We start from the raw sequence: 47,965 nt of genomic DNA on the forward strand, positions 1-47,965 counted from the left end.
GGGGGCAGTCGTGGCGTTCCACACCACCGACGAACGGGAGTGGCCGGGGACGAGAGCGAGGAGGAGTGAGGGGGACGCGGCGCGGGACGTTCAGAAGAAGTCGTGCGCTTCGTCGCCGTACACCTCGGGTGCGACGTCGACGACGCCCTCGTCGTGGAGCGACGTGAAGAACGTCGCGTCGCTCCAGTAGTACTCGTCGAACACCGACCGGGCGGTGACGTTCAGCACGGGTGGGAGGGCGGGGTCGTCGCGTTCGAGGAACAGTGCGACGTTGAAGCTGTTCAGGCCGAGGGAGGCGTAGTACGAGAGGACGTTCACGAGTCCCTCCGCGAAGTCGTGAGTCACGTCGCCGCGCGGCTCCGGGACGCCCGAGTGAATCTGGGCGGCGACGCCGACGAGGTGGCGGTGGTGTTTCGGCGCGAAGGGGGCCAGCCAGTGGACGTTGCCCACTTCGGCGAGGTAGCGGTCGCCGCCACGCTCCTGAATCGCGAGTTCGGACCAGTACACCTCGTCGTTCTCCTGGTAGTAGTCGCTGGCGGCCTCGCTCACCCGCCGCTGTTCGTTCGTCCCCCGGTCGTCGACGAGCGTCTGCATGTGCGGGTGGATGAGACTCGACCCCGCCGGGCGGAGGTAGTTCATGTTCACCGAGGCGAAGCGCGCGTCGTCGTCGTGGTCGAAGACGTCGCGGACGTATTGGAAGGCGGCACAGAGGCCGTCGGCGAACTGCTCCGTGGTGAACTCGTCGATGGGGACGAAGTGTTCCTCGGTGAGCGCGACGACGTTCGAGTACGCGCCGTACGGGTTGAGGTTGGGGAACGACGTCGCCTCGCCGCTCTTTCCCCGGTCGGGGCCGATCCAGTCGGGGTACGTCGGGGTCGCCTCCTCGACGGTGCCGGGGCAGAAGAAACAGCCCTCGCTGTCGACCACGGAGTCGTCGATATGGGGCGACTCGGGCATGAGGAAGTTGTCCGTGACGACCCGGGCCGTCCGTCCCGTCAGTGGGTCGACCCGCACCTCGGTCTCGACGGTCGTCTGCTCGAAGTCCTCGAGCGGGTTGTAGAACGTCGCCTCCTGCACCGAGCGTTCGAAGTCGATTGACATGTACGGGGCTTCGACGGGTCGGGTCAAAAACGTACCCCGTCACGGCGACCGGTCCGGGACGACCCGTCGACGAGACGCCGCCGCGTCAGTTGCTGGCTGCCGCGCGCTCGCCGACGGACGGTTGGGAGTCGGCGACTCCCTGCGTGAGGACGGCCTCGACGCCCGGCGTGAGTCGGTTGACGACCGCCTGACCGTCGCGCTCGCGCTCGACGAGCCCGTCGTCTTCCAGTCGGGAGAGGTGGTAGGTGACGGTGCTCGGGTCGCGGTCGAGCCGTTCGGCGAGGCCGGAGACGGTGTCGGCGGACTCCGCGAGCGCCTCGAGGACGGCACGAGTCGACGCCGAGTTCAGAGCACACTCCAGCACGTCGGGAGGGGTCCCGACGGGGAAGAACCGGCGTCTCCCCCGGCGTTTCTCGGACGTGACCAACCCCTCACGCTCGAGTACCTTGAGGTGATACCGGACCGCCCCGAGGGACGCGTCGACTCCACCGACGTCGGCCAGTGCCGAGAGGTGCGTGCCCGGCTCCGTCCGGAGGTGTTCGTAGAGGGATGCGCGCGTCTCGTGCGTGACGTCGGCCGGTCGTCTGGTATCTCCGGTCATGGCTCGAATCTCGAGTGGTAGCGTTGGCACTGCTCGGCTCGGCTGTCGCTCCGCTCCCCGGACGGTCGCCACCGACGGCGGGGAGCGTCGAGAGAGCGCCGCTTCGTGCCGCTCGCTGTCAGTTCGGAGGGACGTGAGTCACAAAAACCGGGGCGTTCGTCTCAATCGTCCCGACCGTTTCGAACGGGAAACGGCACTGTTTCGAAGCGATTCGCGCGCCGTCCCGGGGTCTTAATGCGACACTAACGTCTCGAAGGACCGGAAACGGCGCCGAAATGCGGCGTGCACCGACTGCTCGCGACTGGGGTAGATGTCGTCCGAAGGCCGCAGTCGGAACGACTGGAACGGGTCCGACGGAAGGGGTCGGCTCGTCCTCGATACCGTCCGCCGTTCGTCGCAGTCGTCAGTCGTCCGCCGTCGCCTGGTCGCTTCCTCGGTCCGTCTCCGCGAAGGGCCCCTGTGTGAGAACCGTCTCGACGCCCGGCGTGAGCCGGTTCGTCACCGCCTGGCCGTCGCGCTCGCGCTCGACGAGCCCCTCCGATTCGAGTCGAGAGAGGTGGTGCGAGACGGTGCTCGGGTCGCGCTCGATGCGCTCGGCGAGTCCCGACACCGAGTCGGGAGACGCGGTGAGCGCCTCGAGGAGAGCACGAGTCGAGTCGCTCTCGAGCGCGACGTCCAGCGCGTTCGGGGAACTCCCGATGGGGTAGTACCGTCGTTTCCCCTGGACCTTCTCGGAGCTGACGAGTCCCTCCCGTTCGAGGATCTTCAGGTGGTACCGGACCGTCCCGAGGGTGGCGTCGACGGCCGGCGCCTCCTCGAACGCCGAGAGGTAGGTGCCGGGCTCAGCCTGGACGTGGTCGTACAGTTCCGGGCGGGTGTCGTGTCCGAGCGGGTCGTCACCCGCCCACTTCGTGTAGCCCGCCGCGGCGAGAATCCGACCCGCCCAGTCCGAGACGACGGTCCGGACCCGGTCTGCGAGGTTCGAGAGCGTCGAACCGGTGAGGCGCGCGAGGCCACGCGGGTCGCTCGTCGCCGTCGTCGACGCGACGCTGGCCGCACTCGCGCCCGTCGACCCCGAGAAAGCGACGCGGCGGGCGATGGCACCTGCCGCCAGCGTCCCGGCACCGATAGCCACGCCCGCACCCGCCGACTCGGGACCGAAGCCGGTCGAGTCGTGGTCCCCAGACTCACCCGCGTCGCCGTCGTCGGTCCCACCGGCAGCGGCAGCGGCGTCAGTCTGCTCTTCGGGTTCGGGAGTGGCTGCCGTCTCTGGTGTCTCGTTCTCCGTCCGCTCGGGGGCTGGCGTCTCGGTCTGCTCCGCGTCGGCAGCCGTCCCCGCCTCCGGCGCCTCGGTCTCGTTGGTCTCGGCCTCCGGAGTCTCCTCCTCGGTCGTCTCCGTCGCTTCGGCTTCGGTCGTCTCCGTCGCTTCCGAATCACCGCTGTCGGCCGAATCAGAGTCCGTCGAATCGGAGTCGGTCGAATCGGTCGAATCAGAGTCCGTCGAACCCGAATCACTGTCACTGTCGCCGTCACCGTCACTCTCTGCCGAGAAGCCGCGCGGCCGACGCCCCCGAACCGACCGTCGTCGAACGCGGCGAACCTGCTGGGGAGGGCGTCGTCGGCCCCGGCTACGCCTACCTCGGCCCGTACGAGACCGAGACGCGGACGGTCGACGGGGAGACCATCCGACTCGTGGTCCCCGAGGCGGCCGAGATGGCCGAGTTGCCCGACACCGTCGCCGACGCCCTCGCAGAGGCGTCTGACGACCTGCGCGTCGGCGCGCGCAACGAACGGCTGACCGTCTTCGTCGCGCCGGCGCCCATCGATGCGCCCGGGAAGCTGTCGCGGGCGCAGGTCGAGGGACGACAGGACATGTACGTCGGCGCTGGCCGGCCGCTCGACACCGCCGACAACGCGTGGTTCCACGAGCACGTCCACAGCCGGCAGTCGTACGAGACCGGGTCGGGGATGGCGTGGTTCGACGACGCCAGCGCGGAGTACTACGCCGCGTGGCTCGCACACGAGGGCGACCACGTCTCCAGGGAGGCGTTCTACGACTACGTCCGAACCGACGAGGCGAGCGACGCCGTGCTCCGCGATACGGAGAGCGTCACCGACAGCGCGAGCTACTTCAAGGGGATACGCGTGCTCGCAGCGCTCGACGGCGAGATCAGAGACGCCTCGGACGGGGAACGCACCCTCCAAGACGTCTTCGTCGCGATGAACGCCCACGAGGGGCCGGTCGACGACGAGGCGTTCGCGACGCTCGTCGAGGAGGCGGCCGGCGAACCCCGCGACGAGTGGCTCGCCACCTACATCGGGACGGACGCCGTCCCGGCGGTCCCGGACACCCTCGGCGACCGGACGACCGACCGACTCGCGGCGGCGCAGCTTCGCGACGAGGTCGGAGACGCCTCCCTCGTCGGCGCGGTGCTCTTCGTGAGCGCGCTCGTCGTCGGCGTCGGGACCCTGCTGACGAGACGGGACTGACCGTCACACGCGTCGGCCCTTCTCCACACCCCCCGCCAGTCTTCCGGTCACGTTCGGACGCCCGCGACCCCCACTCAGAGCGCCGACCCTCGCTCGGCGTCACCCGCCGAGACCGACCGCCGGCGTTTCGTCGGTCGGCGTCGTAGTCGGAGCATGGACGCGTCGAGAGGGACTCGCTCGCGGGCGTGGCTCCGCCGACACCGCCTGGCGGGGTTCTTCCTGCTGACGTTCGCGCTCTCGTGGGGGGTGCCACTGCTCGTGCTCGCTGCAGCCCCGCTCGTCGGTCTGACCGCGAGCGTCTCGGGGTACTCCCCGCTGGCGTTCCTCGCGGTGTGGGCGCCCGCCCTCTCGGCGGTCACTGTCGTCGGCCTCGTCGACGGCTGGCCGGGGGTCCGCGCGTACGGCCGGCGGGTCACGGCCGTCCGGGGGCAGTGGCCGTGGTACGCGGCCGTACTCCTCGGCGTGCCGCTCGTCTACCTCGTCGCAGCACTAGTCGCGAGCGCGACCGGTGGCCCGCCGGTGCGCCTCGGCGCCGACTGGCTCGGCCCGTTCGTCGTCGTCTCGCTGCTCAGGCTGACGCAGGGGCCCGTCGAGGAGTTCGGCTGGCGTGGATTCGCGCTGCCGCTCCTGCAGCGACGCTACAGCGGTCTCGTCGCCGGGGTCCTCCTAGGGCTGGTCTGGGCGCTGTGGCACGCGCCGGCGCTCGTCGTCTCGACGGCTGAGTTCGCGCGCGAGGGGGCGCTCCTCCCGGGCCTGGTCCGCCTGTTCGTCACGCTCGTCGCGACGTCGATCGTCCTCACGGTCGTCTACAACGGCTCTGAGGGGAGCGTCCCGCTGGCCGTCGGCTTCCACTGGCTGACGAACCTCGCGTACCCCTGGGAGTCGACGACGACCGTGCCGCTCGCGCAGGACGTCGTGTTCGTCCTCGTGGCGCTCATCGTCGCCGTCACGGTCGGGCGCCGATATCTCGGGCGGGAGCACCTCGCGACGACGGTGTACGAACCGGAGGGCGAGCGGGGGGATTTTTCCGCGACGCACCACGGGTTCGAACCATGAGCTGTATCTTCTGCCGTATCGTCGACGGCGACCTGCCGAGTCGGACCGTCTACGAGAACAGCGAGGCGCTCGCGTTCCTCGACGCGAACCCGCTCGCGGCGGGACACACGCTGGTCGTCCCGAGAGCGCACCACGAGACGGTGGGCGACCTCCCGCCGGAGACGGCGGGTGCAGTGTTCGAGGCGGTCAGCGCCGTCACGCCCCGCGTCGAGCGAGCGGTCGACGCCGACGCCACGACCGTCGCCGTGAACAACGGCGAGGCCGCCGGACAGGAGGTGCCGCACACGCACGTCCACGTCGTCCCGCGGTTCGAGGGGGACGGCAACGGCCCCATCCACCGACTGTTCTCGAGTCGGCCGTCACTGTCGGACGCGGAGCTGGACGACATCGCGGCCGCGATTCGAGACGGCAACGAGTGAGGCGGCAGTGAGTGAGACAGTCGCCGGACCGACCGTTCAGGCGCGACTCGCCCACATTCTCGCTCCGCAGTAACTGTCGACTGGTTTATCTGACGAGTCGTCGTCCGCTCACATATGACAACTGAAGAACTGGAAGGGTACGGGATGGTCGAGATGACCGAGGAGGAGATAGACGGCTACCTCGCGAGTCAGAGCGTCGGCGTGCTCGGACTCCCGACCGAGGGTGCGCCGAGTCTGCGCCCGATGTCGTTCGGCTTCGACGGCGAGTCGCGACTGTACTTCCTGTACGTACTGGGCACAGAGAGCCGTAAGGCCGAACTGAGCACGGGGGACAGGCCTGCACGGTTCCTCGTCTACAGCGCAGAGACACCGTTCAACTGGCGGAGCGTCCTCCTGACCGGACAGACGAGCGAGGTGCCCGAAGACGAGACGGCGGCCGCAGAGGAGGTCTTGACCGGCGCGTGGCGACCCGACGTGTTCGCCCGCGCCGTCGAAACCGAGGCGACGCGACTCTACCGCTTCGACGTCACAGAGCGCGCGGGGCTGAAGCATCTCGGCCTCCCCCCGGGGTTCGAGGCGACGGACGCGCGGGAGTGACGGTCACCGTCGATTCGCCGCCCGTCGGGTCTGCGACACCCGTGAGCCCCGCCCGAACAGGTATCCGACTCACACACCTGGAGAGGGTATGAAGGAACGCCGGAAACACAAACTCGCGGACACCGCCCAGCAAATCGTCGGCGGGTTCCTCCTCGCCGGGCCGTTCGTCGTCACCGAGGAGGTGTGGATGCTGGCGCGGAACATGACCCTCTACCACAGCCTGTTCCTCGTCGGGACCGTCATGGCCATCGGATACGGCGGACTGTACGGCGCAGACGACGGCCGCGACCCGGCGCGCGAGGCTGCGGTCCTCGGGATTCCCGTTCGGTTCGTCTCCGTGATGCTCGTCGCGTTCGGGTCCGTGACTCTGCTCGCGTTCGCGGTCACCGCGCCCGACCTCTTCGCCGGTGACCTCCAGCGCCGTCGGCAACTGTACGTCACGTTCCAAGCAATCAGCGTCGCCGCGGTGTTCAGCGTCGTCGGCGCGGTGACGACGGACAGCCTGTTCTAAGTCGGGACTGCGACGCACCGAGGCTGGTCTGGTGTCTCGCGGACGGGGCGACGGAGCGACGGAGCGCCGGGACGACGGTGACGTCGTCCGCGTCCGGCCGGCGCTCGGACGCGACGGCGGGGACTCGCGCGAGTCAGAACGGGCGGCTGAGCGGGGTTACTTGATCTCGAACTCGCCGTCGTCCTCGGTCGCCTCGGGCTTCCACCGCAGGCCGAACGAGACGTGCTCCGCGACGTCTCCGCCGACCAGCGAGGAGTCCGAGGCGACTTCGACGTCGAACTCGAGCGTCTCGGGCGGGTTGATCGTCGCACTCCGGTTCCCGACGACGAGCGTCCCCTTCACGTCGGACGCCGCCTCGCGCTCGTCGTCGCCGACGGGGAGGTCGCCCGCGTACGCGGGGTCAAGCTGCGTCGCGAACTCGCGCAGTACCTCTGCAATCTCCGTTCGCGTCATCTGCCGCTGGGTCTCTATCTCTGCCATCTGTCGTTCCACCTCACAGGTGGGTCGGACGCCCAAGAGCCGTTCTGCTTGCGAGAGACGTTTGCTCTCGTCGCCGCTCGCCCCCGCAGACGCGACCGAATCCACTGGTCGAGGAGTGCGACGGTCTACCGTGGAACACGGGAACGTGAGCGTGTGGGGGTGTGAGGCCGACGTCAGGCGACTACCACGAGTCGAACGCGCCGTGGTCGAACGTCGCGCGCTGCAGGCGCAGGTACTCGTGCTGTGTGACGGAGACGGCGCGCTCGAACGAGGTGTCGGCGTCGAGGTGGTCTCGGACCCGGTCGAGCGTCCACCGCGCGGGCGTTCGGTCACGGTCGACCCGTGCGCGGAGCGGCGCGAGGACCTCGGCCGCCTGGGAGGCGTCGAACCCGGTCGCTTCGAGGCCGGCGCGCGCACACGTGAACAGGTCGTCGTACAGTGCTGTGGTCGTGCTCGTCCGCTCGCCCGTGCGGTCGATCCAGTCGAGGTCGGTCGCCAGTCCGTCGGCCGCGGCGGCGTAGAAGTTGTCTCGCGCGTCGGCCCAGTCGAGCGCCGCGACCGGGTGGTCCCGGCGGGGCAGGTCGGTCATGAGCCCGGCGAACAGTGCGAGGAACGCGACGCCGTCTCGAATCGTCGGCTGTCCCGGCAGCGGCCGGAACTCGATGCGGACGTTCGCGGGTCCCTCGGCACCCTCGTCGAAGACGGGGCGGATCCAGCGCCAGTAACAGCCGTGTTTGTGAGTGAAGTGCGTGAGTCGGTCGGGGTCGTCGTACTGGACCGGGAGGAGGGTCGGGTCGTCGACGATGTCCTCGACGGCCTCCGCGACCGAGTCGACGTCTTCGGGGAAGGCGACCTTCGGTGTCGTGTCCGCGGCGTTCATGACGCTCTCGAAGATACCGATACGGTTCTCCATCCGGCAGTCGGCGAGAATCGTCTCCGCGCTGGCGTCGTCGTAGAGGTCCGGCGGGAACAGCGGGGAGTTGACGCCGAGCGCGAGGACGGGCCCTGCGATGCGGAGCGCGTAGCGGAAGTACTCGGGGAGGTCGGTCGCCGTCGGGACCACGCAGTGTGGCTGAATCGACGTGGTGAGACTGTTCAACAGCGCCGTCTCACCGTCGTAGGTGACGTGTGGCGCGTCCAGTCTCGTGTCGGCCGTCTGTCCCTGTGCGTGGTACCGGACGGCGTCGACCATGTTCGTCGCGAGCGGCGGGCCTCCGGCCTGCTCGTGGTCGGTGAGGTACGCGACCGACCCCTGGTCGGCCGGAATCGTCCACACCCCGTCGCTCACTAGCTGTTCGTCCGACCCGACGAGGTTGTCACTCGCCGCCTCGAACAGCGCTCGCAGTTCCGCCCGAACCGCGTCGAGACCGCCGCTGGAGAGCGGTTGGGGGCTGACCTGGAACTCCAGCTGGTGGCGACCGATTTCCTCCTCACAGCCTGGCAGGTCGTCGGGGGGTGCAGAGACCGTCGTGAGCGCCCCGGAGTCGTCGACGGCGTAACACTCGTGCTCGAGACCGACGGTCCGAATGTCGGTGTCGAACCCCCCCTCCGTAACCGCGTCGAGCAACCACTCGCTCTCCTCGCGCACCCGTGCGTCGAACGAGGCCGTGTCCCGCGCGCACATCGCTTCGACCCGCGACGCCAGTTGTCGGGTATCCATGGGGACGTATGGCCGACGAATCGGCATCAGCGAGAGGCCTGCGCCTGCCGGGTGGTCGCGTCCGGTCCCGCGTGCCGTGTGCGTCTCACCGGAGGACGAGCGCGCCGGAGTGTCAGTACTCCGGCGGGGCGTACACGTTGACCGTCTCCAGCGGGTCGTCCCCCGTGTTCGTTATCTCGTGCGTCTCGCCGGGTTCGACGAGGACCAGGACGCCGGGTTCGAGGTCGACCCGGTCGCCCGCTATCGTCGCGGTCCCCTCACCGGCGACGACGTAGAGCCACTGGTCGCTCGCGGCGTGGGCGTTCTCCGGGCCGCCGGTCGACTGACCGGGGGCGAGGACCATCGTCGCCGCCTGCGAGCGGTCGGTGCCGCCGACGACGTCGAAGAACCCGGGCGTGGACGTCGTGTCGATGCATCGCATGGATTTAATCACCCGACGCGGGACACGAAAGCCTGTCCCTCACTCTCGAGGCGCGCCCGCACGAGCCACCACGGCCCGGGCGTCACCGGGCGGGTGGACGGTGCGGCACAACCGTCGAGGGGAGGAGGTGGCGCAGTCCGTCGAGCGGGCAGTCCGGCGTCGACCGTCGGAGTCGAGCGACCGACGGCCGCTCAGTCGCCGTGGAGTGACCCCCACCGGCAGAGATACTCGAATGCGGGCCGCAGGTCGAGTGTCTTCTGCGTCGCGGTGTACTCGACACGCGGGGGAATCTCGTCGTAGGACTCTCTGGTGACGAACCCCGCCTCGGTCAGTTCCCGGAGGCGGTCCGTGAGCGTGGTCTCGGGGACGTCCAGCTTCGCCTGGAGCTCCGAGAACCGTCTCGGCCCAGGGTTCGACTCGAACTCGTGCAGGAGTGGGACCATGTACGCCTGCCTGAGCCGTCTGAACAACCGCTCCTTGTTCTCGGCGTCGAACGTCGGTGCTGGCGCGCTGAACGTGACTGCGAGGGGGTCGTCAGCCTCGTTACCGGTGTCGGCCATGACCACTGTACGACGGCCGCGTAGTTACCGCTACCTCCTCCGAGCGGCGTACGAGGCAACACCGAAGGTTCGGCGTTACGCTCCCACGTCGGCGTCGACACTACTTCTCGCCCGGCGCCGTACCGGCTGGTGATGGAGTACACACGACTCGGCGGAACCGGTCTCGAAGTGTCGCGACTGTGCCTCGGCTGTCTGAACTTCGGGTCTGGGGAGGAGTGGATGATGAACGACCGGGCGGCGAGCATCGGCCTGCTCGAACGCGCCATCGAACTGGGGGTGAACTTCTTCGACACCGCGAACGCATACTCGGCGGGCGAGAGCGAGTCAATACTCGGAGACGTCGTCCGGGAGCACGACCGGGAGGAACTGGTCGTCGCGACCAAGGTGTCCTTCGAGATGGGAGCGGGCCCGAACAAGCGCGGCCTCTCCCGCAAACACGTCCTCGACCAGGTCGAAGGGAGTCTCGACCGTCTGGGAACCGACTACATCGACCTCTTCGCTACCTCGGCGCGAGCACGATGGCGGGATGGCAGTTCTCGAAGGCGCTGTACACGGCCGACCGTGAGGGGTGGGAGCGGTTCCGCTGTCTGCAGCCGGAGTACAGCCTCGTCGACCGACACGAGGAGGCGAACCTCCTCCCCATCTGTGCGGAGGAGGACGTCGGCGTCGTCCCGTGGTCGCCGCTGGCCGGTGGCTTCCTCACGGGGAAGTACAGCCCCGACGAGACGGTACCCGCAGGTTCTCGGGCCGAGACCGACGACTACACCAGGAACCGGTTCACCGAGGAGAACTGGCAGGTCCTCGAAGCGGTTCGGGAGGTCGCGGCGGAGAAGGAGGTGAGTCCCGCGCAGGTCAGCCTCGCGTGGCTGCTCCGGAAGGACGTCGTCGACGCCCCCATCGTCGGCCCGCGGCGCGTCGACCACCTCGAGGAGGACGTCGACGCGCTCTCGGTCGAACTGACCGACGACGACGTCGCCCGACTGGAGGCGCCGCTCTTCCCACAGTGGCCGGTCCGCGGGAAGGACCGGTGAGCGCACCAGACGACGGATGCGTCCACGTTGGATACCGGAGGCCCGAATCGGGCGACTTCGGCAGCTTCAGGCGACCTCGAACGACCTCAGGCAACCTTCCGCGGTTCGGTGAACGTCACGGTCCGGTCGGCCGTCTCGACCGTCGTCTGTACCGTCACCCAGCCGCCGTGTTGCCGGATGGCGAACGCCTCGCCGTACGAGAGGGCGACGCGTCTGGTCGCGGTGTGCGACGCCCCGGCCTCGAGCGTGCCGACGGACGCGCGTCCCTCCCAGGCGACGTTGCCGTCGGTTCCCTGCCCCACGAAGATGCGCGTGTAGACGGTGACGTCCTCGGCCGTCGTCGCCTGCTGGTTCGTCAGCGTCAGGGTGACGTCACGGCAGGTTCGGCCGCACGGTTCGATGGCGTCGATACGGAACCCGAACGGGGGTGCCGTCGTCTCGCTGGCAGTCGCCGTCCCGCCCGACATCGACGACGACCCGTCCCCGGTGGACGAGTCGTCGACCGGTGTCGCCGGCGTCTCGGTCGGGAACGACTCGACGTCTGCGCCCGCCTCGCCGCCGGGTGCTGGACCGACCCCCGTCACGAGCGCGAGGACACCGACGGTGACGAGCGCCAGCAGGCCGCCGGCCACGAGTAGTTCTGTCCGCATCTAGCCGGCCCCGCCGATTCCGGCCGCAGCGCGGACTGTTTCGTCGGGGCGGCCATCGAGCGTGGCTCGCGGGCGCGTGAGCACTGCCACGCCCGTGGCGACCGTTCGGAGTCGTTCGCGCGTCATCGGTGTCGTCTCGTCAGAGCGCTGACTTGAAAAAGAAGTTGACTGCGAACTCAGTTCCGTCTCGGGCGCGGCCGGAGTCGCCCGACGTGACCGGGCGAGCCATCACAGGACGGAGTGCGTCCCCGCACTCGGTCGGTTCGAGGGAGACGCACCCGAACCGTGCCAGTCGACGACGAGACGTTCAGAACACGAGGCCTGCCGTACCGGGCGGGGTCGGAGACCCGAGCGGGCGCCCTGGCTTCCGCTCGCGCCTGTCGTGACTGTTCGAGACGGGTCGAGCGCGTCTCGACGACGTGAACAGTCCAGTGTCGTCAGCGACGTGAGCCGCGAGGCGCCTGTATTATCAATGTATATAATTGTACTCATTCGGCGAGATGCGACGGCGACTCCCTCCAGAGAGTCGCACGTCGGACGGCGTCGGTGAGCGAGCCCTCACACTGAGGGTCACTTCGGCCTCGTACCCACTTTCGTCCGAACACCGACGTACGGCCGACCGACGTACCGAAGCACAGTGAGGATCGAACGAATCACGAACGACGGGTGAACCGGGACCGCTCGACGTCGAGCTGTACAACTGACTTTGTTCTCGATGACGTGTCCGACTGCCGAACGAGTGCGAGCTGTCGGGAGTGCTGTCCGTCGAGAGACCGGGCCACACAGCTAGTGGATTACGTGGCTACGATTGTAACGAGAGGGGGGACCGAGGAGACGAACCGGTTCGGGAAGTCGTACCGCCTCGCTCTCCGGGTAGTCCTCGGCCGGCCACCGGCACGCGGTGACAGTCACCGTACTGACTGGCCGGAGACGATTACACGACTACGACCGTAATAGGGTGCCGAAGCAGCAGTGTCGTTCCCGCCGAAACCGGAGTCGCGTCCACGAGAAGAGTCCGTTCCGTCACAGAGAACACAGCACAGGAGTTCCGTGGTATGGAACGGGCTCGTGACCGGAAGCTCCCACAAGAGTAATCACTCCGTAGGAAAACGACTCTTCATGACACGCACCTTCGTTGCCCCTCCGCGGTACCTCCAGGGGGTCGGAACACTCGACGACGTGGGGACGCACGTGAGCCGACTGGGGGGACGTGCGCTCGTCGTCACGGACGAGGTCGTAGCGGACGTCGTCGGTGAGTCCGTGACCCGTTCGCTCTCGGATGCAGGGGTCGACTACCGGGTCGTCACGTTCGGTGGCGAGTGTACTCGCGACGAAATCAGTCGACTCACGGACGTCGCACAGAACGGGGCAGTCGACGTAGTCGTCGGGGTAGGTGGTGGCAAGGTCGTCGACGTGGCGAAGGGCGTTCGTAGTCGGATCGGGGGACGGCTCGTCACGCTGCCCACCATCGCTTCGACGGATGCACCGACGAGTGGACTCTCGGTGGTGTACACCGACGACGGGAGCCTCGCGGGAGGAATCGTTCACGACGAGCGCCCGGACCTCGTTCTCGTCGACACCGCCGTCGTCGCCGCCGCACCCGTACGGTGGTTCGTCTCGGGGATCGGTGACGCGCTCGCGACGCGCTTCGAGGCGAGAGCGACCAGGGAGAGCGGTGGGTGGACGTTCGCCGGTGGCTCTCCCTCGCAGGCAGGTGTCGCACTCGCGGAGCGGTGTTACGACGTCCTTCGAGCACATGGGCCCGCGGCCGTCGACGCGGTGCGCGACGGAACCGTCACCGACGACGTCGAGGAGACCGTCGAAGCGATCGTCCTCCTCTCCGGTCTGGGCTTCGAAAACGGCGGTCTCGCGGCCGCCCACGCCGTTCACGACGGAATCGTCTCGGTGGGTGTGACCGGGCCAACACACGGAGAGATGGTCTGCTTCGGTCTGCTCACGCAACTCGTCCTGGAGGGTCGCTCCGACGAGGAGATTCGGGACGTCGCCCGATTCGCCTCCGACATCGGTCTCCCGGTGACCCTCGCCGACATCGGTGTCTCTCCGGACCGTCTCGGAGCGGTGGCCGAGGCGACGTGTCGCGATGAGACGTCCATCGACAACCAGCCCGGGGACCCGACACCAGACGCGGTGACCGATGCACTGCGGACTGTCGACGAACTCGGTCGGTCCCTCGAGTGAGCGGGACGCCCCCCGGATCTCCCCGAACTGTCCCTATCTTTCGTGTAGTTCGTCTCGGTGGGCGGAATTCACTCGTGTTTCGTTCTGCTCAGCAAAACGAGTCCCACTGCCGTTCCCCGAACAGAAACGTTTTGTAGCTCTGTTCTGAACGAAGAATCATGAACGAATCGAACGTCGACAAATCGGGACGGACGGTGAAGACGGCACGAACCACGTTTCGAGTACTGGACGAGGTGACCGCTCGGGAACGGGTGGGAGTCACCGAACTCGCGTCCGCGCTGGAGATGTCGAAGAGCGCGGTCCACCGGCATCTCGCGACACTCGTCGCCGAGGGGCGAGTCGAGAAGCACGACAGCGAGTATCGCCGGTCGCTCCGCGAGACAGAGAGCGTCGACCTGGCGTTCGCCGTCGTCGAGGCACTGAAGGAACTCGGGAGCGCGACCCCCCGAGCGGTCGCAGCAGCCGTGGGGCGGTCGGAGACTACGGTCTCACACTACCTCTCGTGGCTCGAAGGGAAGGGGTACATCACACGGCAGGGTGACGAGTACCAGAACGGGTTGAAGTTCCTCGACATCGGCGAGCGAGTGAAATACGGGACCGGCATCTTCGACATCGCAGCCGAACAGGTCGACGAACTCGCCGAAGAGAGCGGCGAACTCGCGTTGATGAGCGTGCTCGAGCACGGGCAGAACGTCCTCCTGTACAAATCCCACGGCGCCGACGCGATTCAGACGTCACACGAGATCGGGCTCCGAGAGCCACTGCACTGCAGCGGCCTCGGCAAGGCGATTCTCTCGGAGCTTCCCCGTGAACGGGTCGAACGAATCGTCGACGAACACGGACTTCCGGCGTTCACCGAGCACACGATTACCGACCGTGAAGACCTGTTCGGGGAACTCGACCGAACCCGCGAGCGAGGATATGCTATCGACGACCAGGAGGCGAAACCAGGCATCCGGTGTATCGCGGCACCGGTCGTCATCGAGGAACGCGGCCTGTACGGTGCGGTCAGCGTCACGGCACCGCAGAGCCGGATGAAAGGCGACCGGTTCGAAGAGTCACTGCCCGAGTTGGTCACCGGTGCGGCGAACGTCATCGAGGTGAACGCCATCTACGTCTGACCGGCGTCGAGGGTAACGAACGCCTCAGACGGCCTGTTCGACGAGTCGCGTGTCCTCGCCGAGCACGTTCGTCTCCGTCTCGGCGTCGAACAGGTGTACGTCGGACTCGTCGAACGTCAGGAGCGTCGTGTCACCGGGGTCGGGTCGCACGTCGGCGGACGCCCGGACCGTACACTCCTGGCCAGCGAGGGTGACGTAGAGGTAGTTGTCAGAGCCGACCGGTTCGACGACGTCCACCCGCGTCTCGACGGTGTTCGGCCCGGGTTCGGTGGCGATTCTGATGTCCTCGGGCCGGATGCCGAGGACCAGTTCGCGGCCGGTCGTGTTCGCCCGAACGGTCTCGACCAGGTCGTCGGAGAGTTCGTACTCGAATCCCTCCCCGACGAGCGTCGTTCCGTCGAGGCGGACGTCGAACAGGTTCATCGCAGGACTGCCGATGAAGTCGGCGACGAACAGGTTCGCAGGGTGGTTGTAAATCTCGTCCGGGGTGCCGACCTGCTGAATCGTCCCGTTGGCGATGATGACGATGCGGTCGGACATCGTCATCGCTTCCTCCTGGTCGTGCGTGACGTAGAGCGTCGTCGTGTCGAGTTCCTCCTGGATGCGCTGGAGTTCGGTGCGCATGTGCATCTTCAGCTTCGCGTCCAGGTTCGACAGGGGCTCGTCCATCAGGAACACCTCGGGCTCACGGACGATGGCTCGGCCCGTCGCGACCCGCTGTTGCTGGCCACCCGAGAGGTTGGCCGGCTTCTTCTCGAGGTGGTCGCTGATTTCGAGCATCTCCGCGGCCTCCGTGACGCGGCGACTGATCTCGTCGCTGGAGAGGTCCGTCGTCAGGCGGAGCCCGTAGGACATGTTCTCGCGGACGGTCATGTGGGGGTACAGCGCGTAGTTCTGGAACACCATCGCGATACCCCGGTCGCGCGGATGCACGTCGTTGATCACGCGGTCTCCGATGAGAATCTCCCCCTCACTGATGCTCTCGAGCCCCGCTACCATCCGGAGGACGGTAGACTTGCCCGACCCGGAGGGACCGAGGACGGAGACGAACTCCCCGTCCTGGATCTCCAAGTCCACGTTTTCGACGGCGAGGACATCGCCGTACATCTTCTTGACGTCTCTGAACGTGACTCCGCTCATGGTCAACCGACTGCATGTGTCTTGAGGAAACGTATATAATTTTTCATCGTAAACGTTTCGGCCACGCCGATGCGTCGGCCGAGAGCGCGTCACGCGTGCGACCGAGGCGAACGAGCGACGCAGAGTCGACGCGACCCCCGTTCACCAACAACAACAATTATATATTATAGTCTGGAAACGAGTGTACGATGGCTCGCAAGCAGAGCGACTCTTCGGCGACTAGGCGCAGGTTCATCAAAGCGGCTGGTGCAGCGGGCATCGCTGGACTGGCAGGGTGTACCGGTGGTGGTGGTGGCGGCGGTGACTCCGGTTCCGGCGGCACCTCCGGTACCTCCGCGGGCAGTTCCGGTTCCGGGACGACGACCATCCAGTTCTGGACGCTGTTCGCCGGTGGGGACGGCGAGGCGATGAAGGCGATGGTCGACCAGTTCAACTCCGAACACGACTCGGTTCAGGTCAAGCGCCAGCGCCAGCCGTTCGCCGAGTACTACGACAAACTGTTCACCGCGATGACCGGCGGGAACGCGCCCGACCTCGCGGTGTTCCACACGACGGAACTCCAGCGGTTCGTCGAGGCGATGCAGCCGCTCGGTGACCTGCTCTCGGACGGCGCGAGCGACGAGTACGTTTCGTCCATCTGGGGGGAGACGGAGTTCGAGGGGTCGCGCGTCGCGCTCCCGCTCGACACCCACCCCAACGGCCTCTACTTCAACAAGGACATCTTCGAGGAGGCAGGCCTCGACCCCGAGAGCCCACCGACGTCGTTCTCGGAGCTGCAGGAGGCGGCGAACGCCATCGCATCGGAGACGGACAAGCTGGCGTTCAGCCCGGACCCGTACAACCGGTTCCAGGTCCGGCAGTTCATCGCGTGGCTCCGCGGACGAGGCGGGGCGTTCCTCAACGACGACAAGACCAGCGCGGAGTTCGGCGGCGAACACGGCCAGGCACTCGGCGAGTTCTACGGCAACATCACCGGAGAGTGGGGCTGGGACCAGGCGGACGCGACGGAGAACCGCGGGACGAAGGCCTTCCGGTCGGGCGACATGGCGATGACGATCAACGGGACCTGGTACTTCGGCGTCCTCCAGCAGCAGGACTTCGAGTGGGGCATGACCCAGCCGTTCGTCGGCCCCGAACAGGACACCGACCTCACGTGGGCCAACAGCCACACGCTCGGCGTCCCGGCCGGGTCGGACAAGGCCCAGGCGGCCGCCGAAGTGGCCGAGTGGCTCACCCAGAACAGCCTCACGTGGGGCACGGACGCCGGTCACCTCCCGGCGGCCGCGAGCGTCCTCGACTCCGACGAACTCCGGTCGGCGACGGTCTGGGAGAAGACCCTCTCGACGTTCAGCGAGATGGCACAGAACGGGTCCCTCGCCTACATGCCGAGCACGGAGAACAACCAAGACTACCAGCGACCGGTCAACAAGGCGCTCCAGCAGGTCTACTCCGGTCAGGCGGAGGCCGCAGACGCCATCCCGTCGGCCGCAGAGCAGGTCACGAGCAACCTCCAGGGATGACAGCCCATGGCAACTGAAGACCGAATCTCGTTCAGAGGGCGACTCCAGTCGGTCGACCTCAGCGACTCCGAGACGCGCGACGGCATCCTGTTCGCACTGCCGTATCTCGCGCTCTTCTCGGTGTTCCTGCTCTACCCGTTGGTGAAGGGCTTCTACATGAGTCTCTTCGACTGGAACGCGTTCGCGCCGTCACAGTCGGAGTTCATCCTCTTCGAGAACTACACGCGGATGCTGAGCGACCCGGTGTTCTGGACGTCGGTCCGGGCGACGGTCGTGTTCGTCGTCCTGACCGTGCCGACGCTCGTCGTCTTGGGGTTGGCGCTGGCACTCGGCGTCAACCGTGACGTCAAGGGCAAGCGAGTCCTGCGGACGGTGTTCTTCAGCCCGTACGTGCTGACCGTCTCGGTCGTCTCGCTCATCTGGGCGGAACTGTACGCCCCCCAGTACGGTGCGGTCAACTACTACGTCGGGTTCCTCGTGCAGAACCCGCCGTCGTGGTTGAACTCGTTCACCTGGGCGATGCCCGCTATCGCGCTCGCGACGATCTGGTGGACGGTCGGCTTCAACTTCGTCATCCTGCTCGCGGCCCGTCAGAGCGTTCCCGAACGACTGTACGAGGCCGCGAAGATCGACGGCGCGAGTTCCTGGCGCGCGTTCAAGGATATCACGCTCCCGCAGATGCGGTCGGCCATCGTCTTCGTCACCACCGTCCAGTTCATCTGGTCGTTCCAGGTGTTCGGGCAGGCGTACATCATGACTAACGGTGGTCCGGGCGAGTCGACCCAGACGCTCGTGATGTACCTCTTCCGGATGGCGTTCAACGAAGGACAGTTCGGCTACGCGGCCGCAGTCGGCTACTTCCTGTTCTTCGTCCTGGTGGCCGTGTCGCTCGGGAACTACTACTTCGTCAGCGGAGGTGACACCACATGAGCACCGTCAGTTCGAGGCACCTGTCCGAGCGGGTTCGGTCGATTGGCGTCTACGCCGCACTGTACGGGGCGGCGGCACTCTTCCTCGTGCCGTACGCCTACATGGTGTCGACGTCGGTGAAGCCGGAGCAGTACACCTTCACGAACACCCCGTACTGGATTCCACCGGAGATCACGTTCCGCTGGTACGAGGCCGTCCTCTCGGGAGCGCCGATGGTCCAGTGGGGTATCAACACGTTCATCATCGCGGCGACGACGACGGTCCTCGTGGTCGTCCTCGACTCGATGATCGCGTTCTCGCTGACGAAACTCGACTGGCCGGGCAAGCGCATCGTGTTCACCGTCATCGTCGCCTCGTTCATGGTGCCGGTGTTCGCGAACATGGTGCCGCTGTACACCATCATCACCGACTTCGGGCTCATCAACAACCCCCTGGCGGTCATCCTGCCGTTCAGTGCGATGCCCATCGGCGTGTTCCTGTTCACGCAGTTCTTCAACGACCTGCCGGACTCGGTCATCGAGGCTGCGAAACTCGACGGCTTCTCGACGTTCCAGATATACTACAAGATAGTGCTGCCGCTGATGAAGCCGGCCATCGCCGCGCTGTCGCTGTACACGTTCGTCTACACGTGGAACCAGTTCCTGTGGCCGCTCATCGTGCTGCAGGGCCAGGAGAAGTTCACCCTCCCGGTCGGCATCGTCACGATGCAACCGACGCAGGTGTTCCAGCCGGGCGCGGAGATGGCGGGGACCTTCCTCGCGGTCCTCCCGCTGTTCGTCGTCTTCCTCGTCCTGCAGGAACACCTCGTGAACGCCGTGCAGATGCAGGGGACGACCGGATAATGTCCGGTAGCACCCCCGCGTCGGACGCCGCCCGCGTCGTCGACGCGGACGACGACCGATTCGACCACGGTGGCTCCCGTCGTGGCGTCACCGACCCGGAAGCGTCGGTGTTCCGCCGCGGCAACGGGACCGGTCGGTTCGGTAACGGCCACGGCGAGGACGACGGGAAGGAGAACGCGAACGCGTTCGTCACCACGCTGAAGTTCGTCTATCGGCACAGTACGGCGCTCGTCCCGGTGAGCCTCGTCTGGGTGCTCTGTTCACTCCCGCTCGTGACCGTCGGCCCGGCCAGTCTGGGGGTGTACTCGGTGGTACTGTCGCTCCGCGAGACCGGACGCGTCGACCGGACACACGTCGTCGAGACGGTTCGTACGAACCTCGTGCCCGCGACCCTGCTCGGGTTCCTTCCGGTGACGTTCGTGGGCATCGCGTCGCTGTACGTCGTCAGCGGACTGGCGACTGGGTTCGTCGGGACGGCACTCACCGCCGTCGCGCTGTACGGCGGACTGTACGTCGGAGTACTGTTGGTTCCGACGTTCGTTTCGATAGCCAGCGGCGTCGAACCCCGGACGGCGCTCCGCGAGTCGTACGTGTGGCTCGCGGGGTCACCGGCGACCGGTCTGCAACTGCTGCTCGTGACGGCCGTCCTCTTCGTGGCGACGCTCGGTCTCAGCATCGGGTTCGTCCTGCTGTTCGCAGGTATCACGACTGCCTATCACGTCGAAGTCGTCGTCCGCACGACCGCCGAAGACGGGACGCTCCCGAGTCTCGCCGCAGAGCTTCGATGAGGTCGGCGCCGACACGAACCGTTCGACCGGGTCGCACCGGGGCGGACAGTCGGAGCCGTCGCGATTTGAACAGTCAAAAAGACGATTTGAACCCATGAAAAGATTCATACGACGAATGCGAGAACACATCCGATACGCAGTGATAAAATGAGCATCGAACAACACCAGTCCGCAGCGACGCAACGAGCGTCACGTTCGCTCTCCGGGACGTGGACGCTCCGTCTCGACCCCGACGACGTCGGTGTCGAGGAGGGGTGGACCGCGAGCGACGCTGACTGGGGCAGTGACGACTGTCTGTCGGTCGAAGTTCCACACGCCTGGCAGGAGCACCAGACCTGCCGGGACTACACCGGGGTCGCCTGGTACCGGCGACGGGTGACAGTCGACGACGTCTCGGACGACTCCGTGGCGCTCCTCCGGTTCGGGGCCGTCGACTACGAGACGACCGTGTGGGTCAACGGCGTCGAGTGCGGTTCGAACCGCGGTGGCTACCTCCCGTTCGAGGTGGAGGTCACCGAGGCGCTCGAGCCGGGAGAGAACGTCGTGACGCTCCGGGTCGACGACCCCGAGGACATCGACGAGATTCCACACGGCAAGCAGGGTGACCCCTGGTACACCCGGGTCAGCGGTGTCTGGCAGGACGTCTCCCTCGAGACGCGGCCGGAGACGCACGTCGACGACGTTCGCGTGACGCCGGACCTCGACGACGACACCGCGACGGTCGACGTCGACGTGGCCGGGTGGGACTCGTCGGCCGCCGAGGCGCTCGCCGTTCGCGTCCGGGTCGAGCGCGACGACGAAGCCGTCGTCACCTCCGACCCCGTCGCAGTCACGACCGACGAACACGACCCGACCGCGGGTCACACCACCACCACGGTCAGTCTCGACGACCCGGCGTACTGGCACCCCGACGACCCCGTCCTGTACGACGTCGTGGTCGACCTCGTCGACGAGAGCGGGAACGCGGTCGATACGTACCAGGACTACTTCGGGATGCGCTCGGTCTCCTTCGCGGGACGTCGACTCTACCTGAACGGCGAACCGCTGTTCATCCGTGGTGCGCTCGACCAGGGCTACTACCCGAAGACGCTGTACCGCCCCTTCGAGGACGACCTGTTCGAGCGTGAGATACAGACGGCGAAGGAACTCGGGTTCAACCTCCTCCGCAAACACATCAAACCCGCTCACCCGGCCTGGCTCGAGGCGGCAGACCGCCTCGGAATCCTCGTCTGGGAGGAGGTCGCGAACCCCGGCCGGTACACCGAACGGTCGAAGCGCGAGGTACGCGAACAGGCCCGCGGACTCGTCGAGCGCGACTACAACCGCCCGTCGGTCGTCGCCTGGAGTCTCTACAACGAGGAGTGGGGCATCGGCCATCACCACGAGGAGACGTACGTCTGGGACGACCCCGAGAAACAGGAGACGCTCGGTCACCTCTACGAGGAGGCGACCGAGTGGGACCCGACGCGCCTCGTCTGTGACAACTCCGGCTGGGCGCACGTCGCCACCGACATCAACGACTACCCCCGGTACTTCGCGAGTCCGGACCGCTCGGCCGAGTGGGCCGCCGACCTCGACCACATCCTCGCTCACCCCCACGAGAACTACGCGGCCGAGTGGACCGACCCCCACGAGACGCCCATCGTCGTCTCGGAGTTCGGGACGTGGGGGCTGTGTGACACCGACCGCCTCCGCGACCGGTACGACGGGAACCCGCCGTGGTTCTACCACCCGTTCCTCGTCCCCGAAGAGTTCCGCGGCGGCGACCTGGACAGCCACCACCTCCACCTCGAGTCGGGCGTCAGACGGTCACCCGCCGGCTTCGACGAACGATACGCGGACACCGCACTCCCCGAGATGTTCGGCGACTTCAGCGAGGCCGTCGAGACGTGGCAGTGGCGCGAGTTCGTCTCGCTGAAGGACCAGATCGAGGAACTCAGACGACGCGACGGACTCGCCGGCTACGTCGTCACGGAGTGGACCGACATCGAGTGGGAGTTCAACGGCATCCTCGACTACCTGCGCGAAGAGAAGGTCTTCCACGACCGCTTCGCGGAGATAAACGGGGCGCTCTGTGTCACGGCGGAACCGGACTCGCACGTCGGCTGGGCGGGCGAACCGTTCGCCGTCGACCTCAGCGTCGTGAACGACACCGGGACGGGTGGGCCGGCGACGGTGGAGTGGACCGTCCGCGACGGCGAACAGGTCGTCGACAGCGGCGTCGAAGAACACACGCTCGAGTCGTTCGGGCGGACGGACCTCGGGACCGTCTCGTTCGTTCCCGAGGCTCCGGACGGGCCGAGACGGCTCACCGTGGAGCTAGCCGTCGACAGCGAGGCCGGCACCACCACCAACCGCGAACACGTGGTGGTCGCACCGCGGGCGCTCCCCGAACAGCAGGCCGTCAGCCTGTTCGTCGGTGACGACGCGCTCGCCGAGCGACTCCGTGGGGCGCGGTACTCGCTCGTCGACGACATCGACGAGGCGGACGTCGCAGTGGTCACCCACGTCGGCGACCACGTGGGCGAGTTCGTCGAACACGGCGCGGCGGTACTGCTCCTCCCGTCCGGGGGAGAGTTCCACCCGCGAACGAACCTGTTCAGCTACCACGAACTCCCGCCGGGTGAGAACTGGAACCTCGCGTCGGCGATGTACGCCCACGACAGTCCGTTCCTGGCCGACCTCACCGGCGGGAAACGGCTCGGCTGGGCGTTCGAGGGAATCTTCCCAAACGCCGTGGCGACCGACCTCCACCGCGACTCCGACGAGATTCACGTCGGCTACATCGAAGGGTGGATGGCCAACTGGGGCTCGCCGCTCGCGTTCCGCCGAATCGGTGACGGAACGGCCTGCACCTGCACGTTCCCCATCGGACGGGAGTACGGCGAACACGCGGTTGCGACAGTGCTGTTCGACCGACTCGTCGCCGACCTCGCGACGCGGGGGCCCGAACGGGACTGACGACCCATGCCGCGAATCACCGACTACGAACTGTACGAGGTGCCGCCACGCTGGCTGTTCCTCCGCGTCGAGACGAGCGACGGCCGCGTCGGCTGGGGCGAACCCGTCGTCGAGGGGCGCGCCCACACCGTCCGGGCCGCCGTCGAGGAGTTGATGGAGACGACCCTCCTCGGCGAGGACCCACACCCCGTCGCGGCTCACTGGCAGACGATGTACCGCGGCGGCTTCTACCGCGGTGGTCCCGTCCTGATGAGCGCCATCGCCGGCATCGACCAGGCGCTCTGGGACCTGCGAGGGAAGGCGTTCGACGCGCCCGTCTACGAACTCCTCGGGGGTCCCGTTCGAGAGCGGATGCGGGTGTACCAGTGGGTCGGTGGTGACCGTCCGGCAGCCGTCGGTGACGCGGCACGCGAGAAGGTCGACCAGGGGTTCTCCGCGCTCAAGATGAACGCGACACCGGAGTTCCGGCGGGTCGAGAACCCCGCCGCCGTCGATGCGGCCGTCGACCGCATCCGTGAGGTTCGCGAGCGGGTCGGGCCCGAAGTCGACGTCGGCGTCGACTTCCACGGTCGGGTCGCGAAGTCGATGGCGAAGCGTCTCGCGACGAAGCTCGAACCGTTCGACCCGATGTTCGTCGAGGAACCGGTGCTGCCGGAACACAACGAGGCTCTCTCGGAGGTGGCCACGCACACCTCGACGCCCATCGCGACGGGCGAACGCATGTTCTCGCGGTGGGAGTTCAAGGAGGTGTTCGAGCAGGGCGTCGTCGACGTCGTCCAGCCCGACCTCTCACACGCGGGCGGGATCACCGAGGTGAAGAAGATCGCCGACATGGCCGAGGCGTACGACGTGGCGCTCGCGCCGCACTGCCCGCTCGGCCCCATCGCGCTGGCCGCCTGTCTGCAGGTCGACGCAGTCTGTCAGAACGCGCTCGTCCAGGAGCAGAGCCTCGGCATCCACTACAATCGGGGGAGCGACGTGCTGGACTACCTCGCCGACCCTGCAGTCTTCGACTACCACGACGGGTACGTCGACTTGCCGGACCGACCCGGTCTGGGCATCGAACTCGACGAGGACGTCGTCGAAGCGCGCGCGGGAGACGTCGACTGGCACAACCCCGTCTGGCGACACGACGACGGGAGCGTCGCCGAGTGGTAGTGGGGGGCGCGAGACGAACCGTCCCCCGAGAGGACAGGCGGACGACGCGCCGACCACCCCGAACCGCACGCCGAACACAGCCGTCACGAGAACACGAGAACGACCATGACCGAACGCGACAGATGGACCGAAGAACAGGCCTGGGACTGGTATCGAGAGAAAGAGTGGCCCGTCGGGTGTAACTACCTCCCCTCCACGGCGGTCAATCCGACCGAGATGTGGCGGGCGGAGACGTTCGACCCCGGGACCATCGACAGGGAACTCGGCTGGGCCGCCGACTGGGGGATGAACTCCGTCCGGGTCTTCCTGCAGTATCTCGTCTGGAAAGACGACCCCGAGGGTCTCGAACGGCGCATGGAGCGCTTCCTGGAGATCGCCGACAGCCACGGCATCTCGACGATGTTCGTCCTCTTCGACGACGTCGGCTTCTCGGGCGACGAGCCGTATCTCGGCCCGCAGAAAGAGCCCATCCCGGGGACGCACAACAGCCAGTGGACGCCGAGTCCGGGCCACGAGCGCGTCGTCGACCGCTCGACCTGGACGGACCTCGCGGCGTACGTCCGCGACGTCATCCGACGCTTCCGCGGCGACGAGCGCGTCTTCTGCTGGGACACCTACAACGAACCCGGCAACAGCAAGATGGACGAACAGTCGAACCCGCTCCTGCGTGAGTCGTTCACCTGGGCGCGCGAGGCCGACCCCATCCACCCCATCACGGCGGGGGTGAACTGGGACCCGAACCGAACCGAACAGAACCGCATCGGCAGCGAGGAGGCAGACGTCGTGTCGTTCCACGACTACAGCGACTTCGCGTTCACCAGACACCGTGTCGAGTCCCTCCAGGAGGAGTGGGGTCGTCCGCTCCTCTGTACGGAGTGGCTGGCCCGGACCCGCGACAACCTGGCCGAGACGCACCTCCCGTACTTCAAGCGGGAGGGAATCGGCTGTTACACCTGGGGCTTCGTCAACGGGAAGCTCCAGACGCACCTCCCGTGGAGTACGGCGCAGACGTCCATCGCCGAGGCGATCGAGGACGAGGACACCGACACGTGGTTCCACGACCTCGTCCACGACGACGGAACCCCGTATCGGCAGGGGGAGTACGAGACGTTCCAGCGGTACGTCGTCGGAGACGAGACACCACCCTCCCTCGAGGAGGTCGCCGAACGGGCACCGGGAGTCGACGCCGAATCGCTCGACGCCGATGTCGACCGTTCCGGCGACGACCGGCCGGAACCCTCTCACAGGTGAATCGGGATGAGCGAACCAGGGACGGACAGACGCTTCGCAGGGAGCACCGCACTCGTCACCGGTTCGACTCGCGGTATCGGTGCGGGAATCGCCCGCCGGTTCGTCGACGAGGGAGCGAACGTCGTCATCACGGGGCGGTCGGTCGACGAGGGGGAAGCCATCGCCAGCGAACTCTCGGCCCGGGCGACAGCCGCCGGAACAGACGGCGACGCACACTTCGTCCGGGCGGACGTGCGCGACCCCGACGACATCGAAGCGCTGGTCCGGGCGACTGCCGACACCTACGGTGGAATCGACGTCCTCGTCAACAACGCAGGGGTCCAGACGGAGACGACGGCGACGGACGCAGCCATGGACGACTGGGAGTTCGTCCTCGAGACGGACTTCCGCTCGTTCTGGCTGTGTGCCAAGCACGCGGTCGAACACATGTCCGAGGGTGGCTCGATCGTCAACATGTCCTCGAACCACGCGTTCTCGACGATGCCCGGACTGTTCCCGTACAACGCCGTGAAGGCCGGAATCAACGGGATGACTCGCGCGATGGCGCTCGAACTCGGCCCGCACGGCATCCGCGTCAACACTGTCAATCCCGGCTGGGTCGAGGTCGAACGGACCAGAGAGGAACTCTCCGACGACGAACGACAGCGCGTCGAAGAGCTCCACCCCCTCGGGAGACTCGGCACACGAGCGGACGTCGCCGGTACGGTCGCGTTCCTCGCGAGCGACGACGCCGCGTTCGTCACCGGGACCAGCGTCCTCGTCGACGGCGGACGGTCCGCAGTGATGCAGGACCACACGTTCGTGGAGTACGCCGAATCGGTTCGCACCGGCGACAGACGGGAGCCGCCGGCACCGAACACTGACTGACCGCGGGTCGGCGTTCGCTCACTCGGACCGGTGACGGGACTGGCGTGGCGCGCACCGTCCGGTCTCCGCGTGGCGACGCCTACCGAGAGCTGCCCCCCGTGGCGAGAACGCGCCGGCGAACGCGTCACCTACAGGATAGAGCGAGACAGGACCACTGGAGCGGGGTCGAAAGGGAGGATTAATCCGCTGGGTCGTCGAGGAACGGGTGATGACAGCAGCCGAGCAGAAAATCCGAGAGACGGGTATCGTCGCCATCCTGCGGGGGTTCGACGAGAGGCGTTCGTTCGCGACGACGGGAGCGTTGGTCCGGGGAGGGGTCAGAGCGGTCGAGATTACCGCGAACACCAGCGGGTTTCGAGAAACCCTGGAAACCGTCGCGGAATCGTACGCCAGCGCGGAGGTCACCATCGGAGCGGGGACCGTGCTGGACGCCGAGACAGCGCGCGTGGCCATCACGTCCGGTGCCGAGTTCCTGGTCACGCCGACGTTCGACAGCGGGGTCGTGGAAACCGGGAACCGCTACGGCGTCCCGGTGCTGACGGGCGTGGCGACGCCGACTGAGGCGCTGGCGGCGTACGAGGCTGGCGCGGCGATGTGCAAACTCTTCCCGGCGAGGTCACTGGGACCGGGGTTCGTCTCCGCAGTGAGGGGACCGCTCTCCCAGATTCCGCTCGTCCCCACGGGCGGCGTCTCCCGCGAGAACACTCCCGCGTTCTTCGAGGCGGGGGCAGTCGCACTCGGAATCGGGAGTTCCATCGCCCCCACCGACGCCGTCAAAGCGGGCGACGCCGAGGAGTTAGAACGGCGTGCAGCGGAGTTCCGGACGATCGCCGAGACGCACAGACACGCGTCGGAGTGAGTGACGCACCACGCTCGGAGACGCTGCTGGTCAACTGAGCGGACCGTATCGACGACTGGGCTCTCACGGTGACGGAGGGACACCCGTCTCCGAGAACGGGGATGGAGCGTTGGTCAGTCCGCGGTCCGTCAGCGCCACGCCGTCCACCCTCGCTGCAACCGTGTCGAAGGCGAGACACAGCAGGATTTTTCGATAAAAGTGATTGAATTTACCACTACGCCGTATCGAGTTTTCAGGTGTAGTTCCGAATTCTACGCTGATATTCGACTATTTTTCAGTGGAATATCCACTAATAGTGGCTTTCAGACCAGATAAGATAACTCGTCGTTCGTAGCCACATTCAATTTCCAAGGTCGAATACGAGTAGTTCTGTCCGAGTCTCCGTCTCGAACGGTGGCTGTCGAACAGTCAGTCACGGTGGCTGACGACCGTGGCGACCCGTTCAGGCGGTCACCACGCCCAGCAACCGAACCACGCCGAAGAGCGTCGCCACCGCCGCAACCGTCGTCGCGAGGATGGTCGCCGAAGCGAGGTCACCGTCGCCGCCGAGTTCGCTCGAGTAGATGTACGTCGAGACGGCCGTCGGCATCGCGAGCATGAGGACGCCAGCGCGGAGCGTCGTCGGCGAGGCGGCGAGGACAGTGAACACCGCCAGCGCGACGACCGGCATGACGAGGAGTTTCACCGCCGCGACGGCGCCGACCGTAGGTGGCTCGACGAGGCCGTTCTCGGACGTGAGCGACGCCCCGACGGCGAGGAGTGCGATGGGGAGCGCGAACGCGCCGACGGTCCCGAGGACGTCGCGGGCGAGTCCCGGGAGTCGGACGCCGACGGCGGCCCCGACCAGGCCGGCGAGGAGTGCGACGAGCACGGGGTTCCGGGCGACGCCGCGCAGTTCCTCGACGACGTCCGCCTCCGCCGTGGTGATGTGTGTCAGCAGGGCGACGGTGAGCGTCACCTGGAGGAGCGACCCGATGCCGAGGACGACGCTCGCCTTCGCGGTCGTGATCCCGCCGAACGTCGCCGCGACGAACGGCAGGCCGAGGAAGCCCATGTTGCAGTGGTACGACTGCACGACGGCGACGCCGCGCCGAGCAGGGTTGGCCCGCCCACGGTGGACGAGCCAGCCCACCCCGGCCACGGCGAGGAGGACCGCCGCGACGCCGACGACGAGTTGCCAGACGAGCACCTCCGAGAGGGACCGGCCGACCGTCGACACGAAGACGAGCGCCGGGAGCGCGACGTAGAACGCGGCCGAGGTGAGCGCGTCGCGACGACTCGGCGTGAGGAGTCCGACCGCCCGCGCACCAGCGCCGACGGCGAGAAGGACGAGCATGGAGCCGAGTTGTGTCGCGACGCTCACGTGCCGCCGCTTCCGCGAGCGGAGACATGGACGTTGCGGTCTCGGCTCAGTCGCTCTCCGCGAGGAGAGTGCGTGCGAGCCAGTCGAACAACCCCCGCCGGAACCGCGCCTCGGCGCGACGCGAGAAGCGGTGTCCCTCCCTCGCGAAGACCTGGAGCGACACGTCGACGTCGAACGACGCCGTCGCGTCCAGGCTGTCGCGCAGGGGAACCGAGTCGTCGGCGGCGCCGTGAAAGAGCGCCACCGGAACCGAGAGGTCGGCGGTCACGTCGTCGAACGCGTACCGCTCGAAGTCCGCGAAGAACCGTCCGTCGACCGTGTGGCCGGTGTCGTAGGTGAACTGCCCCTCGCGCTCGACGACGCCCCGCAGGTGGTCGAACGCGCGGTTGTAGGTCAGCGGCGCCCGGCCCGCGATGGCCCGTACCTGCCCACCGACGTCGTCGGCGTCGGCGTCGAATCCGACCGTCGCGTGGAACGCCGTCTTCGCCCCGAAACTCGACCCGACCAGCGCGTACGACGGCGCGTCGAAGTGGTCGAGCACGGCGCGGAGGTCCACGATTTTCGAGGAGAGCGTCTGGTCGACGAACGCCCCCTCCGAGTCGCCACAGCCACGGAAGTCGAAGCGAACCGCGTGGTACCCCTCGTCGACGGCGCGGCGGCACCGCTCCGCGTAGCTCCCGGACTTGTCGCTGACGAAGCCGTGGCAGAAGACGAGCCACGTGTCGCTCGTCGGAGCGTCGGGCGGGTGGTGGACGGCCACGAGCGTCTCGCCGTCGTCGGTCGTGATGGTGTGTGCGGTGGGCATCTCCCTGTCCGTCCGTGCGGGTCGTGTGGAGTCGGTATCAGGCCGTCGGTAGTCGGTCGGGACGGTCTGGTCGGTGCGGCGCTCCGAAGCGAGCCGACAGAGCGACGAGCCGGGGATCACCGGGCCATGCGGCGGTATCAACACCGAGAGTCGCGAGGGAGCGTTTTTCACGACGGCCGTGACAGCGCCAGTATGGCCTACACGACTGTCGCGTTCGTCGGTGCGACTGGCGGAGCGGGGACGACCCGGACGGCGCTCGAAGCCGCCGTCGCACTCGGGGCCGACGGCGCGGACGTGGCCGTTCTCGACGCGGCCTACGCCACGCAGGGACTCGGCGATTACCTCCCGGGACGACTCGACCCGGACCTCACGACGCTCGTGACCGACCGACCGGACGACCCGCTGGCGGTCGGGTTCGTCGAAGTCGACGTCGAGACGCCGGGAGCGGTCGTCTGCTGTCCCGCGGACGCACCGTTCGAACGGCTCGCCCGCGCGAAGACTGTCGACGCCGCCCGGGCGTTCGAGCGTCGAATCGAGGAAGCGGCGGCGACAGCCGACCACGTCCTCGTAGACGTCCCACCGGTCGCCGCGAACCAGGCGCTCGCCGCGACGACGGCCTGCGAACGGGTCTGTCTCGTCTCGCCCGGCAGTGACCGCGGTGCCGACGCGACGAACCGCCTCCGCGAGCGAATCGCGGACGTCGGGGCGGCAGTCGACGTCGTCGCAGTCGTCGGCGGGAGCGACGACCGAGAGACGGCGGACGTCGTCGTCCCGTCGACGGACGCAGCGTTCGCGGGCGTGCTCTCGGAGGAGCGGTACGGGCGAGCGGTCGCCGACCTCGCGTCGCGACTCGTCGACCGTGAGGTGGCGAGCGTCGGCGGGTCGGGAGGGCTCTTCGGCGGCGTCGCTGACCGCGTTCGGCGGTAGTCGTCGGACGCGTCTGTCCGGGGACCGGCCCGTTCAGACGAGGTCGGTGGCATCGGTCATCGTCTCCGCGAGGGCCTCGCGCTTCGTGACGCTCGCGTTGCCCGCCGGAGTCAGCGCCGCCTCGGCCGCTTCGACGAGTCCGACGACGGGGTCGTGTGCTTCGACGTAGGCGGCGAGGGCGAACTCCGTCGGCGTCGCGCCGGTGAGCGTGACCGCGTCCGCACGCGAGACGTCGCCCGCGAGCCAGTCGCGGACGACGTCGCGACCGACCGGGCCGAGCGGCGAGACGCCCGCCTCACCACAGAGGTGGAGCGTCTTCGCAGCCGTCATCGGTGCGACGCCGGCGGCCCGGGCGACGTCGCCGACGCTCGTTCCGCTCGCGTACCGGTCGAGAACGGTCGCCGCAGCCTCCGGCGGACACGGGAGGACGTCCGCGTGCGACGCGAGCCTGTCGGCGAGGTCCATCTCGGTCCCGTCGACGGTCGGGACACCCCGCTCGCGCTGCTTCGTCGTGACCTCGATGCCGGCGGCGATGTCCGACAGCGTCATGCGACTCACTCTCGTGCTATCGGTATTAAATTCACGGATTCGATACTACGACACAGGGGGGACGTACCGGTCACCGGTACGTCCGAGCGGCGCGCGAGGACGCTCGGCGGCCGTTCTCTCACCTGTTTAAATATCCCATCGCGACCGATATTCGAATATGAGCACGAGAAACCAGACGGGATGCCCCGAATGCGACGGCCGGCTCGACACGGACGCGACCGAGACGGTCTGCGCGGAGTGTGGACTGGTCGTGGCGGCAGACCACATCGACCACGGTCCGGAGTGGCGGTCCTTCGCGGACGGCCCCTCGCGCGAGCGGACCGGCGCTCCGCTGACGCGTTCGCGACACGACCGCGGCCTCTCGACCGAGATCGGCCGGTCGACGCGGGTCAAGGGGCGGAAGCGGCGGCAGCTGGCCCGGATGCGTGTCCAGCACAACCGCGCGCAGATATCGACGAAGCGCGAGCGAAACCAGGTGTACGTCTTCACCGAGATTCGTCGGGTGACGTCGCGGCTCTCGCTCCCGACGCACATCCGGGAGATGGCGTCGACGCTCTTCCGGTCGGCACAGCGCGAAGACATCGTTCGGGGGCGGTCGCTGGAGGGGTTCGCGGCCGCGTGCGTCTACGCCGCCTGCCGGACCCAGCACGTCTCGCGGACGGTCGAGGAAGTCGTCGCCGAGGCCCGGGCGGACCGCGACGAGTTACGCGCGGCCTACGACGCGCTGAACCGCGACCTCGGACTGCCCACCGGACCGATCGACCCGGTGGAGTACATCCCGCGGTACGCGACGGCGCTCGACGTCGACCCGGCGGTCGAACGGCAGGCCCGCGAGTACGCCGTGGCGTGTCGTGAGCGAGGGCTCGACTCGGGGCGGAACCCCAGCGGCGTCGCCGCGGCCTGTCTGTACACGGCTGCGCGCGACGGCGAGGGAGACGTAACCCAGGCTGAAGCCGCCGACGTCGCCGACGTGACGCCGGTGACCGTCCGGAACACGTACACCGACCTCCGCGACGAGTGAGTGCGGGAGCGAGAAACCGCGAACGCCGGAGGGACCCACGCGTCTCACGCTCCGGTCCCGTCGAACCGTGACGAGCGAGGAGTCGCGCGCGGCCAGGGTGATTGCCACGAGGTCACCGACAGGCCGGAACCAGGAACTCCCGCCCCTCGCCGTCTCCGTCGGGGTCCACGTGTGCGACCACGAGCTCGCTCGGGAGCGAGTCCGTCGCTTCGACCCGAACGGCCTAGTCGTACGCCACACCACCACAGTCGACGTCGCTGGGCGGTGAGGACACGTCCCACCTGGAGAAGATGGAGAGCCGGGCCCGGTCGGTCTCCGTGTCACGAGAGGTCGGGCCGAGCGCTACCGTCCGGCAGCTACTGGTTCTGAGGACGCCGTCGACCGTTGCCGTCGCGGCGTCACAGTCGAAGGTTCCGGTGACCGACTCGGCGGGAAGCCCGCCACTCGCAACGGAGATGGGTTCGACGTCGCTGACGACGACGGTCAGTCCGGACGCTTCTCGACGCGCCGCTGGCTCCGGTGTCCGGACTCCGGTCCCGGAGAGACAGCCGGTCGACGCGGAGGCGACCCAGCCGCCGAGACTCCCGAGGACCACTCGTCGCTTCACACGTCCTCAACTGGCTCGTCTCACAAGGGTCTTCTGCGGCCGCGTTCGATCCCTCACGCTCGAAGACTGAACGCGCGTTCCGGATCGTTCCTGCTCGACGGCCGCTGGTGAGACGCCGAACCGGCGCGGCTGAACGGCCCGCTGTCTCGAACAAACCGGGCGCCACCGACGACCGGTCCCCGTGGTCGGTACACGCCCCGGACTCGGCGGGGGCGACAGCCTCGCACACATCTTCGCCGGCCGGTCCGTGCCGGGTCAGCGACGTGCCGCGTCGACGGCGCCGGCGAGTCGTTCGAACCGGTCGGCGAGCGGGTGTGTCGCGTCGGCTCCAGGCGGGTGGACGGTCTCCAGTGACCGCGCGAGCGCCCCGTCCGTCGGGAGGCACGTGACCGGCGCGCCGAGGAGTCGCTCGAACGTCTCGGCCGTTCGAGAGGAGACGTCGTCGGCGCGGTTGAGGACCACGCTGACGAGACCACAGTCGAGTTCGCGGGCGAGTTCGCGCGTCCGAACCACGTCGGCCGCCGCGAACGGGTCGGGAGTGGTGACGAGGAGGCAGGCGTCGGCGACGGCCAGCGGAACGCCGGCGTCGGAGCGCATGCCCGCCGGGCAATCGACGACGACGTCGCCGTACTCCCGTTCGACGTTCCGGACCACGTCGTCGAAGTGTCGCAGGTCGGCCGCGCGCGCACCGGCGAGCGAGCGGCCACACGGGAGGACGGACACGGTGCCGTGACGGACAGCTTCGAGCGGGCACGCGCGGCCGGCGAGGACGTCGTGGAGGTCCGGGCCGCGTCCGAACGGGAGGTTCGCCATACCGAGATCGGCATCGACGACGACGGCCCGGGTCCCCTCTGCCGACCCGTCGGGGCCAGCGCCGGTGAGTGCGGCGCCGAGGTTGTACGCGACGGTCGACTTGCCGACGCCACCCTTGCCGCCCGCGACGGCGAGAATCACGGTGAATCCTCCAGGTCGGGGACGTCCGCCGCGTCGACACGGTCTGCGAGTTCGCTCGCGCGCGTCGCGATGCGCGAGAGCGCAGCCGCGTCGCCCTCGAGTGTCGACGCGAGCACCGCGACGCCGGGACGACCGCCGAGGGATGCGACGACCGGGGTCGCGTCCTCGACGTCGCCGGTGAGGCGGTCGGCCGTAGCAAGACGCGCCTCGACAGCACGGAACCACGCCGTGACCGTCTCCGGGACGGCCGGCGTCGACGGGTGCGGCGGACTGAGAGCGTGACCGGCATCCGCGCCTCTCTCACCCGGAGCACGCTCGTCGGCACTGCGTCCGTCGGCGTCGGCCGCGACCCGAGCAGGAGGCTCACGGGACTCCGAAACCGCGTCCGACGACGGCGCACAGTCGTGAGCGGAGTCGGAATCGTGGGCGCCGTCGAGTGCCGCGGGCGAGACGACGCTCCGCGGCGGGGCGTGGTCCCCGAGCGAGCGGAGCGCCCGGTCGAGTGGCGCGTCGGCCGCCGCTCCCTCGGCCGGGTCGTCGTCGACTGCGACCGGTGGCGTCTCGGACGGCGCACGACACGCGTATCCGACCGAGACGCGCCCGTCGCCGGGGACCCGACACGTGAGTCCCTCGTCGTCCCAGCCGACCGCCGGGACGCCGCGACGGCGTGGGGGTAGCACCGGGGCGTCGAGACGGTTCTCTATGCGGACCGTGCGCGGCACGGAGAGCGTGTTCGTCACCTGGACCCGCACGAGCGTCGCGTCCTCCGTACGGGAGACGTCCCACTCGACGACGAACGGTCCGGTGCGAATCGAACCGCGGCACTCCACGGTGTCCTCGTCGTCGATGTCGCGGACGGCGGCGTCACAGTCGTGGGGGGGCGGCGGGTCACGCTCCGGCGTTCCCGGGTCCGGCTGTGGCGTCATACGCCACCTGGCCGCCTCCCCGTATATGAATCAGCGGACGCTCACACCCGGATGACGGGCGCGTCGAGACGGGTAGCAGCCTCCGCCGGTGACCCGAAGCGGTCGGCCGACAGGACGAGCGGCGCGTCGACGCGGGCGAGGCGTGCCACGGCGAGGGCGGCGGTCGTCGGGTCGCCCTCGTACGACGCCGGGTCGTTCCCCACTGCGCCGTCGCCGGGGAGTGCCGCCAGCGCCGCGACGAACTCGTCGAACGCCGCGGTGACGAGTTCGTGACGGGCCCGACGGCGGAGGTTCTCGACCCGGTCTGCGAGACGGAGGCGCCGCTGTCTGTGGTCGCGTGCGGACCGGGCGGCCCGTTCGGCCTGCGCGAGGCGTTGCTCGGCGGCGATGCGCTCGGTCTCGACGTCCGTGAGCGCCCCGGCCGTCTCGGCGAGTTCGCGCTCGACGGCCGTCGTGTCGGTACCGACCTCTCTGAACGCCTCGAGCCGCCCCCGGAGCGTCGCGACTCGCTCGGCGAGTCGGCGTTCTCTTGACCCGGTCTCGGCGACGCGTCGCTTCGCCGACGAGAGGTCGACTGCGTCGGGGGCTGACGACGCTGCGACGAGGGCCGAGCGGGCGCGTTCCAGACGGCGGGCCGAGGGTGGCACGTGACCGGTCGAACGGGCGGCGGCGACGAGCGCGTCGTAGAGGGCGAACGAGGGGGCCGGCGGAATCCGGTTCACATGCGCGTGGACCGGTCCAGCGGGTTCACAGTCGACTCGAACGCGCGGCCGATGAGGGGGTGCCGCCCCGGGCGTCGCCGCCGCGGTGACCGCGGCGGTGAGCGCGTCGGTCGGCACTGTCGACCCACGGAGGTCGAGCGCCCGGCCCCGGACGGAGACGTCACCGAACGTCACGGCGACCGTCCCTGGCCGGCGCGGCGGCGCGGGGACGCGTGTCGGAACGAGGCTCACAACTGGCGCTCGCGGAGCGTCGACGGCGACGGATAGTCGGTGTCGCGGACGAACGCGTGGTACGGCGTGCTCGGCGAGTCGCGGCTCTCGTACGCCCGGGCGGCCGCGCGTATCTCGTCGGGGACGTCGGCGAACTCGTTCAGCGGACGGGTCAGTTCGACGTGGACGTCGGCGTCGTGTTTCTCGGCGAGGCGGAGCGCGAGAAACGCACCGTGGTGGGTGTCGTCGAGAAGTGCCGCACGACCGAACCGGCGGACGACAGTCTCCTCGTGGGTGCGACACACGTTGCGGAGTGACGTCCGAGCAGCGCGTGAGTAGGTTACCACGAGCAACACAGCACGCCGAATGCGGAGAGAGGGTCAAAACGTTCGCGGAGTGAGTATCACGACCGATAACGGGTCAGCCGAGCCGGTCGACGGTGACCGCGAGTTCGTCACCCGCGTCGAGGAGGTCCCGGACGCGTGCTTCGGCCTCTTCGGGAGAGGTGGCGACGACGACCAGCCCCTCCGCGCGCTCGTCGCCGCTGGCACGGTAGGCGGCCAGCGCCCCCTCACCGTCGAAGTCGGTCGCGTACGTCCGCAGGACGGTCACCACCTGTCGCTCCGTCGTGGCGAGGTCGGCTTCGCCTCGCTCGAAGGCCCGGAGGGCGTCCTCGATGTTCCGAAGCGCCGAGATGCGGTCCATACCACGAACGTAGCGGAGCGCGCACTAAAACGCTCAGCTTCGAGCGGGGGTCACAGGAGGTGGACCGACACCCGACGTGGGTCGTCACAGCGGGCGAGGCGGTGCGAGTTCGCCGATAGACACCGACCCTGCGGCGGTTCGTGCGCGCGGCCGCAGGACCGAAGGCCGGCCCGGCTACTCGACCTCTACCATCACTTCGGTCGCTTTCACCGCGGCGTCGACTTCGCTGCCGGGTTCGAGACCCAAACGGTCTACCGACCCGCTCGTAACGACGGCCGTGACGGTCTGCCCGCCGTCGAGTTCGACGACGACTTCGGCTACTAGCCTGTGGTTTCGACGCTCTGTACGATACCGGACAGTCGGGTGCGAGCACCGAGATCATGCGCGAGCGGAGGTCGTGAGACGTCGTGACGACGACGTGAGTCGGCCGAACACGTCGCAGTCGGAACGCGGTCGCCTCACGTCGTCCGCAGGTGGTTCTGCTGTGGCTCGTACACCTCGCCCTTGCGCCGGAGTTTCTCGAGTTCGTCCTCTGCTTTCGACCGGTCGAGGCCGAGGTCGGTCTCGGCGCGGTCGAGCACCTCGTCGAGCGGCGCCCCCTCCTCGTACTCGCTCTCGAGTTCCGAGATGAGCCCCTTGAGGTTCTTGATGCGGTCGCGCTGGGTCTTCGACCGCCCCGTCTCGATGACGTCGGCGTCGAACTCCCCGGTCTCGGGGTCGACCCCGATGGCCTCCAGACAGGACCGGACGATGCGGATGACGCGTTCTGCGTCCTCGGCCTCGACGGTGTCGGAGAGCCGAACCCGCGCGGAGGCCTCCGCGAGGCGGACAAGCGCCTCGAGCTTCCGGGCGGTGACGGGGACCGGCGCGTCCTCGTCGGCACCTCTCGCCCGGAGGTCGACGTAGAACTCGCGGATGGCCGCCCGCGCCTCGTCGGTCATCGTCGGGTAGCAGTTCCGCTTCGCGTGGGCGATGTACTTCCGGAGGAGGTCCGGGTCGATTGCCGGTTCGACCTTCTCGGTAGCGGCGTCGACTTCCTCCTGGGTGAAGTTCGAGTTCGTCATCCGCGTCCGCTGGGTGTTCAGCTCGCCCGCGTAGTTCGTCTGCAGGATGTGGTCCGCGAGGTCACCGTCCTTCTCGGGGTCGGGCTGGTCGGTGACCGTGAAGATGAGGTCGAACCGCGAGATGAGCGCCGGCTCCAGGTCTATCTGCTCGCCGATGGGTTCGTACTGGTCGAACCGGCCGTACTTGGGGTTTGCAGCGCCCAGTAACGAGCACCTCGATTTGAGGGTGGCGTTAATTCCTGCCTTCGAGATGGAGATGGAGTTGTGCAGGACGACACCCTGGCTGACGAACGTGTTCGTCGGTTCGACGGTGACGTCGTACACCCACTCCGTGGCGTGGTCGCCCTCGTTCGGAACGGTTTCGACGTTCGTGACGCGGTAGAAGCGCAAGTCACAGCGCTCTTCGAGGGCATCGGCTCGGCGCTCGGCCTCGTCGAGTGCGTCCCGGACGGCCGTTCGTGCCAGTGTCGCCATCCGGGCGCGTTTCGGCTCGTCGTACCCGCCGTTCGCCGCGTAGTGGACGGCACTGGTGGTGAGCTCCTCGACGTGGTCAGCGACTTGCCGGCCCGACCAGTCGATCGACGAACGGATAGCGTCGATATCGGTGTCGGCGGTGGCCGAGAGGTCATCGCGAACCGCGTCGATTCGGTCGCGGATCACCGCGAGTTGGTCCCGAACCGTCTCGACCTGGACGCCGAACCCTTCATCGAGATTCGGCCGGAACTGACCCGTCAGTCTGAGACCGACGAGCGCCCGGAGCGATCTGATCTCCCGCGCGGCGCTGGTCGGGAGCACGTCGTGATGCCGGCGAGTCTCGTTGCTCCGCTCGACGAACGCTTGCGCTTTCTCGTACCGTTCGTCCGCCGGGTCCACGACAGCATCGACGAACCGTTCAGTCGAGTCGCCCATGACGTACGTCTTCCACGAATCCTCCGCGGCGTTGTAGTGGATGCGGGAGGCCACACCGATCTTCGCGAGCGCGTCCGCGTAGTCGTCGGCGAGCCCGCGCGAACTCGTCGAGAAGGCCATCGCCTCGCTCTCGACACCGCCATCGCCGGCGAAGGCGCCGACGAGGAAGCGTCGGATGTGCGCCTCGGAGGCACCGAGGACGCGAGCAGGGATGCGTTTGTCTCGGGCGGTCTCCATCAGTTCAGGGACGTTCCGTTCGAACCAGCGGTAGAGCTTCGTCGACACCCACCGTTTCGTCACCGTCCCGGCGGCGTTGGTCGTGTCGGTGCTCTCCAGCCCGAAGGCGTCGTACATCAACTGATCCATCCGTGCCAGGAGCCGCTCGTCCTGATTCGAGAACCCAATCTCGTGTGACGACCCGGCGTACGAGTGCCCCTCGGCGACGAGAAGGCCCAACGCCTCGGCCAGGTCTTCAGTCAGTTCGGCCGGGAGGTCGACGTCGCGCTCTTTCCCCACGTGCGGTTCGTCGTCGAACTCGACGGCTGCACTCGAGTTCGGAAGCTTCCGCGGGGCCGGGACGAACGCTCCCGCCGCGATGTCACGCGCCTCGACCGTTCCGATCTCGCCACCGGCATCGACGAACATCGGGTGTTCGGGGGTAACGGTGACCGACCGGCCGTTGGAGAACTCGACGCGGACGAACTCGTCGGGTGCCTCGTGACGGCTGATGCGGTCGACCGGGAGTTTCGTCGTCTCGTTGGTCTCGAAATCGACGGAGTGGACGCCGAAATCGTCGACCGGGAGGATCTCGCAGTCGACGCCGTCGAGTACCTCGTCTGACCGTCGGTCCATCTGCTCGTCGACGAACGTGCCAATGTCGACTCGACGACCGTCCGAGAGTAGAATCTCGGTGTCCGGGTGGTACGACTGCTGCTCGAGCGCTTCGTGCATTGCCGAGCGATCTTCCGACCGCATCTTGTCTAACTCGTCCACCGCCGCGATGCCCTTGTCCGCGAGGACGAGCGCGCCTGCTTCCAGCGTCCACTGCTGACCGTCGCCGAAGTCGTCCCTCACAGCCGCAGCAGTAAGCCCAGCTGCGCTGGAGCCCTTGCCGGAGGTGTAGACAGAACGAGGGGCAATGTGGCGAATGTACGAGAGCATCTGGGAGTTGTGCGAGACGATGTTGTTCGAGAGGTACGTGTGCGTCCCCGCGACTTCGAGGTCGTACACCCACTCTTCGCTCGGAGCGACCGTTTCGATAGATTCGATTCGGTCCCACGAGACATCGTTCTCCGCAAGTGCTCGGAGTCGCCCGACGTCGTCTTCCACAGCGAGTGCGTCTTCGATTCGGTCGAGCAGGCGGTTTTGGGCGGCCGAGACACGTCCACCGTCCGGAATCACCTCGTTCCGTTCGTAGTAACTCACGGCGGTCTGTTCGACCCCCATCGCCTCGGACAGAGCCGCCTGTGAAACGTTCAGTTCGTCGCGAACTGCGCTGACGTCCGTCCAATCTCCCGACTCGATACGATCTTTCGTCTCCCGAAGCCACCCGAGCCGCTTCTCGAAGGCACCGATGACTGTTTGGAGGGACTCACGGCTTGGATTCCGATCACCCCGTTCGTAGTGCTGGTACGTCGACCGAGGAAGACCACACTCGAACTGTGAGAGGTGAAGCCGCTCTCGAATCGAGCGTAGTTGGTCACCGATGCCGGGGACGACATCGACGTTCGTATTCGACGGCAGTTCGTCGAACGTACGCGAGGCGAGGTCCTTGCGTTCGGTGACGAATCCGATGTGCTCGACGTATCGCTGGAAGTCGTCACCCCCGATTCGCAGTCGATAGCTCCCGTTCGACCGAGGTTGAAGACTGGCAGTGATACTAAACGAGAGGAGAAGAGATCGGACTCCTTCGAGGAGTTCACGACTCATCGATGCGACGGTCACTTCGCGCTGTGTCGCAGACACGTGGCACTCCGAGTCGACGTAGGCCCGGAGGAACTCACGTTTCGTCTGTCGTGTCGCGCGTCGAATCGAATCCGGCACGCGCTGTTCGTCGGAGCGTTCGAGAATCGCCGAGTCGAGACCGGCGAGGAAGCTTGCGAGTTCGCCCGCGTTACACCGAACCCGCTTGGCCGATTTGTTTGACCGTGGTCCTTCGATCGTGTACGAGAGGCCGAGTCTGTCGAGTGCCTCGGCCACGTCTTCGAGGATCTCCTCGTCGTTGTTCGTGACTCTAACGTCTCCAGTGTGGTCCTCTCTGAGGACGACGTGTCCTTCAGCGATGACGTACCCGACGAGTCTAGCGAGCGAAGGAGTCCACTCGTCCGGGAGGTCGATGTGGGCGGCGTTGTGCGACCGAGCACGCCGATACTCGACGTCGAGTGTGTCGTCGCCAGTCGTCTGAAGTGTTCGCGGGGTGGCGATGAATTCGCCCTCAGTCAGTGTCTCTGCCGTTCTGGCTACAGGCGAACCATCGGTCTGGGTGAACAGTGGGTGTGACGGCGTAATCTCGAGTTCGTTTCCACTGGCCGTTCGGATTCGATACATCTGATCCGGTGCTTCGCGTTTCCAGACCTTCGTCGCGCGTTGCTCACTGAACGTTCCATCCGGCCGCATCGACGGAAGGGCGGTATCCACATGGTCCCAGACACCGTCGTCGACCGGTTTCGGGTCGTCGAGATTCGACTCGACGAGATCTCGAATTGGACGTTCAGTTCCATCCGCGAGCGTCACGCGAGTGTCGCCATCGACGCACTTCCCCGTACCCGGATCCCCGATCAAGAGCATGTGGAGGTCACCTCTGATACGAGACCCGTCCGGGAGGTGTTTCGTCACGCCCGAGAAGAGCTGGAGGATCATCGAGAGCTTCTCCTGGTCGTAGCCGTAGATCGAGGGTGCGACGGAGGCGACCATCTCGTCGTAGATGTCCGGGTGTGAGGAGAGTTCGATGATCTCCTGTTTGTCCTCCTCGGTGATCTCCATGTCCTCGAACTCCTCGTCCTCGATGGTGACGGAGACGCCGTCCATGTAGAGGTCGAAGATGGGCGTCTTCTCGTTGTTCGAGGTCTGCTGTTCGATGTGAAGGACGCCGTTGATCGTGACGTGGTCGCCCGCGGTGACCTTGCCCGTGATGTCGTCCTCGATGTTGATGTCGATGCTCTGTGGGGTCTCGCCCCCTCGCAGGTCCTCGGGCGACTCCTGGACGCGGATCTTCTGGGAGTCGACGAACTCCGACTGGTCGAAGTTCACCCGGAACGGTCCCTGTCGCTCACACCCCTGACACTCGTGTGGCTCCTGGAAGCCGCTGTCCTGCTGGGGGATGTACGTCATCGTGCCACAGCGCTGGCACTCGAAGGCAGCCTCGGTAATCTTCGGGCGGACGTCGGTCGCCTTGCGGACGATACCCTGTACCGAGACGAGTTTCCCGATGTGGTCGTCGTGGACCCGGATGTTCCGGATGTCGATGGAGTCGGGGATGTTCTGGAGACGGACGTGGGCCTGCCCGAGGCTGACGTCGGCGGGAAGGTCGTACAGACGGAGGGCCTCCTCGGCGTACCGCTGGAACTCTTCGGGACGGTTCAGGTAGTCCTCGGCGGTGTCGGGGTCGAAGGTGTAGAGGTCGTCGTAGTCGACGTAGAGCGACCGCTGCTCGTTGGGGTAGCGTTGCGCGAGCCGACCGATCTCGTCGCGGTAGTAGTTGCGGTAGAACTGGATGAACCGCTCCGTGAGTTCCTGGTTCTGCGGGGCCTGCGCCATCGCACAGTCATTGTGCGTACTCGACTAAAGAGTCTTGGCTACCGCGGCGGAAGTGGTCCGTCCGCGGTGCGAGGGGTCAGCCGTCGTCGGATGCGTGCCGGGAAGGGTCGAGGACGGTGACCCTGCCGTCGTGGGCGAACCGGTAGCGTCGACCGGCCCAGTCGAAGTCGGTGCGGACGAACGAGACGAGGGTCACGAGGGGCAGCAGCAGGAAGCCTATGAGCGCGAGGAGGAAGGTCCCGCGCCGGATGCCGAGCGTGGCGTAGACGAGCCCGAAGCCGACGGTGAGGAGCAGGGCGACGGGGAACGGAGCGACGACGGCGGCCACGACGGAGAGCGAGAGGAGCACTATCCCCGACCAGCCCTCGTTGACGCCGACGATGCGGGTGAAGCGGACGACGCGGTCGACCACCGCGCGGAACTCGCCCGCGACTTCGACGGGCGTGACCATCGACCGGACGGGGTGGACCGACGGGAGTCGCTGGGTGAGGAGGTAGTCGTCGCTCAGGACCCCCCGGAGTTCGGCACAGAGCGTCGAAACGTCGACGGTCAGTTCGTCGCGGGTGAACGTGACGCCCCCGCCCCACGCCGTGTCCGCGACTCCGCCGACCTGGAAGACGAAACAGAGGGTGAACAGCGCGCCGAACCACGGTTCGAGCGGTCGCCACCAGCCGCCGCCGCAGAAGAAAGGGATGGCGCTGGCGGGACCGTGTCGCTCGCCGGCGGCGACGAGTTCGTCGAGCCAACCGGGGTCGCGCGAGAAGTCGTCGTCGGTCCAGACGAACCGGTCGTTCGTGGCTCGTTCCATCCCGACGGCGAGCGCGTTCGCCTTCCCGGCACAGCCCTCCGGGTCACCGGTGACGAGGACGTCGACACCGGCGGGTGGGTCGTGAGACGCCACGGGGTCCGTGGCGGCGTCGCAGAGGACGAGGAGTTCGTCGTCGGGGCCGAGGCCGGCGGCTAGCTGGTCGCAGACGGGGCTCCACTCGCGCGTCGGCAAGAGGACGCTCACCGGGTCGCGGTCGGACATCTGCTCACTGCGTGTGGTACGGTCCCACACGTATGAGGGATGCGGCCGGACGGACAGGCGGACACGCCTTCCGGGGGTCGTCGTCGAAGAAGCGGTCACCGCCGGCACGCAGGACCAGCACCGAGACGTCCGAGAGGTCGATGCCGAGTGCGGCCGCGTTCCGCCGGAGTTCATGCTCGCGCTCCTCGAAGCCGACGGAGAGGCCGTCGCCGCCTGCCGCGAGGAACTGAAGGGCGAACATCGTCTTCCCAGTGTCCGGTCCACCGGGGACGACGGTCGTCTGTCCGCGCAGGAACCCGCCGGAGAGGGCCTCGTCGAGGCCGGGCATCCCCGACGTGACCTTCTCACGAGGCCGTGAGTCATACGGTCCGAGTTCGTCCAGAGACACTTGATCGTGTGGAGTACTCTCAAACGGATGTCGTGCCGGGAGGCCGTGTCGTCAGGACGACTCGACGTCGCCGGCCACCACCCTCCCCCGCGCGGCCAGCCAGAACCACAGTTTCAGGAGCCCGAACCCGCACCCGGCGACGAGCACCGTCAGTCCGACCAGACTCTTCACCAGTCCTTCACCGAGTGCGGCGAGCATAGATGCGTGTCAACCTGAAGACATATAAATCCGACTCAGGGACGCAGCGGCGTCGTCGACGACCGGTCGGCACGCACGGGCCCGGCGTGAAGTCCACCGTACACCGCACGCGGGTCCGGCCGTGGGTCACGGCGAGCGGGGCGACTCCCTCGCTCCGACGGTTCCGTCGGTCGAACCGACACGCCGAAAACGCCCGACGTGACCCCCGAGACCGGTAGATGCCCTCGGTCGTGCGCCCGCGTCGCCCCGGCGCCGGGTTTTTGTGTGTATTGCGCATATAATACAATATGAACGAGACGAACGACGGGTTCACGGTTGCACTGCTCGACGCCTCGGTGGGCGAGACGCCCGCCGAACGGAACTTCGGGCGCGAACTCGACGCCGACGTCCGGGCGTACAAGGTGAGCGAGGGGGAGTTCCCACCGCAAGTGGAGACGGCCAGCTTCGACGTCGACGCCGTCGTCGTCTCCGGGTCACAGACGTCGGTGTACGACGACGAGTCGTGGATCGGACGGACGGAGGCGTGGGTCCGCGACGCCGTCGACGCCGGGGTGCCGCTCCTCGGTGTCTGCTGGGGACATCAACTCCTGGCGCAGGCCGTCGGCGGCGAGGTCGAACCGATGGGGGGGATGGGCGAACTCGGCTACGAGACCGTCCGTCGACTCGAGGACGCCGACCCGCTGTTCGACGGTGTCGAGTCGTCGTTCCTCGCGTTCGAGACCCACACCGACGAGGTCACCGCGCTCCCGGCGTCGGCGACGCCGCTCGCCGAAACCGACCGGTCACTGCAGGCGTTCCGCGTGGAGAACGCCTGGGGCGTCCAGTTCCACCCGGAGTACGACCGCGACACCGCCCGGTGGGTCACCGAGAACAAACGCGGCTGGCTGACGGACGAGCAGGTCGACGCGATTCTCGACACCATCACGTCCGGGCGTCACGCGGAGACTGCTCAGGCGGCGCGGGTGTTCGACAACTTCCTCGCGTTCGCCCGGCGGCGGCACCCGATGGCCGAGGGCCGGTCATTAGATGATTGTAGTGTGCAAGACACACACAACAGTTAAGGTCGTCCGCACGCTACCACTGGTGTATGACTGACGCAGTGACCGACGCGCGGGACGAACCGGTACCGATCGAATCCGTCGACCACTTCGAGAGGGTCGTCGGGCAGGACGGCGTCGTCCTCGTCGACTTCCACGCGGAGTGGTGTGGCCCCTGTAAGATGCTCGAACCCACCGTCGAGGCGATCGCGGCGGAGACGGACGCGGTCGTCGCGAAGGTCGACGTCGACGCTCACGGCGAACTCGCCGCGCAGTTCGGCGTCCAGGGCGTCCCGAACCTCGTCTTCTTCCGCGACGGCGAACCCGAGAAGCGCGTGGTCGGTGTCCAGAGCAAGGAGGCGCTGGCCTCGGTCGTCGACTCGCTGGCCCGATAGACGGCGGCGACGTCTGGTTCCTGGTATTGTGTAATTTTCACAATCTATTTGCGCCTCGAGCGAGTACTTTCGGCTATGGACCCCATCGTCATCGTCGGCGGCGACGCGGCCGGGATGAGCGCGGCGAGCAAGTTCAAGCGCGAGCACCCCGAGCGGGAGGTAGTCGTCTTCGAGAGGGGTGCGTACGTCTCCTACGCCGCCTGCGGGATGCCGTACTACGTGAAGGGGGAGGTAGCGTCGCTCGACGACCTGCTCACCGTCACGCCCGAGGAGTTCGTCGAGGAACGCGGCGTCGACCTGCGTCTCCACCACGAGGTCGTCGACGTCGACGCCGAGGAGCGAGTGGTCACCGTCGAGGGACCGGACGGTCGCTTCACCCAGTCGTACGACCAGGTGCTCGTCGCGACGGGCGCACACGCGGTCGTCCCCCCGTTCGAGGGGATGGACCTGGCGGGCGTGTTCACCATGCACTCGCTGCCCGAGGCCGAGGCGGTCCGCGACTTCCTCGCGGCGGAGCGACCCGACTCGGTGGCCGTCGTCGGCGGGGGCTACGTCGGCATCGAGATGGCCGAGGCCTTCGACGCGCACGACGTCGACGTCCACCTCTTCGAGATGCTGTCCCACGTCATGGCGCCGTTCGGTGAGACGGTGGCCAAACACGTCGAGGACCACCTCCGCGACCGGGGCGTCCACCTCCACCTCGACACCGCCGTCGAGCGGTTCGTCGGCGACGACCGGGTGACGGGTGTCGACACGGGAGAGAGCGTGGTCGACGTCGACCTGGCGCTCGTCGGCGTCGGCGTCGCGCCGAACACCGACCTCGTGGAGGCGGCCGGGGTCGAACTCGGCGAGACGGGCGCCATCGCGACAGACGAGTACGGGCGGACGAACCTCCCGGGCGTCTTCGCGGCGGGCGACTGCGCCGAGGCGCGGCACGTCGTCACGGGCGAACCGGACCACGTCCCGCTGGCGCTGACCGCGAACCGGGCCGGGCGCGCCATCGGGCAGACGATGGCCGGCGACGAGACACCCGTCGGCGACATCGCGGGGACCGCGGTGGTGAAGGCGTTCGACCTCACGGCGGCCCGGACCGGCATCGTCGACGAGGACCGCGCCCGTGAGGCGGGCTTCGACCCCGTCTCGGTCACCATCACCGCAGCCTCGCGAGCACACTACTACCCCGGCGCCGAGGAGATTACGATCACGATGCTCGGCGACCGCGACTCCGGCCGCGTGCTAGGCGCGACGATGGTCGGCCGCGAGGGGGTCGCGAAACGAATCGACACCGTCGCGGTTGCGTTACACGAGGGTGCGACGGCTGTAGACCTGTCGTACTACGACCTCGCGTACGCGCCGCCGTACAGTCCGGTGTGGGATCCCGTGCTGACGACGGCGAAGGTGCTCGACGGGAAACTGGGCTGACCGGTAGAGCGCGGTCTGGACAGCGAGTATGCATTTGTTTGTTACACGTAATATACTGGAAAGAAGACGTTATATCCGACCAGAGTGTACCGCTACGAATGCACTCGACCCGGATAGAGAGGGTCCCAGACGCCGCCTCTCCGGCGCAAATCCTCGACTTGCTCGACGAGGTGTACTACTATCTGGGGGCGGGCGGCGAGTTGCTGCAGTGGAACGAGCGGCTGCCGGAGGTGACCGGATACAGCCACGACGCGATCGAGGAGATGTCCGCGACCGACTTCTTCGTCAGCGAGGACCGAGCCCGGATACGGGAGGCGATTTCGACCGTCGTCTCGGACGGACGGGAGGTCACTGTCGAGGCGTACTTTCTCACGAGCGACGGCGAACGAATCCCGTACGAGTTCGTCGCCAAGCCGGTCGTCGAAGGCGGAGAGACGAGGGGCCTGATCGGAATCGGTCGCGACATCACCGACCGGCAGGAGCGAAAGCACGAACTCCGCCGGCTGGAGAACGCCGTCAAACACGCCGGACACGCGGTAGTGATCACCGACGCCGACGGCGTCATCGAGTACGTCAACCCGGCGTTCGAACGAATCGCGGGCTACACACGCGAACAGGCGGTCGGTGAGACGCCGCGGATACTCAAGTCGGGCAACCACAGCGAGGAGTTCTACGAGGACCTCTGGGGGACGATTCTCGACGGGGAGGTGTGGAACGGCGAAGTCGTCAATCGGCGGCGGTCGGGCGAGCGGTACACGGTGAACCAGACCATCGCACCGATTCGCGGCCACGACGGGACCATCGAGGGGTTCGTCAGCATCCAAGACGACATCACCGGTCGGAAGCTCCGCGAACAACAGCTGGAGGTGTTCAACCGAATCCTCCGACACAACCTTCGCAACAAGGGGTCGGTCGTCATCGGGTCCGCGGACACGCTGGCGGAGTCGACCGGTGAGGAGACCCACCGCGAACGGCTCGAGACGATTCGCGAGAGCATGCAGTCGCTCATCGACCTCAGCAAGAAGGCACGCGACGCGGGGGACCTGTTGACGGGCGTACTGGACGGTGGCGCGACGTGCGAGCTACTCCCCGCGCTGGAGCGCATCCGAGCGGACGTCCTGTCCAGCTATCCGGAGGCCGACATCTCGATAGCGGGCGAGCCAGCACCGACACGGCGGGTCAACGCGCGGGTCACGCCCGCGTTCCACGAACTGATCGAGAACGCGGTCAAACACGCCGACGGGGCCACGGCGCGCGTCGACGTCGCGGTGACGACGGACGCCACGACTGCGACCGTGCGAATCGCGGACGACGGGGCCGGCATCCCCCCACAGGACCGACACGCCATCGAGAACGGGACCGAAGAGCCGCTCTCACACAGTTCGGGAATCGGGCTGTGGCTCACCAACTGGCTCGTCGCCTACGCCGGTGGCGACATCCGGATAGACGTGAGCGACCGCGGGACGACGGTCGAGGTGACGGTCCCGTACAGCGAGGAGGACCCGCCGGAAGCGTCGAGCGCGACGGACCTCGACTGTCGGCGTCGGTGACGGCGCGACGGCCCGCGTTCCCTCCGATGGACGGGTGGCGCGACACGGCCCCGGAGACGGGGCTCAGCCGAGGACGGTCGGCCAGACGAAGCGGACGAGCACCAGTGCGAGCAGCGTCGTCAAGAGGACGACGACGCCGTCGAGGAGGCTGCCCGCGCGGAGCATGTGTTCACGGTCGAGGTAGCCCGCGCCGAAGACGATGGCGTTCGGGGGG

Annotated in this window: 44 protein-coding genes and 2 pseudogenes; 23 read left to right on the plus strand and 23 right to left on the minus strand. The window is 67.5% G+C overall.

Features of this window, described 5'->3' with window-relative positions; genetic code table 11:
• Positions 1 to 90: 90 nt before the first annotated feature.
• The 3 genes from ACESK5_RS05170 to ACESK5_RS05180 all read right to left on the minus strand — a co-directional run bounded on the left by ACESK5_RS05170 (position 91) and on the right by ACESK5_RS05180 (position 2,837).
• Positions 91 to 1,101 (minus strand): hypothetical protein, encoded by a 1,011-nt coding sequence (locus tag ACESK5_RS05170; protein ID WP_372910482.1) that lies wholly within the window; start codon positions 1,099 to 1,101, stop codon positions 91 to 93.
• Between the two features lie 85 nt (positions 1,102 to 1,186).
• A complete protein-coding gene (locus ACESK5_RS05175; protein WP_372910483.1) occupies positions 1,187 to 1,702 on the minus strand; it encodes a winged helix-turn-helix transcriptional regulator in 516 nt (171 codons plus the stop codon).
• Between the two features lie 403 nt (positions 1,703 to 2,105).
• Positions 2,106 to 2,837 (minus strand): winged helix-turn-helix transcriptional regulator, encoded by a 732-nt coding sequence (locus tag ACESK5_RS05180; protein WP_372910484.1) that lies wholly within the window; start codon positions 2,835 to 2,837, stop codon positions 2,106 to 2,108.
• Positions 2,838 to 3,415: 578 nt separating this feature from the next.
• Between ACESK5_RS05180 and ACESK5_RS05185 the strand changes: the two genes are divergently transcribed.
• The 5 genes from ACESK5_RS05185 (at position 3,416) to ACESK5_RS05205 (ending at position 6,775) form a co-directional block, all read left to right on the plus strand.
• A complete protein-coding gene (locus ACESK5_RS05185; protein ID WP_372910485.1) occupies positions 3,416 to 4,192 on the plus strand; it encodes a hypothetical protein in 777 nt (258 codons plus the stop codon).
• Between the two features lie 153 nt (positions 4,193 to 4,345).
• Positions 4,346 to 5,248 carry a type II CAAX prenyl endopeptidase Rce1 family protein gene (locus ACESK5_RS05190; RefSeq protein ID WP_372910486.1) on the plus strand — a complete coding sequence of 301 codons (903 nt, stop codon included), beginning with the start codon at positions 4,346 to 4,348 and terminating at the stop codon, positions 5,246 to 5,248.
• Positions 5,245 to 5,667, plus strand: a complete 423-nt coding sequence (locus ACESK5_RS05195; RefSeq protein ID WP_372910487.1) for an HIT family protein — start codon at positions 5,245 to 5,247, stop codon at positions 5,665 to 5,667. Before ACESK5_RS05190 ends, ACESK5_RS05195 begins: the two co-directional genes overlap by 4 nt.
• Before the next feature lie 114 nt (positions 5,668 to 5,781).
• Entirely contained in the window at positions 5,782 to 6,264 is a 483-nt protein-coding gene (locus tag ACESK5_RS05200; RefSeq protein ID WP_372910488.1) for a pyridoxamine 5'-phosphate oxidase family protein, read from the plus strand.
• Between the two features lie 88 nt (positions 6,265 to 6,352).
• The gene (locus ACESK5_RS05205; protein WP_372910489.1) at positions 6,353 to 6,775 is read left to right on the plus strand and encodes a DUF2391 family protein; all 423 of its coding nucleotides are present in this window, start codon (positions 6,353 to 6,355) and stop codon (positions 6,773 to 6,775) included.
• Between the two features lie 156 nt (positions 6,776 to 6,931).
• Here the strand turns inward: ACESK5_RS05205 and ACESK5_RS05210 are convergent, their stop codons facing one another.
• The 4 genes from ACESK5_RS05210 to ACESK5_RS05225 form a co-directional block, all read right to left on the minus strand.
• On the minus strand, positions 6,932 to 7,255 hold the full coding sequence (locus tag ACESK5_RS05210) for a hypothetical protein (protein ID WP_372910490.1): 324 nt from the start codon (positions 7,253 to 7,255) through the stop codon (positions 6,932 to 6,934).
• A gap of 181 nt (positions 7,256 to 7,436) precedes the next feature.
• Positions 7,437 to 8,915: a hypothetical protein gene (locus ACESK5_RS05215; RefSeq protein WP_372910491.1), complete on the minus strand. Its 1,479-nt coding sequence runs from the start codon at positions 8,913 to 8,915 to the stop codon at positions 7,437 to 7,439.
• 112 nt (positions 8,916 to 9,027) lie between these two features.
• Positions 9,028 to 9,336, minus strand: a complete 309-nt coding sequence (locus ACESK5_RS05220; protein WP_372910492.1) for a cupin domain-containing protein — start codon at positions 9,334 to 9,336, stop codon at positions 9,028 to 9,030.
• A gap of 191 nt (positions 9,337 to 9,527) precedes the next feature.
• The gene (locus tag ACESK5_RS05225) at positions 9,528 to 9,896 is read right to left on the minus strand and encodes a winged helix-turn-helix transcriptional regulator (protein WP_372910493.1); all 369 of its coding nucleotides are present in this window, start codon (positions 9,894 to 9,896) and stop codon (positions 9,528 to 9,530) included.
• 132 nt (positions 9,897 to 10,028) lie between these two features.
• Here ACESK5_RS05225 and ACESK5_RS05230 point away from each other — a divergent pair.
• Positions 10,029 to 10,927 (plus strand): annotated as a pseudogene (locus ACESK5_RS05230) (aldo/keto reductase).
• A gap of 86 nt (positions 10,928 to 11,013) precedes the next feature.
• Here the strand turns inward: ACESK5_RS05230 and ACESK5_RS05235 are convergent.
• Positions 11,014 to 11,577 carry a hypothetical protein gene (locus tag ACESK5_RS05235; protein WP_372910494.1) on the minus strand — a complete coding sequence of 188 codons (564 nt, stop codon included), beginning with the start codon at positions 11,575 to 11,577 and terminating at the stop codon, positions 11,014 to 11,016.
• Positions 11,578 to 12,696: 1,119 nt separating this feature from the next.
• Here ACESK5_RS05235 and ACESK5_RS05240 point away from each other — a divergent pair.
• Positions 12,697 to 13,776 (plus strand): glycerol dehydrogenase, encoded by a 1,080-nt coding sequence (locus ACESK5_RS05240; protein WP_372910495.1) that lies wholly within the window; start codon positions 12,697 to 12,699, stop codon positions 13,774 to 13,776.
• A 158-nt stretch (positions 13,777 to 13,934) separates the two neighbouring features.
• Positions 13,935 to 14,897 carry an IclR family transcriptional regulator C-terminal domain-containing protein gene (locus tag ACESK5_RS05245; RefSeq protein WP_372910496.1) on the plus strand — a complete coding sequence of 321 codons (963 nt, stop codon included), beginning with the start codon at positions 13,935 to 13,937 and terminating at the stop codon, positions 14,895 to 14,897.
• 24 nt (positions 14,898 to 14,921) lie between these two features.
• On the opposite strand, the gene ACESK5_RS05250 is transcribed toward ACESK5_RS05245, so the two are convergent.
• Entirely contained in the window at positions 14,922 to 16,037 is a 1,116-nt protein-coding gene (locus ACESK5_RS05250; protein ID WP_372910497.1) for an ABC transporter ATP-binding protein, read from the minus strand.
• A gap of 188 nt (positions 16,038 to 16,225) precedes the next feature.
• On the opposite strand from ACESK5_RS05250, the gene ACESK5_RS05255 reads away from it, so the two are divergent.
• The 9 genes from ACESK5_RS05255 (at position 16,226) to ACESK5_RS05295 (ending at position 27,213) form a co-directional block, all read left to right on the plus strand.
• Positions 16,226 to 17,557, plus strand: a complete 1,332-nt coding sequence (locus ACESK5_RS05255; protein WP_372910498.1) for an ABC transporter substrate-binding protein — start codon at positions 16,226 to 16,228, stop codon at positions 17,555 to 17,557.
• Positions 17,558 to 17,563: 6 nt separating this feature from the next.
• Complete coding sequence (locus ACESK5_RS05260; protein WP_372910499.1) at positions 17,564 to 18,487, plus strand: carbohydrate ABC transporter permease; 924 nt, start codon at positions 17,564 to 17,566, stop codon at positions 18,485 to 18,487.
• Positions 18,484 to 19,329: a carbohydrate ABC transporter permease gene (locus tag ACESK5_RS05265; RefSeq protein WP_372910500.1), complete on the plus strand. Its 846-nt coding sequence runs from the start codon at positions 18,484 to 18,486 to the stop codon at positions 19,327 to 19,329. Before ACESK5_RS05260 ends, ACESK5_RS05265 begins: the two co-directional genes overlap by 4 nt.
• Entirely contained in the window at positions 19,329 to 20,117 is a 789-nt protein-coding gene (locus ACESK5_RS05270; RefSeq protein WP_372910501.1) for a hypothetical protein, read from the plus strand. Before ACESK5_RS05265 ends, ACESK5_RS05270 begins: the two co-directional genes overlap by 1 nt.
• Before the next feature lie 147 nt (positions 20,118 to 20,264).
• A complete protein-coding gene (locus tag ACESK5_RS05275) occupies positions 20,265 to 23,078 on the plus strand; it encodes a glycoside hydrolase family 2 protein (protein WP_372910502.1) in 2,814 nt (937 codons plus the stop codon).
• Between the two features lie 6 nt (positions 23,079 to 23,084).
• A complete protein-coding gene (gene dgoD / locus ACESK5_RS05280; protein WP_372910503.1) occupies positions 23,085 to 24,236 on the plus strand; it encodes a galactonate dehydratase in 1,152 nt (383 codons plus the stop codon).
• A gap of 105 nt (positions 24,237 to 24,341) precedes the next feature.
• Positions 24,342 to 25,487, plus strand: coding sequence for a cellulase family glycosylhydrolase (locus ACESK5_RS05285; protein ID WP_372910504.1), 1,146 nt, complete (start codon positions 24,342 to 24,344; stop codon positions 25,485 to 25,487).
• A gap of 6 nt (positions 25,488 to 25,493) precedes the next feature.
• Positions 25,494 to 26,354 carry an SDR family NAD(P)-dependent oxidoreductase gene (locus tag ACESK5_RS05290; RefSeq protein WP_372910505.1) on the plus strand — a complete coding sequence of 287 codons (861 nt, stop codon included), beginning with the start codon at positions 25,494 to 25,496 and terminating at the stop codon, positions 26,352 to 26,354.
• A gap of 208 nt (positions 26,355 to 26,562) precedes the next feature.
• Entirely contained in the window at positions 26,563 to 27,213 is a 651-nt protein-coding gene (locus tag ACESK5_RS05295; protein ID WP_372910506.1) for a bifunctional 4-hydroxy-2-oxoglutarate aldolase/2-dehydro-3-deoxy-phosphogluconate aldolase, read from the plus strand.
• A gap of 442 nt (positions 27,214 to 27,655) precedes the next feature.
• Here ACESK5_RS05295 and ACESK5_RS05300 read toward each other — a convergent pair whose 3' ends face one another.
• Both ACESK5_RS05300 and ACESK5_RS05305 read right to left on the minus strand, forming a co-directional pair.
• Positions 27,656 to 28,576: an AEC family transporter gene (locus tag ACESK5_RS05300; protein WP_372910507.1), complete on the minus strand. Its 921-nt coding sequence runs from the start codon at positions 28,574 to 28,576 to the stop codon at positions 27,656 to 27,658.
• A 46-nt stretch (positions 28,577 to 28,622) separates the two neighbouring features.
• A complete protein-coding gene (locus ACESK5_RS05305; RefSeq protein ID WP_372910508.1) occupies positions 28,623 to 29,381 on the minus strand; it encodes an alpha/beta hydrolase family protein in 759 nt (252 codons plus the stop codon).
• A 192-nt stretch (positions 29,382 to 29,573) separates the two neighbouring features.
• Here ACESK5_RS05305 and ACESK5_RS05310 point away from each other — a divergent pair, with 192 nt between their 5' ends.
• Positions 29,574 to 30,308, plus strand: coding sequence for a ParA family protein (locus ACESK5_RS05310; RefSeq protein ID WP_372910509.1), 735 nt, complete (start codon positions 29,574 to 29,576; stop codon positions 30,306 to 30,308).
• Between the two features lie 33 nt (positions 30,309 to 30,341).
• Here ACESK5_RS05310 and ACESK5_RS05315 read toward each other — a convergent pair whose 3' ends face one another.
• The gene (locus ACESK5_RS05315) at positions 30,342 to 30,857 is read right to left on the minus strand and encodes a hypothetical protein (RefSeq protein ID WP_372910510.1); all 516 of its coding nucleotides are present in this window, start codon (positions 30,855 to 30,857) and stop codon (positions 30,342 to 30,344) included.
• 157 nt (positions 30,858 to 31,014) lie between these two features.
• Here ACESK5_RS05315 and ACESK5_RS05320 point away from each other — a divergent pair, with 157 nt between their 5' ends.
• A complete protein-coding gene (locus ACESK5_RS05320) occupies positions 31,015 to 31,878 on the plus strand; it encodes a transcription initiation factor IIB family protein (protein WP_372910511.1) in 864 nt (287 codons plus the stop codon).
• A gap of 223 nt (positions 31,879 to 32,101) precedes the next feature.
• On the opposite strand, the gene ACESK5_RS05325 is transcribed toward ACESK5_RS05320, so the two are convergent.
• From ACESK5_RS05325 to ACESK5_RS05375, 11 genes and pseudogenes are all read right to left on the minus strand, one after another.
• Complete coding sequence (locus tag ACESK5_RS05325) at positions 32,102 to 32,485, minus strand: hypothetical protein (RefSeq protein WP_372910512.1); 384 nt, start codon at positions 32,483 to 32,485, stop codon at positions 32,102 to 32,104.
• 255 nt (positions 32,486 to 32,740) lie between these two features.
• On the minus strand, positions 32,741 to 33,439 hold the full coding sequence (locus ACESK5_RS05330; RefSeq protein WP_372910513.1) for a MinD/ParA family protein: 699 nt from the start codon (positions 33,437 to 33,439) through the stop codon (positions 32,741 to 32,743).
• Positions 33,436 to 34,365 (minus strand): hypothetical protein, encoded by a 930-nt coding sequence (locus tag ACESK5_RS05335; RefSeq protein ID WP_372910514.1) that lies wholly within the window; start codon positions 34,363 to 34,365, stop codon positions 33,436 to 33,438. Before ACESK5_RS05335 ends, ACESK5_RS05330 begins: the two co-directional genes overlap by 4 nt.
• Before the next feature lie 41 nt (positions 34,366 to 34,406).
• Positions 34,407 to 35,261: a hypothetical protein gene (locus ACESK5_RS05340; RefSeq protein ID WP_372910515.1), complete on the minus strand. Its 855-nt coding sequence runs from the start codon at positions 35,259 to 35,261 to the stop codon at positions 34,407 to 34,409.
• Between the two features lie 53 nt (positions 35,262 to 35,314).
• Positions 35,315 to 35,653, minus strand: coding sequence for a hypothetical protein (locus tag ACESK5_RS05345; protein ID WP_372910516.1), 339 nt, complete (start codon positions 35,651 to 35,653; stop codon positions 35,315 to 35,317).
• A 64-nt stretch (positions 35,654 to 35,717) separates the two neighbouring features.
• Entirely contained in the window at positions 35,718 to 36,002 is a 285-nt protein-coding gene (locus ACESK5_RS05350; RefSeq protein ID WP_372910517.1) for a hypothetical protein, read from the minus strand.
• A gap of 174 nt (positions 36,003 to 36,176) precedes the next feature.
• Positions 36,177 to 36,260: pseudogene (locus ACESK5_RS05355) on the minus strand (TOBE domain-containing protein); the annotation flags it as partial.
• A 200-nt stretch (positions 36,261 to 36,460) separates the two neighbouring features.
• Positions 36,461 to 41,731 (minus strand): LAGLIDADG family homing endonuclease, encoded by a 5,271-nt coding sequence (locus ACESK5_RS05360; RefSeq protein WP_372910518.1) that lies wholly within the window; start codon positions 41,729 to 41,731, stop codon positions 36,461 to 36,463.
• A gap of 76 nt (positions 41,732 to 41,807) precedes the next feature.
• Positions 41,808 to 42,761 carry a glycosyltransferase gene (locus ACESK5_RS05365; RefSeq protein ID WP_372910519.1) on the minus strand — a complete coding sequence of 318 codons (954 nt, stop codon included), beginning with the start codon at positions 42,759 to 42,761 and terminating at the stop codon, positions 41,808 to 41,810.
• A 4-nt stretch (positions 42,762 to 42,765) separates the two neighbouring features.
• Complete coding sequence (locus tag ACESK5_RS05370; protein ID WP_372910520.1) at positions 42,766 to 43,089, minus strand: RAD55 family ATPase; 324 nt, start codon at positions 43,087 to 43,089, stop codon at positions 42,766 to 42,768.
• Positions 43,090 to 43,200: 111 nt separating this feature from the next.
• The gene (locus ACESK5_RS05375) at positions 43,201 to 43,347 is read right to left on the minus strand and encodes a hypothetical protein (protein WP_372910521.1); all 147 of its coding nucleotides are present in this window, start codon (positions 43,345 to 43,347) and stop codon (positions 43,201 to 43,203) included.
• A 287-nt stretch (positions 43,348 to 43,634) separates the two neighbouring features.
• Here ACESK5_RS05375 and ACESK5_RS05380 point away from each other — a divergent pair, with 287 nt between their 5' ends.
• The 4 genes from ACESK5_RS05380 to ACESK5_RS05395 all read left to right on the plus strand — a co-directional run bounded on the left by ACESK5_RS05380 (position 43,635) and on the right by ACESK5_RS05395 (position 47,751).
• Positions 43,635 to 44,408 carry a type 1 glutamine amidotransferase gene (locus ACESK5_RS05380; RefSeq protein ID WP_372910522.1) on the plus strand — a complete coding sequence of 258 codons (774 nt, stop codon included), beginning with the start codon at positions 43,635 to 43,637 and terminating at the stop codon, positions 44,406 to 44,408.
• 26 nt (positions 44,409 to 44,434) lie between these two features.
• Complete coding sequence (gene trxA / locus ACESK5_RS05385) at positions 44,435 to 44,779, plus strand: thioredoxin (protein WP_372910523.1); 345 nt, start codon at positions 44,435 to 44,437, stop codon at positions 44,777 to 44,779.
• A gap of 75 nt (positions 44,780 to 44,854) precedes the next feature.
• A complete protein-coding gene (locus tag ACESK5_RS05390; RefSeq protein WP_372910524.1) occupies positions 44,855 to 46,201 on the plus strand; it encodes an FAD-dependent oxidoreductase in 1,347 nt (448 codons plus the stop codon).
• Between the two features lie 98 nt (positions 46,202 to 46,299).
• Positions 46,300 to 47,751, plus strand: a complete 1,452-nt coding sequence (locus ACESK5_RS05395; RefSeq protein ID WP_372910525.1) for a PAS domain S-box protein — start codon at positions 46,300 to 46,302, stop codon at positions 47,749 to 47,751.
• The last annotated feature ends 214 nt before the right edge of the window (positions 47,752 to 47,965 follow it).

Source organism: Salinigranum sp., assembly GCF_041641895.1.
Taxonomy (GTDB): domain Archaea; phylum Halobacteriota; class Halobacteria; order Halobacteriales; family Haloferacaceae; genus Salinigranum.

What these genes read in the sequence shown, in the direction of transcription:
- ACESK5_RS05170 (WP_372910482.1), bottom strand. Translation starts at nt 1,101, where the DNA reads ATGTCAATCGACTTCGAACGCTCGGTGCAGGAGGCGACGTTCTACAAC.
- ACESK5_RS05175 (WP_372910483.1), bottom strand. Translation starts at nt 1,702, where the DNA reads ATGACCGGAGATACCAGACGACCGGCCGACGTCACGCACGAGACGCGC.
- ACESK5_RS05185 (WP_372910485.1), top strand. Translation starts at nt 3,416, where the DNA reads ATGGCCGAGTTGCCCGACACCGTCGCCGACGCCCTCGCAGAGGCGTCT.
- ACESK5_RS05190 (WP_372910486.1), top strand. Translation starts at nt 4,346, where the DNA reads ATGGACGCGTCGAGAGGGACTCGCTCGCGGGCGTGGCTCCGCCGACAC.
- ACESK5_RS05195 (WP_372910487.1), top strand. Translation starts at nt 5,245, where the DNA reads ATGAGCTGTATCTTCTGCCGTATCGTCGACGGCGACCTGCCGAGTCGG.
- ACESK5_RS05200 (WP_372910488.1), top strand. Translation starts at nt 5,782, where the DNA reads ATGACAACTGAAGAACTGGAAGGGTACGGGATGGTCGAGATGACCGAG.
- ACESK5_RS05205 (WP_372910489.1), top strand. Translation starts at nt 6,353, where the DNA reads ATGAAGGAACGCCGGAAACACAAACTCGCGGACACCGCCCAGCAAATC.
- ACESK5_RS05210 (WP_372910490.1), bottom strand. Translation starts at nt 7,255, where the DNA reads ATGGCAGAGATAGAGACCCAGCGGCAGATGACGCGAACGGAGATTGCA.
- ACESK5_RS05215 (WP_372910491.1), bottom strand. Translation starts at nt 8,915, where the DNA reads ATGGATACCCGACAACTGGCGTCGCGGGTCGAAGCGATGTGCGCGCGG.
- ACESK5_RS05220 (WP_372910492.1), bottom strand. Translation starts at nt 9,336, where the DNA reads ATGCGATGCATCGACACGACGTCCACGCCCGGGTTCTTCGACGTCGTC.
- ACESK5_RS05225 (WP_372910493.1), bottom strand. Translation starts at nt 9,896, where the DNA reads ATGGCCGACACCGGTAACGAGGCTGACGACCCCCTCGCAGTCACGTTC.
- ACESK5_RS05235 (WP_372910494.1), bottom strand. Translation starts at nt 11,577, where the DNA reads ATGCGGACAGAACTACTCGTGGCCGGCGGCCTGCTGGCGCTCGTCACC.
- ACESK5_RS05240 (WP_372910495.1), top strand. Translation starts at nt 12,697, where the DNA reads ATGACACGCACCTTCGTTGCCCCTCCGCGGTACCTCCAGGGGGTCGGA.
- ACESK5_RS05245 (WP_372910496.1), top strand. Translation starts at nt 13,935, where the DNA reads ATGAACGAATCGAACGTCGACAAATCGGGACGGACGGTGAAGACGGCA.
- ACESK5_RS05250 (WP_372910497.1), bottom strand. Translation starts at nt 16,037, where the DNA reads ATGAGCGGAGTCACGTTCAGAGACGTCAAGAAGATGTACGGCGATGTC.
- ACESK5_RS05255 (WP_372910498.1), top strand. Translation starts at nt 16,226, where the DNA reads ATGGCTCGCAAGCAGAGCGACTCTTCGGCGACTAGGCGCAGGTTCATC.
- ACESK5_RS05260 (WP_372910499.1), top strand. Translation starts at nt 17,564, where the DNA reads ATGGCAACTGAAGACCGAATCTCGTTCAGAGGGCGACTCCAGTCGGTC.
- ACESK5_RS05265 (WP_372910500.1), top strand. Translation starts at nt 18,484, where the DNA reads ATGAGCACCGTCAGTTCGAGGCACCTGTCCGAGCGGGTTCGGTCGATT.
- ACESK5_RS05270 (WP_372910501.1), top strand. Translation starts at nt 19,329, where the DNA reads ATGTCCGGTAGCACCCCCGCGTCGGACGCCGCCCGCGTCGTCGACGCG.
- ACESK5_RS05275 (WP_372910502.1), top strand. Translation starts at nt 20,265, where the DNA reads ATGAGCATCGAACAACACCAGTCCGCAGCGACGCAACGAGCGTCACGT.
- dgoD (WP_372910503.1), top strand. Translation starts at nt 23,085, where the DNA reads ATGCCGCGAATCACCGACTACGAACTGTACGAGGTGCCGCCACGCTGG.
- ACESK5_RS05285 (WP_372910504.1), top strand. Translation starts at nt 24,342, where the DNA reads ATGACCGAACGCGACAGATGGACCGAAGAACAGGCCTGGGACTGGTAT.
- ACESK5_RS05290 (WP_372910505.1), top strand. Translation starts at nt 25,494, where the DNA reads ATGAGCGAACCAGGGACGGACAGACGCTTCGCAGGGAGCACCGCACTC.
- ACESK5_RS05295 (WP_372910506.1), top strand. Translation starts at nt 26,563, where the DNA reads ATGACAGCAGCCGAGCAGAAAATCCGAGAGACGGGTATCGTCGCCATC.
- ACESK5_RS05305 (WP_372910508.1), bottom strand. Translation starts at nt 29,381, where the DNA reads ATGCCCACCGCACACACCATCACGACCGACGACGGCGAGACGCTCGTG.
- ACESK5_RS05310 (WP_372910509.1), top strand. Translation starts at nt 29,574, where the DNA reads ATGGCCTACACGACTGTCGCGTTCGTCGGTGCGACTGGCGGAGCGGGG.
- ACESK5_RS05315 (WP_372910510.1), bottom strand. Translation starts at nt 30,857, where the DNA reads ATGACGCTGTCGGACATCGCCGCCGGCATCGAGGTCACGACGAAGCAG.
- ACESK5_RS05320 (WP_372910511.1), top strand. Translation starts at nt 31,015, where the DNA reads ATGAGCACGAGAAACCAGACGGGATGCCCCGAATGCGACGGCCGGCTC.
- ACESK5_RS05335 (WP_372910514.1), bottom strand. Translation starts at nt 34,365, where the DNA reads ATGACGCCACAGCCGGACCCGGGAACGCCGGAGCGTGACCCGCCGCCC.
- ACESK5_RS05350 (WP_372910517.1), bottom strand. Translation starts at nt 36,002, where the DNA reads ATGGACCGCATCTCGGCGCTTCGGAACATCGAGGACGCCCTCCGGGCC.
- ACESK5_RS05360 (WP_372910518.1), bottom strand. Translation starts at nt 41,731, where the DNA reads ATGGCGCAGGCCCCGCAGAACCAGGAACTCACGGAGCGGTTCATCCAG.
- ACESK5_RS05365 (WP_372910519.1), bottom strand. Translation starts at nt 42,761, where the DNA reads ATGTCCGACCGCGACCCGGTGAGCGTCCTCTTGCCGACGCGCGAGTGG.
- ACESK5_RS05370 (WP_372910520.1), bottom strand. Translation starts at nt 43,089, where the DNA reads ATGCCCGGCCTCGACGAGGCCCTCTCCGGCGGGTTCCTGCGCGGACAG.
- ACESK5_RS05375 (WP_372910521.1), bottom strand. Translation starts at nt 43,347, where the DNA reads ATGCTCGCCGCACTCGGTGAAGGACTGGTGAAGAGTCTGGTCGGACTG.
- ACESK5_RS05380 (WP_372910522.1), top strand. Translation starts at nt 43,635, where the DNA reads ATGAACGAGACGAACGACGGGTTCACGGTTGCACTGCTCGACGCCTCG.
- trxA (WP_372910523.1), top strand. Translation starts at nt 44,435, where the DNA reads ATGACTGACGCAGTGACCGACGCGCGGGACGAACCGGTACCGATCGAA.
- ACESK5_RS05390 (WP_372910524.1), top strand. Translation starts at nt 44,855, where the DNA reads ATGGACCCCATCGTCATCGTCGGCGGCGACGCGGCCGGGATGAGCGCG.
- ACESK5_RS05395 (WP_372910525.1), top strand. Translation starts at nt 46,300, where the DNA reads ATGCACTCGACCCGGATAGAGAGGGTCCCAGACGCCGCCTCTCCGGCG.